This is a genomic window from Ensifer sp. SSB1, from assembly GCF_016652895.1.
GTDB lineage: Bacteria > Pseudomonadota > Alphaproteobacteria > Rhizobiales > Rhizobiaceae > Ensifer.
This window is the reverse complement of record NZ_JAEPRP010000001.1, coordinates 46,346-104,016: the sequence shown is the minus strand read 5'-3', so window position 1 is coordinate 104,016 and position 57,671 is coordinate 46,346. Positions and strand designations below refer to the sequence as shown.

The 57,671-nt window shown below is 63.1% G+C and carries 48 protein-coding genes, 2 pseudogenes and 1 riboswitch (1 of these 51 cut by a window edge); of the genes and pseudogenes, 28 read left to right on the top strand and 22 right to left on the bottom strand.

Annotated elements, in window-relative coordinates; translation table 11 throughout:
• From I8N66_RS00490 to I8N66_RS00480, 3 genes are all read left to right on the top strand, one after another.
• Positions 1–210, top strand: the 3' portion of a protein-coding gene (locus I8N66_RS00490) for a F0F1 ATP synthase subunit C (protein ID WP_025426100.1). 18 nt of this gene lie to the left of the window's left edge; only the last 210 of its 228 coding nucleotides appear in the window; the start codon falls outside the window, past its left edge; its stop codon occupies positions 208–210.
• A gap of 76 nt (positions 211–286) precedes the next feature.
• Positions 287–904, top strand: a complete 618-nt coding sequence (locus tag I8N66_RS00485; RefSeq protein ID WP_113538049.1) for a F0F1 ATP synthase subunit B — start codon at positions 287–289, stop codon at positions 902–904.
• A 13-nt stretch (positions 905–917) separates the two neighbouring features.
• Positions 918–1,403, top strand: a complete 486-nt coding sequence (locus I8N66_RS00480) for a F0F1 ATP synthase subunit B (RefSeq protein WP_113538048.1) — start codon at positions 918–920, stop codon at positions 1,401–1,403.
• A gap of 310 nt (positions 1,404–1,713) precedes the next feature.
• On the opposite strand, the gene I8N66_RS00475 is transcribed toward I8N66_RS00480, so the two are convergent.
• Positions 1,714–2,364, bottom strand: coding sequence for a ribonuclease HII (locus I8N66_RS00475; RefSeq protein WP_113538047.1), 651 nt, complete (start codon positions 2,362–2,364; stop codon positions 1,714–1,716).
• 238 nt (positions 2,365–2,602) lie between these two features.
• Positions 2,603–3,760 carry a PA0069 family radical SAM protein gene (locus tag I8N66_RS00470; RefSeq protein ID WP_113538046.1) on the bottom strand — a complete coding sequence of 386 codons (1,158 nt, stop codon included), beginning with the start codon at positions 3,758–3,760 and terminating at the stop codon, positions 2,603–2,605.
• Between the two features lie 186 nt (positions 3,761–3,946).
• Here I8N66_RS00470 and I8N66_RS00465 point away from each other — a divergent pair, with 186 nt between their 5' ends.
• Positions 3,947–4,477, top strand: coding sequence for a glycosyl transferase (locus I8N66_RS00465; protein ID WP_113538045.1), 531 nt, complete (start codon positions 3,947–3,949; stop codon positions 4,475–4,477).
• Positions 4,478–4,769: 292 nt separating this feature from the next.
• Here the strand turns inward: I8N66_RS00465 and moaB are convergent, their stop codons facing one another.
• From moaB to I8N66_RS00445, 4 genes are all read right to left on the bottom strand, one after another.
• A complete protein-coding gene (moaB, locus tag I8N66_RS00460; protein ID WP_113538044.1) occupies positions 4,770–5,312 on the bottom strand; it encodes a molybdenum cofactor biosynthesis protein B in 543 nt (180 codons plus the stop codon).
• Between the two features lies 1 nt (position 5,313).
• Positions 5,314–6,228 carry a 4-(cytidine 5'-diphospho)-2-C-methyl-D-erythritol kinase gene (locus I8N66_RS00455; RefSeq protein WP_113538043.1) on the bottom strand — a complete coding sequence of 305 codons (915 nt, stop codon included), beginning with the start codon at positions 6,226–6,228 and terminating at the stop codon, positions 5,314–5,316.
• A 7-nt stretch (positions 6,229–6,235) separates the two neighbouring features.
• Positions 6,236–8,071, bottom strand: coding sequence for a tetratricopeptide repeat protein (locus I8N66_RS00450; RefSeq protein WP_291148333.1), 1,836 nt, complete (start codon positions 8,069–8,071; stop codon positions 6,236–6,238).
• 162 nt (positions 8,072–8,233) lie between these two features.
• Positions 8,234–9,250, bottom strand: a complete 1,017-nt coding sequence (locus tag I8N66_RS00445; RefSeq protein WP_113538041.1) for a polyprenyl synthetase family protein — start codon at positions 9,248–9,250, stop codon at positions 8,234–8,236.
• A 107-nt stretch (positions 9,251–9,357) separates the two neighbouring features.
• On the opposite strand from I8N66_RS00445, the gene I8N66_RS00440 reads away from it, so the two are divergent.
• The 6 genes and pseudogenes from I8N66_RS00440 (at position 9,358) to I8N66_RS00415 (ending at position 13,279) form a co-directional block, all read left to right on the top strand.
• Positions 9,358–9,579: a DUF2007 domain-containing protein gene (locus I8N66_RS00440; protein ID WP_113538040.1), complete on the top strand. Its 222-nt coding sequence runs from the start codon at positions 9,358–9,360 to the stop codon at positions 9,577–9,579.
• A 40-nt stretch (positions 9,580–9,619) separates the two neighbouring features.
• A pseudogene (locus I8N66_RS00435) lies at positions 9,620–10,393 on the top strand (tRNA1(Val) (adenine(37)-N6)-methyltransferase).
• A 150-nt stretch (positions 10,394–10,543) separates the two neighbouring features.
• Positions 10,544–11,410 carry a S49 family peptidase gene (locus I8N66_RS00430; RefSeq protein WP_291148330.1) on the top strand — a complete coding sequence of 289 codons (867 nt, stop codon included), beginning with the start codon at positions 10,544–10,546 and terminating at the stop codon, positions 11,408–11,410.
• A gap of 34 nt (positions 11,411–11,444) precedes the next feature.
• Positions 11,445–11,636, top strand: a complete 192-nt coding sequence (locus I8N66_RS00425) for a hypothetical protein (RefSeq protein ID WP_057250790.1) — start codon at positions 11,445–11,447, stop codon at positions 11,634–11,636.
• A 126-nt stretch (positions 11,637–11,762) separates the two neighbouring features.
• Positions 11,763–12,719, top strand: coding sequence for a glycine--tRNA ligase subunit alpha (locus I8N66_RS00420; protein ID WP_113538037.1), 957 nt, complete (start codon positions 11,763–11,765; stop codon positions 12,717–12,719).
• The gene (locus I8N66_RS00415; protein ID WP_291148327.1) at positions 12,716–13,279 is read left to right on the top strand and encodes an AAA family ATPase; all 564 of its coding nucleotides are present in this window, start codon (positions 12,716–12,718) and stop codon (positions 13,277–13,279) included. Before I8N66_RS00420 ends, I8N66_RS00415 begins: the two co-directional genes overlap by 4 nt.
• Here the strand turns inward: I8N66_RS00415 and I8N66_RS00410 are convergent.
• Positions 13,272–13,469: a hypothetical protein gene (locus tag I8N66_RS00410; protein WP_113538035.1), complete on the bottom strand. Its 198-nt coding sequence runs from the start codon at positions 13,467–13,469 to the stop codon at positions 13,272–13,274. The two genes, I8N66_RS00415 and I8N66_RS00410, sit on opposite strands and share 8 nt — an antisense overlap.
• Positions 13,470–13,716: 247 nt before the next feature.
• Here I8N66_RS00410 and I8N66_RS00405 point away from each other — a divergent pair, with 247 nt between their 5' ends.
• The 6 genes from I8N66_RS00405 (at position 13,717) to I8N66_RS00380 (ending at position 20,936) form a co-directional block, all read left to right on the top strand.
• Positions 13,717–14,265, top strand: a complete 549-nt coding sequence (locus I8N66_RS00405) for a LemA family protein (protein WP_058320413.1) — start codon at positions 13,717–13,719, stop codon at positions 14,263–14,265.
• Between the two features lie 79 nt (positions 14,266–14,344).
• Positions 14,345–15,616, top strand: coding sequence for a 3-phosphoshikimate 1-carboxyvinyltransferase (locus I8N66_RS00400; RefSeq protein WP_291148322.1), 1,272 nt, complete (start codon positions 14,345–14,347; stop codon positions 15,614–15,616).
• A 48-nt stretch (positions 15,617–15,664) separates the two neighbouring features.
• Positions 15,665–17,605 carry a DUF2207 domain-containing protein gene (locus tag I8N66_RS00395; protein ID WP_291148319.1) on the top strand — a complete coding sequence of 647 codons (1,941 nt, stop codon included), beginning with the start codon at positions 15,665–15,667 and terminating at the stop codon, positions 17,603–17,605.
• Between the two features lie 111 nt (positions 17,606–17,716).
• Positions 17,717–19,882: a glycine--tRNA ligase subunit beta gene (glyS, locus tag I8N66_RS00390; protein WP_291148316.1), complete on the top strand. Its 2,166-nt coding sequence runs from the start codon at positions 17,717–17,719 to the stop codon at positions 19,880–19,882.
• Positions 19,883–19,989: 107 nt separating this feature from the next.
• Entirely contained in the window at positions 19,990–20,370 is a 381-nt protein-coding gene (locus tag I8N66_RS00385; RefSeq protein WP_113538031.1) for a cupin domain-containing protein, read from the top strand.
• 65 nt (positions 20,371–20,435) lie between these two features.
• Positions 20,436–20,936, top strand: coding sequence for a DUF523 domain-containing protein (locus tag I8N66_RS00380; protein WP_113538030.1), 501 nt, complete (start codon positions 20,436–20,438; stop codon positions 20,934–20,936).
• A 119-nt stretch (positions 20,937–21,055) separates the two neighbouring features.
• Here I8N66_RS00380 and I8N66_RS00375 read toward each other — a convergent pair whose 3' ends face one another.
• The 5 genes from I8N66_RS00375 to I8N66_RS00355 form a co-directional block, all read right to left on the bottom strand.
• Positions 21,056–21,589, bottom strand: coding sequence for a plant virulence effector HPE1-like domain-containing protein (locus I8N66_RS00375; RefSeq protein ID WP_291148311.1), 534 nt, complete (start codon positions 21,587–21,589; stop codon positions 21,056–21,058).
• Positions 21,590–21,696: 107 nt separating this feature from the next.
• On the bottom strand, positions 21,697–22,968 hold the full coding sequence (gene purD / locus I8N66_RS00370; RefSeq protein WP_291148308.1) for a phosphoribosylamine--glycine ligase: 1,272 nt from the start codon (positions 22,966–22,968) through the stop codon (positions 21,697–21,699).
• Between the two features lie 106 nt (positions 22,969–23,074).
• Positions 23,075–25,444 (bottom strand): bifunctional diguanylate cyclase/phosphodiesterase, encoded by a 2,370-nt coding sequence (locus I8N66_RS00365; RefSeq protein WP_291148306.1) that lies wholly within the window; start codon positions 25,442–25,444, stop codon positions 23,075–23,077.
• A complete protein-coding gene (locus I8N66_RS00360) occupies positions 25,441–26,481 on the bottom strand; it encodes a spermidine/putrescine ABC transporter substrate-binding protein (protein WP_113538026.1) in 1,041 nt (346 codons plus the stop codon). Before I8N66_RS00360 ends, I8N66_RS00365 begins: the two co-directional genes overlap by 4 nt.
• Positions 26,482–26,667: 186 nt before the next feature.
• Positions 26,668–27,864, bottom strand: a complete 1,197-nt coding sequence (locus I8N66_RS00355) for an MFS transporter (protein WP_113538025.1) — start codon at positions 27,862–27,864, stop codon at positions 26,668–26,670.
• A 109-nt stretch (positions 27,865–27,973) separates the two neighbouring features.
• On the opposite strand from I8N66_RS00355, the gene I8N66_RS00350 reads away from it, so the two are divergent.
• The 3 genes from I8N66_RS00350 (at position 27,974) to ubiA (ending at position 30,800) form a co-directional block, all read left to right on the top strand.
• On the top strand, positions 27,974–28,789 hold the full coding sequence (locus I8N66_RS00350) for a helix-turn-helix transcriptional regulator (protein WP_113538024.1): 816 nt from the start codon (positions 27,974–27,976) through the stop codon (positions 28,787–28,789).
• Positions 28,790–28,960: 171 nt separating this feature from the next.
• Positions 28,961–29,767: a MipA/OmpV family protein gene (locus I8N66_RS00345; protein ID WP_291148298.1), complete on the top strand. Its 807-nt coding sequence runs from the start codon at positions 28,961–28,963 to the stop codon at positions 29,765–29,767.
• 73 nt (positions 29,768–29,840) lie between these two features.
• Complete coding sequence (ubiA, locus tag I8N66_RS00340; RefSeq protein WP_291148294.1) at positions 29,841–30,800, top strand: 4-hydroxybenzoate octaprenyltransferase; 960 nt, start codon at positions 29,841–29,843, stop codon at positions 30,798–30,800.
• 399 nt (positions 30,801–31,199) lie between these two features.
• On the opposite strand, the gene I8N66_RS00335 is transcribed toward ubiA, so the two are convergent.
• The gene (locus I8N66_RS00335) at positions 31,200–31,766 is read right to left on the bottom strand and encodes a DUF6101 family protein (RefSeq protein WP_057250756.1); all 567 of its coding nucleotides are present in this window, start codon (positions 31,764–31,766) and stop codon (positions 31,200–31,202) included.
• Position 31,767: 1 nt separating this feature from the next.
• Complete coding sequence (locus I8N66_RS00330; protein WP_291148287.1) at positions 31,768–31,992, bottom strand: hypothetical protein; 225 nt, start codon at positions 31,990–31,992, stop codon at positions 31,768–31,770.
• 110 nt (positions 31,993–32,102) lie between these two features.
• On the opposite strand from I8N66_RS00330, the gene I8N66_RS00325 reads away from it, so the two are divergent.
• Complete coding sequence (locus I8N66_RS00325; protein ID WP_113538021.1) at positions 32,103–34,577, top strand: DUF1217 domain-containing protein; 2,475 nt, start codon at positions 32,103–32,105, stop codon at positions 34,575–34,577.
• A 67-nt stretch (positions 34,578–34,644) separates the two neighbouring features.
• Here I8N66_RS00325 and I8N66_RS00320 read toward each other — a convergent pair whose 3' ends face one another.
• The 3 genes from I8N66_RS00320 to I8N66_RS00310 form a co-directional block, all read right to left on the bottom strand.
• Entirely contained in the window at positions 34,645–36,078 is a 1,434-nt protein-coding gene (locus I8N66_RS00320) for an FAD-binding oxidoreductase (protein ID WP_291148282.1), read from the bottom strand.
• A gap of 137 nt (positions 36,079–36,215) precedes the next feature.
• Positions 36,216–37,190, bottom strand: a complete 975-nt coding sequence (locus I8N66_RS00315; protein ID WP_291148279.1) for an L-threonylcarbamoyladenylate synthase — start codon at positions 37,188–37,190, stop codon at positions 36,216–36,218.
• Positions 37,191–37,270: 80 nt separating this feature from the next.
• Positions 37,271–37,870 (bottom strand): DUF6656 family protein, encoded by a 600-nt coding sequence (locus I8N66_RS00310; protein WP_291148276.1) that lies wholly within the window; start codon positions 37,868–37,870, stop codon positions 37,271–37,273.
• 313 nt (positions 37,871–38,183) lie between these two features.
• A riboswitch (cobalamin riboswitch) is annotated at positions 38,184–38,387 on the top strand.
• A gap of 103 nt (positions 38,388–38,490) precedes the next feature.
• Here I8N66_RS00310 and I8N66_RS00305 point away from each other — a divergent pair.
• Together I8N66_RS00305 and I8N66_RS00300 are read left to right on the top strand one after the other, a co-directional pair.
• The gene (locus I8N66_RS00305) at positions 38,491–39,735 is read left to right on the top strand and encodes an aromatic ring-hydroxylating dioxygenase subunit alpha (RefSeq protein WP_291148273.1); all 1,245 of its coding nucleotides are present in this window, start codon (positions 38,491–38,493) and stop codon (positions 39,733–39,735) included.
• Between the two features lies 1 nt (position 39,736).
• Positions 39,737–40,831, top strand: coding sequence for a hybrid-cluster NAD(P)-dependent oxidoreductase (locus I8N66_RS00300; protein WP_291148270.1), 1,095 nt, complete (start codon positions 39,737–39,739; stop codon positions 40,829–40,831).
• A 145-nt stretch (positions 40,832–40,976) separates the two neighbouring features.
• Here the strand turns inward: I8N66_RS00300 and I8N66_RS00295 are convergent.
• A pseudogene (locus tag I8N66_RS00295) lies at positions 40,977–41,987 on the bottom strand (GH25 family lysozyme); the annotation flags it as partial.
• A 409-nt stretch (positions 41,988–42,396) separates the two neighbouring features.
• Between I8N66_RS00295 and I8N66_RS00290 the strand changes: the two are divergent.
• The gene (locus tag I8N66_RS00290) at positions 42,397–42,849 is read left to right on the top strand and encodes a BA14K family protein (RefSeq protein ID WP_291148264.1); all 453 of its coding nucleotides are present in this window, start codon (positions 42,397–42,399) and stop codon (positions 42,847–42,849) included.
• Between the two features lie 48 nt (positions 42,850–42,897).
• Here I8N66_RS00290 and I8N66_RS00285 read toward each other — a convergent pair whose 3' ends face one another.
• On the bottom strand, positions 42,898–43,887 hold the full coding sequence (locus I8N66_RS00285) for a transporter (RefSeq protein WP_291148261.1): 990 nt from the start codon (positions 43,885–43,887) through the stop codon (positions 42,898–42,900).
• A gap of 283 nt (positions 43,888–44,170) precedes the next feature.
• Here I8N66_RS00285 and I8N66_RS00280 point away from each other — a divergent pair, with 283 nt between their 5' ends.
• The 4 genes from I8N66_RS00280 (at position 44,171) to I8N66_RS00265 (ending at position 51,680) form a co-directional block, all read left to right on the top strand.
• Positions 44,171–45,952: an acyl-CoA dehydrogenase gene (locus I8N66_RS00280; protein ID WP_291148258.1), complete on the top strand. Its 1,782-nt coding sequence runs from the start codon at positions 44,171–44,173 to the stop codon at positions 45,950–45,952.
• A gap of 11 nt (positions 45,953–45,963) precedes the next feature.
• The gene (locus I8N66_RS00275; RefSeq protein WP_291148255.1) at positions 45,964–46,716 is read left to right on the top strand and encodes a crotonase/enoyl-CoA hydratase family protein; all 753 of its coding nucleotides are present in this window, start codon (positions 45,964–45,966) and stop codon (positions 46,714–46,716) included.
• Between the two features lie 387 nt (positions 46,717–47,103).
• Positions 47,104–49,182 (top strand): methyl-accepting chemotaxis protein McpU, encoded by a 2,079-nt coding sequence (mcpU, locus tag I8N66_RS00270; RefSeq protein WP_291148384.1) that lies wholly within the window; start codon positions 47,104–47,106, stop codon positions 49,180–49,182.
• A gap of 293 nt (positions 49,183–49,475) precedes the next feature.
• Positions 49,476–51,680: a methyl-accepting chemotaxis protein gene (locus I8N66_RS00265; protein ID WP_291148252.1), complete on the top strand. Its 2,205-nt coding sequence runs from the start codon at positions 49,476–49,478 to the stop codon at positions 51,678–51,680.
• Positions 51,681–51,795: 115 nt separating this feature from the next.
• Here the strand turns inward: I8N66_RS00265 and I8N66_RS00260 are convergent, their stop codons facing one another.
• Together I8N66_RS00260 and I8N66_RS00255 are read right to left on the bottom strand one after the other, a co-directional pair.
• The gene (locus tag I8N66_RS00260) at positions 51,796–53,046 is read right to left on the bottom strand and encodes a class I SAM-dependent RNA methyltransferase (protein WP_291148250.1); all 1,251 of its coding nucleotides are present in this window, start codon (positions 53,044–53,046) and stop codon (positions 51,796–51,798) included.
• Positions 53,043–53,813 carry a TlyA family RNA methyltransferase gene (locus I8N66_RS00255; RefSeq protein WP_291148248.1) on the bottom strand — a complete coding sequence of 257 codons (771 nt, stop codon included), beginning with the start codon at positions 53,811–53,813 and terminating at the stop codon, positions 53,043–53,045. The genes I8N66_RS00260 and I8N66_RS00255 overlap by 4 nt, the downstream gene beginning before the upstream one ends.
• A 243-nt stretch (positions 53,814–54,056) precedes the next feature.
• On the opposite strand from I8N66_RS00255, the gene I8N66_RS00250 reads away from it, so the two are divergent.
• Complete coding sequence (locus tag I8N66_RS00250) at positions 54,057–56,270, top strand: methyl-accepting chemotaxis protein (protein ID WP_291148245.1); 2,214 nt, start codon at positions 54,057–54,059, stop codon at positions 56,268–56,270.
• A 70-nt stretch (positions 56,271–56,340) separates the two neighbouring features.
• Here the strand turns inward: I8N66_RS00250 and dxs are convergent.
• A partial coding sequence (gene dxs, locus I8N66_RS00245; protein ID WP_291148242.1) for a 1-deoxy-D-xylulose-5-phosphate synthase occupies positions 56,341–57,671 on the bottom strand: 1,331 nt, incomplete at its 5' end.

Genomic DNA, 57,671 nt, shown 5'->3' with positions numbered 1-57,671 from the left:
AAGTACATCGGCGCAGGTCTGGCTTGCCTCGGCATGGCCGGCACGGCTCTCGGCCTCGGCAACATCTTCGGCAGCTACCTCTCTGGCGCACTGCGCAACCCGTCGGCTGCTGACGGCCAGTTCGGCCGCCTCGTATTCGGCTTCGCCGTTACGGAAGCTCTGGGCATCTTCTCGCTGCTCGTAGCCCTGCTCCTCCTCTTCGCCGTCTAATACCGGCTGGAGTTTCGGCCGCGGCCCGTCAAAAGGCCGCGGCCGCGCATATTCTTGAGTGCACCTGGAGGTGAGCATGTTTGTGACCGCGGCGTATGCCCAGCAGTCAACCACCACTGAAGGCGCCGAAGCACACGATGCCGCTGCGGCCGGTGAGGTGCACACCGAAACGGGTGTGGCCCACGAAGGCGAGGCTGGTTCCGGCGTGTTCCCGCCCTTCGATTCGACCCATTTCGCATCGCAGCTGCTCTGGCTCGCGATCACGTTCGGCCTCTTCTATCTTCTGATGTCGAAGGTCATCATTCCGCGGATCGGCGGAATTCTCGAAACCCGTCACGATCGGATCGCTCAGGATCTCGATGAAGCGTCCCGCCTCAAGGGCGAAGCAGACGCCGCCATCGCTTCCTACGAGCAGGACCTGGCAACGGCCAAGTCCAAGGGTCACAAGATTGCTGACGACGCTCGCGAATCGGCAAAGGCCAAGGCCAATGCAGACCGCACGGCCGTCGAAGCCGATCTCGCCAAGAAGATTTCGGCCGCGGAAGACCGCATCGCCGACATCAAGGCAAAGGCACTGGCCGACGTCGGTGCCATCGCCGAGGAAACCGCGACCGCTGTCGTTCAGCAGCTGATCGGTGGAACCGTCACCAAGGCCGAGATCACCGCTGCCGTCAAGGCATCGGCTGGCAACTGAGGAGCACTGAGCCATGCATCTTGATGCAACTTTCTATGCCTTCGTTGGCCTGATCCTGTTCTTCGTCCTGATCGCCTATCTCAAGGTTCCGGGCATGATCGGCAAGGCGCTCGACGCCCGCGCCGAAAAGATCGGTAACGAGCTGACTGAAGCAAAGCGCCTGCGCGAAGAAGCACAGAGCCTTGTTGCCGAGTACCAGCGCAAGCGTAAGGATGCTGAAGCGGAAGCTGCCGGTATCGTCGCTGCCGCTCAGCGCGAAGCCGAAATGCTGACGGCGGAAGCCAAGCAGAAGACCGAGGAATACGTTGCGCGTCGCACGGCTCTCTCGGAGCAGAAGATCAAGCAGGCTGAAAGCGACGCGATCAACGCCGTCCGTTCCGCTGCTGTCGATCTGGCGATTGCCGCTGCCGAGAAGGTCGTTGCCGCCAAGGCGGACGCCGGTGCACAGAGTGACCTGTTCAAGAAGGCGCTTGGCGAAGTCAAGGCACGCCTGAACTAAGCCGCCAGGACATTCCCGATTGAAAGAGCCCCGCCTTGTGCGGGGCTTTTTGTTTGTACCATGCGCCGAGTGACGCCTTTCCAAGCGTGTGGTGGTCGAGCCCGGGTGGGCCTATGCCGGCAGTCGCGCTGCTGCCTGCCCGAGACACAGCCGGACGGCCGGGATGTCGTCGGCGCTTCCAGCCCGGTATCGTGTCCGATGGCGCGACTGTTGGCCGCGTAGGCGCGGTGAAGGTGCGTCGAGGTCAGCCATCCGCGCGTTTCGGAACCGGGCGCGTCGGGTTGATCGTCTATTGAGGATGGGGCAGGCGCTAGCCGTCTTGCCGCAACGGCCGGAAGCTCATGCGGTGAAGAGCGCAGGGGCCTTGGGCTTCAATGGCGCGGCGATGGGTCACGGTCGCATAGCCGGCATGGAGCGCGAAGCCGTAACCGGGATGGGCGAGATCGGCGCGGGCCATCATGCGATCTCGGGTAACCTTGGCGACAATCGAAGCAGCGGCGATCGACAACGACCGCGCGTCACCCTTCACGACAGCTTTGGCGTGGCATGAAAGCCCGGGCGGCACGTCACGGCCGTCGACGAGCACGAAGCGGGCGGACGAGGTGAGGCCCGCCACCGCGCGCCGCATCGCTTCCAGACTTGCCTTGCGGATATCTGTGGCATCGATCGTGCCGGCGGAAGCTGAGGCGATCGACACCTCCGATGTCGCGAGAATTGCTTCGAACAGCCTCTCGCGTGCCTGGGCGCTGAGCTTCTTGCTGTCATCGAGGCCTTCGGGAATGGCGTCGGGATCCAGGATGACTGCGGCTGCTACGACCGGCCCTGCGAGCGGGCCGCGGCCAGCTTCATCGGCGCCGGCGACAGGCCAGAAACCGTCCCCCTTCGCCGAGAGTTCAAAACTGAAATCGGGTGCTTCGATGATATCGGGAAAAAGGGGAGAATCGGACGACCTGCGAGACATGAGTCTAATTCGCATGATCGACCGATTCTCTTCAAGCCCCCAGGTCCGAGTGCGGCGGCGGACGGGGGATGGCCGATGCCCCAGGCGGGGGCAGGGCATCGGAACTGCTTTGTGACCTCTGGGCGCTGGCACCGCTTGCTGAGGGGAATTGGCGGCGGTATCCCATCTCCCGGCATCGTCAGCGCGCAGCATCGGTCACGAACCCGGAATGGCTCTGCGCCGGCCACCGGGAAAATCGTCAAAGAAGCGAGAGTTGCACCCCCGTTCCCAGCGGCGGCACGAAGAGGTCGTCGCGAAGCTGCCGGCGTGTCGGGTTGAAGCCAAGGCGCTTTGTGGCGAGATCGAAGCGGCGGCCGATCTGCCAGGCATAGGGACCGGCGCCTTTCATGCGCTTGCCGAATTCAGCGTCGTAGTCCTTGCCGCCCCGCATGGAGCGGATGAGTGACATGACATGGCGGTAGCGGTCCGGATAGTTGCGCAGCAGCCAGTCACGAAACAGCGGGCTAACTTCCAGCGGCAGCCGCAAAAGAACGTAACTCGCTTCGGTTGCCCCAGCTGTCCTGGCCGCTTCGAGCACTCGCTCGATCTCATGGTCGTTGAGCGCGGGGATGATGGGCGAGACGAGAACGCCGGCGGGGATGCCCGCCTCGGCGAGGGCGCGAATCGCCTCCAGGCGCTTGGGAGGCGTCGCAGCGCGCGGCTCCATCGTTCGTGCCAGTTTGCGATCGAGCGTCGTGACCGAGATGCCGACCCGGACCAGCCCCTTCTCGGCCATCGGCGCGAGAATGTCGATGTCGCGGGTCACCATCGCCGATTTCGTGACGATCATGACCGGATGATTGGCCTCGCTGAGTACTTCCAGGATCTGGCGCATGATGCGCCATTCCTTTTCGATCGGCTGATAGGGATCTGTGTTGGTACCAATGGCGATTGGCCTGACCTTGTAATCCGGCCGCGCCAGTTCGCGCTCCAGAAGCCGCGCAGCATCTGGTTTGGCAAAGAGCTTGGCTTCGAAATCCAGGCCTGCCGAGAGGCCCATGAAGGCATGCGTCGGACGGGCGAAGCAATAGATGCAGCCGTGCTCGCATCCGCGATAGGGGTTGATCGAACGATCGAAGGAGATATCGGGAGAATCGTTCCGCGTGATCACCGTCCGCGGCTTCTCGACCTGCACTTCGGTCTTGAACGGTGGCAGGTCCTCCAGGCTTTCCCAGCCGTCGTCGAAGCTTTCCCGCGCCTGTGGCTCGAAGCGGCCTGACATGTTGAGCCCGGCACCGCGCCCGCGGCGACGGTCGATGTCGATCCGCAATCCGGTTGCGCTCATCATCGCGTCGGCGACATCTGCCGTATTGGCGGGTGCGAGCGCACCCTGCCTGATCTGAGACAGCTCGGTCATTGGAATCTCCCCGGAACCAGATTTCTGATCCCGTTTTGTTCTGACTATTTTCCTATCGCGAAAACAAGAACAATTCAAGAACAAAAAAGCAGAAGGTTTTGGTGTGGATCCAAGATGCCTCCCAGCAAGCTGCCTCCGCGGGTCTGCGGATGTAGCAATTGTAAGGGTGATGCGGTAGGACGGGCTATGCTGACGATTATCATGGAAACACGGGACAACGAATCCGAACTGGTGCAGACGCTCTCGGTGCTCGTTGCCGGCGCGGTGGAGGGCCTCGTCAGCGACGTGATCATCCTCGATCATGGCTCAAGGGATGGTTCGTCGCGCGTGGCCGAGGCCGCCGGTTGCCGCTTTTGCCTCGATTGGGATCTCGGCGATGTCGTGCGCTCGGCACGCGGCGAATGGCTGATGTTGCTCGAGCCCGGCGCGCGCCCGATCGGTCGCTGGATCGACGAGCTTGCCGAATACGTCTCGCTGAACAGGACGCCCGCGCGGTTCTCCGATTCCCGGATGCATCGCAAGCCGTTTTTCAGCCGTATGGTCCGGCGAAAGAAGCCGCTGGAAGCGGGTTTCCTGATGAACAAAAACGATGCCCTGGCGGCGGCGGCGGGCAACCGTTGCCTCGGCGACATGACGAACGTCCGGGCCGTTCGCAAGCTCCCTACCGAGCTCGTTCCGGCCTGGGTTGCCATCGAAGGCAGACCGGCGCGCCCTTGAACTCCACGCACTAAAAAGGTGCCAGTCCAGGGGACGGCACCTCAAGGCGTCTCTCAAATGACCTTGTCTGATAAAGTTCTTGCCGGGCAGCATTCTGGCTGCACGTCGTATCCCTTTGTTCTCCCCGCCCGGGGATATTGGCGGGGAGGCGTTCATACAGCCCAAAGAAAAAGGTGCGGCGGCCGATTTCGCTTGGCTGATGATCGGACGCTAACGACAGGAAAAATGGCTGTCAGTTACAAAGGTAACAGACGCGCCCGAAGAGCGATGGTTGCGCGTGGCGGGTTCCGGCTCAGCCGCGTTTCAGGTGCTCGTCGAGTCGGGGCATGATCTCGACGAAATTGCAGGGCATGTGCCGGTAGTCGAGCTGCTGCTTCAAGATGCCGTCCCAGGCGTCCCGGCAGGCCCCTGGCGATCCCGGCAGAACGAAGATGAAGGTGGCGTTGGCGACCCCGCCGGTCGCGCGCGACTGGATGGTCGAGGTGCCGATCTTTTCGTAGGAAATCTGGTGGAACACTTCGGAGAAGCCGTCCATGCGTTTTTCGAACAGCGGCTCCAGCGCCTCCGGCGTCACATCCCGGCCGGTGAAACCCGTGCCGCCGGTCGTGATCACCACGTCGATCGTCGGCTCCAGCGTCCAGGCCTTTACCTGGTCGTAAATCTTCGCCCGATCATCCGGCACGATCGCGCGAGCTTCGAGGCGATGACCGGCGTCACGCACCCGCGCTTCCAGCGTGTCGCCCGATTTGTCGTCTGCGAGCGTGCGCGTATCGGACACGGTGAGAACAGCAATTCCGATGGGAATGAAGGGACGTTTTTCGTCGATGCCGGCCATTCTATTTGCCTCTTCCTGTCGTGTTGCAGGCGAGAACGTACCAGCCGGGTTGCGCCTCCGAAAGAGTGCGCGCTGTCGCAGCCGCATGCGCACCGTTGTCGAAAATGCCGAAGCAGGTTGCGCCTGAGCCTGACATCCGCACCAGCGTCGCGCCTGCTTCCGTCAGCACTTGGCAGACATCGCTTACCACCGGCTGCAACTGCTGCGCCGGCGGCTGCAGATCGTTGCGCATTGCCGCCATGGCCGCCAGCCATGCGTCGATCGTTCCAAGGTTCTGCGGCAGAACGAGCGGTGGATTGGTCTTGTTTGAAAGCGTCCGGAAGACCACAGGCGTCGAAACGGCAACGAGCGGATTGACGAGCACGAGGGACAGGGATGGAAGGTGGGCGAGCGGCGTGATCTCCTCGCCGATGCCCTTCGCCACGAGGGGCATGCCGGCAAGACACATCGGCACGTCGGCGCCCAGCGCCAATGCCATCTCGTCGAGGCGAGAAGGTTCGATCGTGGCGCCCCAAAGTTCGAGAAGCCCGAGCAGCGTGGCCGCCGCGTCCGCAGATCCGCCACCGATACCGGAGGCGAGGGGCAAGTTCTTTTCGAGATGCAGGTGAACAGTGCCAGCGGCGGCGGGATCGCGCGCGCGCAGTTCCGCACGCAGGAGGTCCCGCGCCTTTAGCACCAGATTGCCGCCCTCAGCGCTGGCATCCATGGGCAGTTCGGCAGCAAAAGGCCCCGAAACGGTGAAGAGATCGGCGTTTGCCGATGCAAGGCCGATGCGGTCGCCGCGATCGGCGAAGGTGACGAGGCTTTCTAGAAGATGGTGGCCGTCGGCCCGCTGGCCGACGACATGGAGCGCCAAGTTGATCTTTGCGGGCGCCGCGCGTGTCAGCGTGAAGCCCGCAATGCCGTCCTCGGTCATGGATCGATCAGGACTTCTTGTCCGGCGCCGGCGCCTCCGGGGTCACTTTCTTCGGCGCGGTTTCCTTGGCGTCGGCAGAGGCAGGGACCTCTTCCTTCAGCGGCGGCAGGCCGTTTTCGATCTTCGCCTTGATCTTCGGGATCTCGGCTTCCTCGGGCTTCAGCTCAAGCGTCTGCGTCCACTGGAACACGGCTTCGAGCTTGCGGCCGACGCGCCAGTAGGCGTCGCCGAGGTGATCGTTGATGGTCGGGTCGCCAGCCATCAGTTCAGCCGCCTTTTCCAGTTCCACCACCGCATCGTCGAAGCGGTTCATGCGGAAATAGGCCCAGCCGAGCGAATCGACGATGTAGCCGTCATCCGGTTTCAGCTCGACCGCCTTGCGGATCATCTCGAGGCCTTCGTCGAGATTGATGTTCATGTCGACCCAGGAATAGCCGAGATAGTTCAGAACCTGCGGTTGGTCCGGATTGAGCTCCAGCGCCTTCTTGAAGTTCGGTTCGGCCTTGTCCCAGAGCTTCTGGCGCTCGTAGGCGATACCGCGCTGGAAGAAGACGGTCCAGTCGGTACGCTTCGGCACCGACCCGATCTGTTCGACAGCCTTGTCGTAGAGCGCTCCCATCTCCTTGTAGTCCTTGGCATCGGAAAGCACGCTGCCATAGGCGAGATAGTTGCGGATGTTCTTCGGGTCGACGTCGATCAGCGCCTTCAGATGCTGCTTCGCCTCGTCGACCTTGCCGATGCTGGCGAGGCTCAGGCCGAGCTGCAGCTCCGAAACGCGCCGCATCGGCGATTTTTCCGGGATAGCCTTGTAGAGTTCGATTGCCTCGTTCGGCTTCTTCAGGTTCTCGGCGATCCCGCCGAGCATCACCAGGATGTCGGCGCTGTCGGGGTCAAGCCGGCGCGCGGTCTGCAGATAGAGCGAAACGATATCTTCGGCGCCGTCGCGGTTGAGGGCAGCGCCAATCGAGAAGAGCACGGCTGCAGCACCCTGGCTGGCGTTCTTGACCTGCTGTTCCTGCGGAACACCATTCTCGATATCGGTCCTCAGCGCCTGAAGCGGCGTGTAGTTGTTGACCATGTTCTCGCCGACCGCGACGGTGTCGAGCGCCTTCTGCTTGTTGCCTTCGCGTGCCTCGAACCGGGCGAGCGCTTCGACCGCACGCATGAAGGTATCAGGCGCAGCGCTTCCGCCTTCGCGATCGAGAATGGCGTCGTTGAGCCTGGTCCGGGCTGTCTGCTTGTCGCCGGCGGCAACTGCGATCGCGCCTGCATGATAATTCTTGAACACGCGGAACCAGTCGGGACCTTGGAGGCCGTTGATCTCTGCCAGCGCTTCCTTCGGCTTGCCCTGACCGAACTTCGCCCAGGCGGAAAGCAGCCCGTTCATCAGCCGGTCGAGATCGTTCGGGCCCTGGTAGTTCAGGAGCTTCTGCGCATTGCGATACTCGCGCTTGCGGATCGCTTCGATCGCGCGGATCACGGTGGTGATGCGCTCGACGGCCGGGTCGGACTTGAGCTGCTCGGCAATCTGCGCGCCCTCGTCGAACTGGCCAGCCATCAGCAGCGTGATCATCAGCCGCTGCTTGACGTCGTTGTTGTTCGGTTCGAACTGCAGTGCGATCCGGTAGAGCTGGGTGGCCGATGCGAAGTCGCGGTCCGTATCGGCGGTGCGAGCTGCAAGGAAGGCGCCGGCGAAGGTGTTCACCGACTTGATGTCGAAGGGCTCGCTTTCCTCGACGGGGGCGGCCTTGTCTTCCGCGAAGGCCTGGTGGCTGCCGCTGACTGCGGCGAGAGCCAACAGTGCTGCGCCGCTGAGGAGGCGGAGGATCGTCATTTGCCGCATGTCAAACCTTTCGTGCCGATTGCTCGGCCAATCGCACCACTGAGGGTTGTTTTCGGAGTCAGCCACATATAGCCCAGCACAACTCTTGAGGAACAGAATGGCTTTTTTGGCGCAACGCGGCAAGAAATTCCTGTTGTTTGTCTTGGCTCTGCCGAAGCCTCGTCAGCTTACCCGATCGATGCAGAAGTCGATGACTTCGGTGAGCGCCGATTTCCAGGGTGACGCCGGCAGCGGTGCCAGCGCATCGCGGGCAATCGTGCCGTAGTGCTGGGCGCGGGCGATGGTATCGCTGAGGCCCCCATAGCGCTTGATCAGCCCGAGCGCCTTGTCGAGATTGGCATCGCTGCTGTCGCCGCCTTCGATCGCCTCGCGCCAGAAGGCCCGATCTTCGGCCGTTCCGCGGCGGTAGGACAGGATGACCGGAAGCGTGATCTTTCCTTCGCGGAAGTCATCGCCGACGTTCTTGCCGAGGTCGCTCGACGATCCACCGTAGTCGAGCACGTCATCGACGAGCTGGAAGGCGAGGCCGAGGTTCATGCCATAGGATTTCAGCGCGTTGCGGTCGGATTTGCTGGTCTGGGCGACGATCGGCCCAACTTCGGCGGCAGCGGCAAACAGGGCAGCGGTCTTCGCGCGGATGACCTGGAGATAATCGTCCTCGGTCGTCTCCATGTTCTTGGCGACGGAAAGCTGCAGTACTTCGCCTTCGGCAATGACGGAAGCGGCGGTCGACAGCACGTCGAGCGCGTCGAGCGAGCCGACGTCGACCATCATGCGGAAGGCCTGGCCGAGCAGGAAGTCGCCGACCAGAACGCTCGCCTGGTTGCCCCAGATCGTGCGGGCGGTGGACTTGCCGCGGCGAAGGTCGCTTTCGTCGACGACATCGTCGTGAAGCAGCGTCGCCGTGTGCATGAATTCGACGCTGGTTGCGAGCTTGACATGGGCGTCGCCCTCGTAGCCGAACATCGCTGCGGAAGCGAGCGTCAGCATCGGGCGCAGCCGCTTGCCGCCGGAAGAAATCAGGTGGTTGGCGACCTCGGGAATCATCTGAACGTCGGAGCCGGCCTTCGACAGGATGAGCTGGTTGACGCGCTCCATGTCCGGCGCAGTCAGGTCGACGAGCGGCTTAACGGACGCCTGTTTGTTTTTGCTGTCTTCCAGCGGTATCACTACGCCCACACCGGGACTCCTGTTTTCATTGTCGCTTTCGACAATAGGAAGGGGTGCCACGTGCGGCAAGAGGCGAATTGTCCCGCTTGCTGAAATAGGACAGGAAAAACCGCCGGATGAAGGAATTGATCCGTACCAACGATGCCGTCGTGCTCTCCTTTGCCGAGAGCCTGATGAAGGACGCCGGCATTGCAAGCCTCATCGCCGATCAGGGGATGAGCATTCTGGAGGGCTCGCTCGGCCTGCTGCCCCGCCGTTTTCTGGTCGCGGACGAGGACGCGGATGCCGCGCGGCGGATCCTGATCGACGCCGGGCTCGAGGCGGAGTTGCGGCCGTGAGGGTGCCGTGCAAGCCGGTGATGCCGCAGGGGCGCGCGTAATGGCTTCTGCCGCAACTGAAACCGTCGATGCGTTCCATCGCGGCAAGTTCCATGTCGTCCAGCCGTTGGGGCAAGGGCATCGCTCCGGCATGGACGCAATGATCCTGGCATCGCTCGTTTCCTCGGATCACCCCTGCCGGGTCGCCGATCTCGGCGCCGGGGCAGGTGCCGCCGGCATGGCCGTCGCGTCCCGGATGGAGGGCGCGGAAGTGGTGCTGGTGGAGCGCTCGCCTGTCATGGCGGAATACGCCCGCCGCAGCTTGGAGCTCGCCGAAAACGCGCGCTTTGCGTCGCGGGTCTCGGTGCTGGAGGCGGACGTATCGCTTGCCGGCTAGGCGCGTGTCGCTGCGGGCCTGGCGGATGACAGTTTCGATCACGTGATCATGAACCCGCCCTTCAACGATGCGTCCGACCGTAAGACGCCAGACAGTCTCAAGGCTGAGGCCCATGCGATGAGCGACGGGCTTTTCGAGGTCTGGGTGAAGACGGCGGGCGCGATCATGAAGCCGGGCGGACAGTTGTCGCTGATCGCCCGGCCGGAATCGATCGCCGAGATCATCGCCGCCTGCGGCCGTCGCTTCGGCGGTATCGAGATCACCGCGCTTCATCCGCGCGTCGGCGAAAATGCCGTGCGCATTCTGGTGACCGCGATCAAGCAGAGCCGCAAGCGGCTGGTCTTCCGCGCGCCGCTCGTCATGCACGAGGAGGGGCATCGCTTCGCCGATCATGTCGACGATCTCAACAACGGCCGCGCCGCCTACCACCGCCGATGATTTACCGTATGCGGCATTGCGTTTGTCGCGGCAGTGCATACATGCCATGGATGGGCCAATACATTTGGCATCGGAGCGGTATTCAGGAAGAATGTTGCGTGGTTTTCGCCCGCATCCCGCTCCAACGTGACCCAGTAAGCAGGAGTTGAAATGAAGGCGTTCCTGAGACGGTTGTTGCCGAGGCGATTTCGCAAGGAAGGCGTGACGATCCCCGTCGTCCGGCTTCACGGCGCAATCATGGCCGGCGGCGGGCAATTCCGGCCCGCGCTCAACCTGGTAACGGCAGCACCGCTTCTGGAAAAGGCCTTCGCAATCAAGGAAGCGCCCGCTGTCGCAATCTCGGTCAATTCGCCCGGCGGCTCCCCGGTGCAGTCGCGCCTGATCTATCAGCGCATCCGCGACCTCGCCCAGGAGAAGAAGAAGCGTGTGCTGATCTTCGTCGAGGACGTCGCAGCGTCTGGCGGCTACATGATCGCGCTTGCCGGCGATGAGATCATCGCCGATCCGACGTCGATCGTCGGCTCAATCGGCGTCGTCTCCGGCGGCTTCGGCTTTCCGGAACTGCTGAAGAAGATCGGCGTCGAACGACGCGTCTATACCGCCGGTGAAAACAAGGTGATGCTCGATCCGTTCCAGCCGGAAAAGGAAAACGACATCGCCTTTCTGAAGAACCTTCAGCTCGATATCCACGATACCTTCATCCAGATGGTGAAGGCGCGTCGCGGGCAGTTGCTCGCCGACGATCCGGATATCTTCTCCGGCCTTTTCTGGACCGGCCGGCGTGGGCTGGAGCTCGGTATCATCGATGGTCTCGGCGACCTGCGCGGCGAGGTGAAGAAGCGCTATGGCGACAAGGCGCGGCTCGAACTCATCCAGCCGGTGCGCAGCCTTTTCGGCCGCCGGCAGACCGGCGCGGCCGTTGCCGGCGCCATTGTCGAGCCCTTGGCGGCATCGGCCGCCGCGGGTCTTGCCGAAGCAATCGAGGAAAGGGCATTGTGGGCGCGGTTCGGGCTTTGAGCCCTGACCTGCGTGAGATGTCCTTGGAGGAACAATGCCGCAACTCATCCTGCTCCTGATTGCAGGTTTCGTCTTCTGGCTCGGCTATCGCAAGTTCGTGGCCGATGCACAAAAACTGACACGCCAACGCGAACAGACCCGCCGCGAAGAGCGGACCGGGGCGCAGGGCACGCTGGTCCAGGATCCGGAAACCGGTGAGTACAGGCTGAAACGCGACGACGAGTAGCGGGATCAATGAGGGCGGAGGCTCCGGCGCGTCTAATTGGCAGGCCGGCGCTGTAGTTGCTTGACCCCTGTCATCAGGCGTGGCACCTGTCCGGCACATTTTTTAGAAGAAATCCGGACGCGATCCATGACCACTCTGCCTGATCATATGAACCCGAAGCGCTCGTTTCAGGCTCTGATCCTGACACTGCACAACTACTGGGCCGACAAGGGTTGCGCTGTGCTGCAGCCCTACGACATGGAAGTGGGCGCCGGTACCTTCCATCCGGCAACGACCCTGCGTGCGCTCGGGCCTCGTCCGTGGCGGGCCGCCTATGTGCAGCCGTCGCGCCGCCCGACCGATGGCCGCTACGGCGAAAACCCGAACCGACTGCAGCACTACTACCAGTACCAGGTGCTGCTTAAGCCGAACCCGTCCAACCTGCAGGAGCTCTATCTCGGCTCGCTGGAGGCGATCGGCCTCGACCCGCTGCTGCACGACATTCGTTTTGTCGAGGACGACTGGGAGAGCCCGACGCTCGGCGCCTGGGGTCTTGGCTGGGAGTGCTGGTGCGATGGCATGGAAGTGTCGCAGTTCACCTATTTCCAGCAGGTTTGCGGCATCGAGTGCTCGCCGGTTTCCGGTGAGCTGACCTACGGTCTCGAGCGTCTCGCCATGTATGTGCAGGGCGTCGACAACGTCTACGACCTGAACTTCAACGGCCGCGAGGGTGCCGAGAAGATCAGCTACGGCGACGTCTTCCTGCAGGCCGAGCAGGAGTATTCGCGCTACAATTTCGAATATGCCAACACCGCCATGCTGCATCAGCATTTCATCGATGCGGAGGCCGAGTGCCAGGCGTTGCTCGCCGCCGGCGCGCCCGGCGATCACAGCAACAACCACCTGCACAAATGCGTCTTCCCGGCCTATGACCAGTGCATCAAGGCGAGCCACGTGTTCAACCTGCTCGATGCCCGCGGCGTGATCTCGGTCACGGAGCGCCAGAGCTACATCCTGCGGGTGCGCACGCTGGCCAAGGCCTGCGGCGAAGCCTTCCTCTTGACCGACGCCGGCGGCGCGAATTTCAACCGGGACGCCGCTTGACCCAGGAGCCTGCCGGCCTCGTCGTTCACATCAACGGCTGGCCGGGAACCGGTAAGCTCACGATCGCGCGCCATCTGGCTGAAAGACTGGGCGCGCGCCTCGCCGACAACCACACGCTGATCAATCCAGCCGAGGCGCTGTTTTCGCGTGGCACGCCCCTCTATCGTTCGCTGCGTGCGGCCATCCGCGAAAGTGTGTTCGAACACATCGCCAAGGCGCCGGCCGAGCAATCCTTCGTCTTTACCGATGCGCTGTCGGATGATGCCGCCGATAGCCGCGCCTTCGAAGACTATGCTGCACTCGCGCAAAGACGGGGCGCGCGCTTCGTCGCGGTCGTCATCGATTGCGGTCTTGAGGAAAACTTGAAGCGGCTAACGCGGGCGGGCAGAGCCAAGCAGCACAAGTTGACCGATCCCGAAGTGCTCCTCGGATTGCGGCGTGCTCACAGGCTGCTGCGGGGCAAAGGCGACCAGTTGGTCGAGATCGACGTGACGGTGCTCGGCGCCGACGAAGCGGCGGAAGCGATCGCGGCTGCGATCGCCGGTCCCGTTGTCAGATGACCCGAGCTGCGTTGACGTCGTTCTTGCAGAACGGCTTCAAGGTGGGGTAGGCGCCGGTATAGACTTGGCCGGAATAGGTCTGCAAGGCGCGGCGAACACCGGTCGGCCGTTCGGCTGAGGCGACGCTCGCATAGGCAACGAAGAGCGCCGTAAAGGCGGTCACGTTGATGAGGGTTGCGAGCGTTTTCATGGGCTTCACTTCGGTTTCGGGTTGTTCGTTGGGGGGACTATCGCCCATCGACCGCCCGGTCGCCGTTACCATTGGAACAGGAATCGAGATGTTTCGGCGTGAGGACGCATTGCTGCGGTGAACAGTGTGTTCACGCTGCGAATGGCAATTGGGGAGGAGTGCGTTTCTCGGCCCGAGTGCTGCAGAAAGCGCTATGAAGCTGAGACGCGGATGCTAATCTCTGCGCGAATTCTTTGGAGGGTGCCCTATGATCGGTCTGGCAATTGCCGTCGTCGTGATCCTGTATCTGGTTTTCGTCTATAACGGTCTCGTCAAGGCGCGGCAGATCGCCGAGGAGGCGTGGTCGGGCATCGATGTGCAGTTGAAGCGCCGTGCCGATCTCATTCCCAACCTCATCGAGACGGTGAAGGGCTATGCCGCGCACGAGAAATCGACGCTGGAAGAGGTGATTGCCATGCGCAACCGCGCCCAGGCGGTGCCATCGGGCGACGTCGAGGGGCGGGCCCAGGCCGAGGGCGCGCTTTCCCAGGCGCTCGGCAAGCTGTTCGCACTGGCCGAAGCCTATCCGGACCTGAAGGCCAACGAAAACTTTGCCGAGCTACAGCGCTCGTTGGAGACGATCGAGGGCGAGATCCAGATGTCGCGCCGCTACTACAACGGTGCGGCCCGCGACCTCAACGTCAAGGTCGAGAGCTTCCCTTCGAACCTCATCGCCAACGCCTTCCGCTTCGTCAAGGCCGGCTATTTCGAGATCACCAACGAAGCCGATCGCGCGGTACCGCAGGTCAAGTTCTGACCATATTCAATCGATCGCCAAACACATTCCGGCCGCGGGCTCCCATCGCGGCTCAATTCGCATCAAGAGATCCCATTCGATGACCACCGACAGCATGAAGAAACTGACCATCCTTCCAACTGACCATCCGCTGCGCGGCCATGTGCGCCCGCCGGGTTCGAAGTCGATCACCAACCGGGCGCTGCTTCTGGCTGGCCTTGCAAAGGGCACGAGCCGGCTGACGGGTGCGCTGAAAAGCGACGACACTCGCTACATGGCGGATGCGCTACGGGCGATGGGCGTCGAAATCAGCGAGCCTGATGATACGACGTTTGTCGTCACCAGCACGGGCAAGCTCAACCCGCCGGCAGCGCCGCTTTTCCTCGGCAATGCGGGCACCGCCACGCGCTTCCTGACCGCCGCGGCAGCGCTCGTTGATGGCACGGTCATCGTCGACGGCGATCAGCACATGCGCAAGCGCCCGATCAAGCCGCTTGTCGAAGCGCTCGGCGCTCTCGGCGTCGAGGTCACCTCCGAAACCGGCTGCCCACCAGTCACCGTCAAGGGCACCGGTGGCTTCCCGGCCGGGCGCGTCGTCATCGATGCCGGCCTCTCCAGCCAGTACGTTTCGGCCCTGCTGATGGCGGCACCGGGCGCCAAGGGGCCGGTCAGCATCGAGCTTGCCGGCGACGAGATCGGCGCACGCGGTTACATCGACCTGACGGTCGCCGCCATGCGCGCCTTCGGCGCCGAAGTCGAGCAGGTGAGCCCGTCCGTCTGGCAAGTCGCGCCAACGGGTTACCGGGCCGCCGACTACGTTATCGAGCCGGACGCTTCGGCCGCCACCTATCTCTGGGCGGCGGAAGTCCTGACGGGTGGCGCCATCGATCTCGGTGTCCCGGCGACGGCCTTTTCGCAACCGGATGCGCGCGCCCATGCGGTGATCTCAAGCTTCCCGAACTTGCCCGCCGTCATCGATGGTTCGCAGATGCAGGACGCGATCCCGACGATCGCCGTGCTTGCGGCCTTCAACAAGACCCCCGTGCGCTTCGTCGGCCTCGCAAACCTTCGCGTCAAGGAATGTGACCGTGTGCGCGCGCTGTCGCTCGGCCTGACGGCGATCCGGCCCGGCCTGGCGCACGAGGAGGGTGACGATCTGATTGTCTCCTCCGATCCCACGCTCGCCGGCCAGACCTTGCCCGCCTCGATCGATACCTTCGCCGACCACCGCATCGCCATGAGCTTCGCGCTTGCCGGCCTGAAGATCCACGGCATCACGATCGAGGACCCCGGCTGCGTCGCCAAGACCTATCCGGCCTATTGGGACGCGCTCGCCTCGCTTGGTGTCGAATTCACCGGCGATCGGCCCTAACGCCCGGCGTTGTGCCTTGAAAGTCAACGACAGGAAAGCTTGATCCGCATGGCCCGTCTCGCAGCCGCATTCGCCGTTCTGGTTCTTTTGCTGGCAACGGCGGGCATCGGGCGGGCGGAGGAGGTCTTCTCAGCCTACCGCTCCGTGATCGATCTCGCCAAGGACGGCACGATGACCGTCACCGAGACGATCACGGCGACTGTCGAGGGCGACAAGATCCGCCGCGGCATCTATCGCGACCTGCCGTTGACCTTCACCGATGCGAAGGGCAAGCGCAGCAAGGTCGATTTCAAGCTGCTGTCGGTGGAGCGCGACGGCGACGAGGAACCCTACCGCACGGAATCGATCAGCGGCGGCATCCGCATCTACACCGGTTCGGCCGAGGTGTTTCTGGAGCCGGGCGAGCATACCTTCCAGTTCACCTATGAGACCGGCCGTCAGATCCGCTTCTTCGACGATCACGACGAGCTCTACTGGAACGTGACCGGTACCGAGTGGGACTTCCCGATCGACGAGGCGAGTGCGACGGTGACCTTGCCCGAGGGTGTGAAGGCCGAAGCGTTCGATTTCTTCACCGGCGGCTACGGCGCAACCGGCAAGGACGCTCGCGCATCCAGGGATGGCAGCGAGATCTTCTTCGCCACCACGCGCCGTCTCGACCCGCGCGAAGGGCTGACGATCGCGATCAAGATGCCGAAGGGCAGCATCGACAGGCCCACCTCCAGCCAGGAAAATGCCTGGTGGCTGCACGACCATCTGGCGCTCGTCATCGCCGGCGCCGGCCTGGCCGTCGTCCTTCTCTACTATAGCCAGGCCTGGCTCAGGGTCGGACGTGATCCGAACCGCGGCGTCATGGTGCCGCGCTGGGATCCGCCGGAAGGCATCTCGCCGGCGCTGGTCAACTATATCGACAACAGGGGCTTTTCCGGCGAGGGCTGGACGGCGCTGTCGGCGGCCGCACTCAATCTTGCGGTCAAGGGCCATGTCGTTCTCGAAGACCTGAAGAACGCCATCGTCATTGCCGCCACCGGCAAGAAAGCCGACGAAAAACTGCCGACCGGCGAGGGGGCCGTGATGAAGGCGGTCAATGCGGCGGGTGGCAAGCTCACCATCGACCGTGCCCATGGCACCCGGGTGCAGGCGACCGGAGCGGATTTTCGTAACGCCATGGAACGCGAGCATCGCGGCAAATATTATCTGTCGAACACCGGCTATGTGGTTGCCGGCGTCATCCTGTCGGTGTTGGCGATCGCAGCCGTATTCTTCTTCGGCGACCTCAGCGAGGACAGCCTGCCGCTGGTGATCGTTCCCGTTTTCATCGCCTTCTTCGTATCGATCCTCGCAGTCTCCTTCGGCAAGTCGCTTCGGCGCGAAAAGAGCCTGATGAGCCGGATCATGTCGATCGTGGTGGTCGCCTTCATCGGCTTCGTCGCGTTCACGATCTTTTCGGCGATCCTGGCCGCCGTGTTCTATTCCGCGGCTGAGACCGACGAATTGCCGTTGCTGTTCGTCATTGGCGCCATCGTTCTCGTGAATGTGCTGTTCTTCTTCCTGATGGGCGCACCGACGCCGCTTGGCACGCGGATGATGGATGGCATCGATGGGCTGCGGCAATACATGACGCTCGCCGAAAAGGACCGGATGAACATGCAAGGGGCGCCCGAGATGTCACCCCGGCATTTTGAGACGCTGCTCCCCTATGCCGTGGCGCTCGGCGTCGAAAAGCCCTGGACCGAGACCTTCGATCGCTGGATGCTTGCCGCTGCGGCAGGCGCTGCTGCGGCGGCGGCCTATCAGCCGAGCTGGTATCACGGCGACAATTTCGGCTCGAGCACCTTCGGCGACCGCATCGGCGGCTTTGCCGGCTCGATGGCGGACACGATGACGTCGTCCCTGCCGCCTCCACCCAAATCGTCATCGTCAGGCTTTTCGTCCGGCGGCGGTTTTTCCGGCGGCGGCGGTGGTGGTGGCGGCGGCGGCGGCTGGTAACCGCCGGCGCATGCGCGCTGAGACAGCCAAATTCATCGACGGGCTTGGTGACATTCTTGCCAGAGATTGCTAAGTCCGCCGCAACCGTCCGGAACAGAAAAAGTCACGCCTATGCCCGATCTTCTTATCGAACTCCGCTCCGAGGAAATTCCTGCCCGCCTGCAGCGCAAGGCGGCTGGCGACCTCAAGAAGCTGCTGACCGATGCCCTGGTCGAAGCGGGCCTGACCTATGAGGGTGCGCGCGAATACTGGACGCCGCGCCGGTTGACGCTCGATATCCGTGGCCTCAACGCCCGCTCGGCCGACATCCGCGAAGAGCGCAAGGGCCCGCGTACCGACGCCAACGAGAAGGCGATCGAAGGCTTCCTGCGTGGCGCCGGCCTTTCCTCGATCAGCGAGGCGCATGTCCACAGCGACCCGAAGAAGGGCGATTTTTACGTCGCCCACATCGTCAAGCCGGGTCGTCCGGCAGAAGAAATCATCGCCGAGGCGATGCCGGGCATCATCCGCAATTTTCCCTGGCCGAAGCCGATGCGCTCCGGCGTGGCCTCGGCAAAGCCCGGTGCGCTTCGCTGGGTCCGCCCGCTGCAGTCGATCGTCTGCACCTTCGGATCGGAAACTGAGGAAACCCACGTGATCGCGTTTGAGGTCGACGGCATCGTCGCCTCGAACGTCACCTATGGTCACCGTTTCCACGCGCCGGAAGCGATCACCGTTCGCCGCTTTGCCGACTACGCCGAGAAGCTGGAAAAGGCGAAGGTCGTTCTCGACGGCGAGCGCCGCAAGGAAATGATCCTGGCCGATGCGCGCAACGTGGCCTTCGCCAATGGCCTGGAGCTCGTCGAAGACGAAGGCCTGCTCGAAGAGGTCTCGGGCCTCGTCGAATGGCCGCAGGTGCTGATGGGCAGCTTCGAGGAGGCCTATCTCGAAATCCCCTCGGAAATCATCCGGCTGACGATCAAGACCAACCAGAAGTGCTTCGTCACCCGCGCGCCGGGTGCCGAAACGCTCTCCAACAAGTTTATCCTCGTTTCGAACATCGAGGCTAAGGACGGCGGCAAGGAGATCGTCCACGGCAACGGCAAGGTCGTGCGCGCTCGCCTTTCGGATGCGGCGCACTTCTGGCACCGCGACCAGGGCAACCTGCCGGACCTCGAAACGCTGGAAGCGTCCGCGAAGAAGTTTAGCCTGGATCTCAAGAAGCCGCTCGACCAGCGCATGGCCAAGCTCGACGCGCTGAACGTCACCTTCCACGCCAAGCTCGGCACCCAGGGCGAACGCGTCACCCGCATCCGGGCACTGGCCGCTGAACTCGCCAAGGTTACCGGCGCCGATCAGAAGCTCGTCGATCGCGCCGTCGTGCTCGCCAAGGCGGACCTGCGCACCGAAGCTGTCGGCGAATTCCCCGAGCTTCAGGGCATCATGGGCCACAAATACGCGCTGCTTCAGGGCGAAGAGCAGTCTGTCGCCGACGCACTCGAGGATCACTACAAGCCGCAAGGTCCGTCCGACCGTGTGCCGACCGAACCGGTCGCAGTGACGGTCGCGCTTGCCGACAAGCTCGACACGCTCGTCGGCTTCTGGGCGATCGACGAAAAGCCGACCGGTTCCAAGGATCCCTATGCCTTGCGCCGCGCGGCACTCGGCGTCATCCGTCTGATCCTGGAAGGCAAGGCGCGTCTGGCATTGCTGCCGGCTTTTGAAACGGCACTCGTCGCGCTTCGTGCGCAGAAGCCGGCGCTTGCGGATGATGTTTCCGCCGATCTGCTCTCCTTCTTCCACGACCGTCTCAAGGTGTACCTGCGTGATCTCGGCGCCCGTCATGACCTGATCGACGCCGTGCTGACGTCGGATTCGGACGACCTGCTGATGATCGCCCGCCGCGTCGAGGCGCTGACGGCCTTCATCACCGACGAAGAGGGCAGGAACCTGCTCGCCGGCACCAAACGTGCGACGCAGATCCTGGCCGCCGAGGAAAAGAAGGGCACGACCGTCGCCGACGCCGTCGACGCCGGCCTCTTCCGTCTCGATGCCGAAAAGGCGCTGCACCAGGCCGTCGAAGCCGGCTCCGGCGAAGCGCGCGCGGCGATCGCCAAGGAAGATTTCCGCTCAGCAATGGAAGCACTGGCAAAGCTGCGCCAGCCGGTCGACCAGTTCTTTAACGACGTGCTCGTCAATGACGACGATGCGGCGATCCGCGGCAACCGCCTGGCGCTGCTCGGCCTCATCCGCTCGGCTACTGGCACGGTCGCGGACTTCTCGAAGATCGCAGGCTAGGCGGGGCCCGCCACCGGTCCGCCGGCGGGTCTCCTCGCACAAACGTTCAAGCGGGTTGGCCCCGGGCGACCTATATCCTGTCTCCATCATCCAGATGGAGACAGCCGATGAACATCGCGACGAAAACCTACAAGCCGATCAATTTCACGGAGAAGCTCTCGCTCTTTAGCGATCAATGGCAGCCGCGCGTCATTGCCGAACTCAATGACTACCAGTTCAAGATCGTGCGCATCGAAGGCGATTTCATCTGGCATGATCATGAAGATACCGACGAGGCCTTCATCGTGCTCGAAGGCACATTGCGCATCGATTTCCGCGATGGCGCGGTGACGCTTGGCCCGGGAGAAATGTACGTCGTGCCAAAAGGTGTAGAGCACAAGCCCTATGCCGAGCGCGAGGTGAAGATGCTGCTGATCGAGCCGCGCGGCACACTCAACACCGGTCATGAGGGCGGGGAGCGTACGGCGGAAAACGATCGCTGGATCTGACGCGTCCGCCGGCTGTTGCTTGGATCGCGCTTGATGGATGAGGGAACCTCGGAGTAGAGGAAGGCATGTCCGAAAACATCCTCGTCAGCGCCTGTCTCATGGGCCACGCCGTTCGTTATGATGGCCAGTCGAAGCCGCTCGTTCATCCGGCGATCGATCGCTGGCGGGCCGAAGGCCGCCTTGTGACCATCTGTCCGGAAATGTCGGCCGGCATGCCGGTGCCGCGCCCGCCGGCCGAAATCGCCGCCGGTGCCGCCGGCAAGGACGTTCTGGCAGGCGGCGCAAGGGTGGTGGAGATCAACGGCCGCGACGTCACCGAAGGTTTCGTGCGGGCAGCCGAAAACGCGCTTTCGCTGGCGAAGGAGAGCGGCTGTCGCTTCGCGCTGCTGATTGATGGCAGCCCGTCCTGCGGATCCAGCTTCGTCTATGACGGCAGTTTCTCCGGCGCACGCCATCCGGGTGAAGGCGTAACCGCAGCCTTGCTCGCCGGCAACGGCATCGAAGTCTACTCGGACAGGCAAATCGACGCGCTGGTCGCGCGGATCGAAGAATTGGAAGGTCCCTAAAAGAAGATTGCGCCCCTGCTTCTCTCAGGGGCGCAATCTCTCGCTCTTGCAGCGATACGCCCGTCAGCCTTGCAAGCAGGGGACGGCTGAGCGGGGCAGGGAACTTTCCCGATAGGAGATCAGTCTAGCCGAAGTTCGAGGGAGGACGGATCAAAATGCCGTGAGGCGGTGTCGGCGTCTGGTGTGGAGGCGGCCTGGCCTGCCATGGAAGCGCCGATCGGCGTGACGGCGGCGGTCTTTGCCGTCCGGTCGATAGCGATCAGCTTTGCGTCGTCGGCGACCGCGTTCTGGTCGTTTGCATTCGTCGAGACGATGACCGTCGGAGAGGTATCGCTCTCGGCGGCGGCAGCCTTGACGATCTCCTGCGAAGGCTTGCTGACGAAGACGACCGGCGAGCCACCGAGCCAGGCTTCGGTGCGCACCATCTTCATCTCGCCGTTGATCTTCTTGAGCTCGATCGTTTCGTCGCCCGCCGCAATCGTCGGTACGACATAGGTCACCTTCTTCTTCGATTGCAGCGGCGGGCATGCGGCGCAAGAGACCGTGGCGACACTGGCATTGTCGGTCGTGCCGGAAGCGACCGCCTCGATCGAGGATGCCGCTGCGTTGCCGGCGGCAAGCCCGAGGGCGGTGGTGATCAGCAACAGGCGCATACGCTTTCTCCCGCAATTGTTAGCGGCGAGAATATGCGCTCTCCCTTACTTTCCCGTCAGGAGAATTGGTAAAAATAGAATGATCCGGGAAAGAGTTGCGCTTCGGATCACGCCTTTTCGCGGGCAACGGCGCGCCAGCCGATATCGTGGCGGTAGAAGCCGTTTTCCCAGGAAACCGCCGCGACCGCCGCATAGGCCCCGTCCTTCGCCGCGCCGGCGCTTTCACCCGTTGCGGTGATGTTGAGCACGCGGCCGCCGGTTGCGACCAGGGCGCCGTCCTTCATCGCTGTGCCGGCATGGAACACCTTGGTTGTAGCCGAGGCCGCAGGAAGGGCGTCGATCGGGGTGTTCTTGGCGTAGCTGCCCGGATAACCCTTGGAGGCCATGACGACGGTGAGTGCCGTTTCGTCGCGCCATTCCGCGGTCATGCCGGCTAGCGTGCCGGTCGCGGCGGCGTAAAGCAGCGGCAGCAGGTCGCTCTTCATCCGCATCATCAGCACCTGGCATTCCGGGTCGCCGAAGCGGACGTTGTATTCGATGAGTTCGGGTCCCTTGGCGGTAATCATCAGACCGGCAAAGAACACGCCGGAGAAGGGGTGGCCGCTTTCCGCCATGCCGCGCATCGTCGGCTCGATGATTTCCTTCATCGTCCGTTCGATCATTTCGGTGGTCATGACCGGGGCTGGAGAGTAGGCGCCCATTCCGCCGGTGTTCGGTCCGGTATCGCCGTCGCCGACGCGCTTGTGATCCTGGGCAGAGGCCAGCGCCAGCGCCGTCTTGCCGTCGCAGAGACAGAAGAAGCTTGCTTCCTCGCCATCGAGATAGGCTTCCACCACCACTTCGGCGCCGGCGGCACCAAAGGCGCCGGCAAAACAATCGTCGACGGCAGCAAGCGCCTCGTCGAGGGTCATGGCAACGGTCACGCCCTTGCCGGCAGCCAGGCCGTCGGCCTTGATGACGATCGGCGCACCCTGTTCGCGCACATAGGCCTTCGCGGTCTCGGCATCGGTGAAGCGGCCATAGGCGCCGGTCGGGATGTCGTAGCGGGCGCAGAGATCCTTGGTGAAGCCCTTGGAACCTTCAAGCTGGGCGGCGGCGGCAGAAGGGCCGAAGACGGCGATGCCGGCTGCGCGCAGCACGTCGGCGAGACCGGCAACCAGTGGACCCTCAGGTCCGACCACGACGAAATCGATCGCTTCCTTGCGGCAGAAGTCGGTGACGGCCGCGTGGTCCTCTGCGTCGAGGGCGACGATGACAGCTTCTTCGGCGATGCCGGGATTGCCCGGTGCCGCATAGAGCTTCGTCAGTTTGGGAGACTGCGCAATCTTCCATGCAAGGGCGTGCTCGCGCCCACCCGATCCGATCAGAAGAACCTTCATTGCAGCCCCCGATATCCTGAAATTGCTGCGCTGCGGTTAGGACGGCAGGGCGGCAAGGTCAAGGGAAAACGGGAGTGGGGCGGCGATTCCCCGCAGTTGCTGCCGTTCAGGCGATCGCCTGTCGGCTTTGGAGGTCGTCCCGCGCTTCATCTCGCGCGTATCGAGCGGTGCGTGTAAGCGCCCAGATTGCGAGGTCTTCGATCGGCAACGGCTTGCTGATGAGATAGCCCTGGAACAGGTCGCAGCCGGCAGCCGTCAGCATGGAGAGCTTCTCCGGCGTGTCGATGCCTTCGCCGACGACCGCAACGTCCTTGGCGTGGCAAAGGGCGATCAGCGCCTTGAGCACCGGCAGCGACTGCGATGCGGTAAGGTTCGACACCAGCGCCCGGTCGAGTTTGATCGTGTCTGCCGTGTATTCGATGATCTGCTGCACGGAGGTGTAGCCTGCGCCGAAATCGTCGATCGAAAGGCGGAAACCCTTTTGCCGCAGGGCATCGATGTTGCGGCGAAGCTGATCGCTGAACTTCACGGCGAAGGTTTCAGTCAGTTCGATTTCGATCGAGCTCGCCTCGAGGCCATGCCGCTCCAGGCACTCGGCGAAATGGTCGGCAATCGCCTTGGAATGCAGTTCGGCCGAGGAGATGTTGATCGCCAGCACCGTTTCCGGACCGAAGAGCGCTTTGAGCTGCCCGCAATCGGACATCGCCTTGTTGATCACCCACCAGTCGATCTTGGTGAAAAGGCCGGAGCTTTCGGCGATCGGTACGAATTCGTCCGGGGTAACGTTGCCGAGGACCGGCGAGTACCAACGCAAGAGCGCCTCGCAGCCGGTGACGCGGCCTTCGGTGTCGACCATCGGCATGTAGACGAGGTGGAACTGCTCGTCCGGATCGAGCGAGCGCAGCTCGTCCTGGATCTGGCGCAGCCGCGTGCGCTTGTCGTGGAGCGCGCGCGAGAAACGGGCGGAACGGTTCTTGCCGCTGGTCTTTGCCTGATACATCGCGGCATCGGCGTTGGAAATCAGCTCGGCAAGGTTGGTGGCATCGTCAGGGCAGATCGCCGCGCCGATGCTTGCCGTCACCGGATAGCGCTTGTCGGACACCTCGAAACCGTCTTCGAACAGCCCCAGAATGGCGGCGGAGATTTCACGGACCGTTCCGTCGCCGGGTCGAGACCGCACGAACACGGCGAATTCGTCGCCGGAGAGGCGTGCCAGGATGGCCGGCTTCTGGCCGCGCCGCTCGGTGATCGCGTCGACACGCTCGCCAATGCGAACGGCCAGCGTCTTCAGCAGTTCATCGCCGATCTCGTGTCCGTGCTTGTCGTTGACGAATTTGAAGTTGTCGATGTCGATGAACAGCAGGCTGCACTTCTCGCCGGCGGCGATCGCCTCGCGCACGGCGCCGGCGGCAAGCGCGTTGAAATGGCCGCGGTTGCTGATCCCGGTCAAAGTGTCGGTCCAGGAACTGCGTTGCACGAGTTTCAACGACTGCACCGATTGCCGATGCAGTTCGCGGATATTTTCCGTGAGGCGCCCGATCTCGCCCTTTTCCTCCATGTCGCGGATCTCGTCGCGCGCGCCAACCATCACCGCCATCACATTGGCGTCGAGCGCGGCGATCGGGTCGGTGATGAAGCGGCGGATCAGCACGATGATCAGCCAGATCGAGAACAAGCTCATGGCGACGGCGCCGAGCGCCAGCAGGAACTTCTGCCGGGCCATCAGTGCATCGAAATGCTCGCTCGAAACCGTGAGCGTCGCATAGAGCGAGGGTCCGAGATGGACGCTCGCCGAAAGATCATCGGTGATCGCCAGCGGCCAGGGCTGCAACATGATGTCGGAGCCGTATTCCTTCTTCAGGGCCCGCTGCATGTCGAGGAAGCGGTCCGGCTGGATCGCGACCTGCACGAGCAGGGCGCTCGACTTCTTGCTCGGCAGCGGCCGGGTAAAGGCCACCGGATCGAGGAAGAAGGAATAGACGATGCGTGGTCTTTGTCCCGCTTCGTAGAGATAGGTCCAGTCGACGAGCTTGTCTTCGCGGATCAGGCGGCGGGCAAGGTTGAGCTGGGCCTCATCGATCTGGGCGAAGGGGTCCCAGCTGTTCTCGAAATAATAGTCCGTCTTCAGATCGGAGTTCAGCAGCGCCAGCGAGACGTAGCCCGTCGGGTCGTCGAGCAATGACTTCAGGCTTTCCTGCAGCCTGACACCAAGGGCATTGGCGCGGTAGTCCTCATCCGTTTCGGACACATACTGGCGCAGCGAATTGCCGTTCAGGAGCGCATTGAGGAAACCCTTGCTGCGGCCGATTTCGTTCTGGAAGACGGCGGCGGCATGTTCGAGGCGTTGCGACAGCTTGGCGTGCTCGAGCGCGCGAATGGAACGGCTCTGTGTGACGTGGACCGAGACTGCTGCCAGCAGGTAGCCAGCGAGAACGACGGGAAAGATCAGGATGAGCGCGCGTTTGCCGAGGTTCACTGGAAGTTCGCCAATGTGCTGATGATGCGCCGGCGCAATTGCACCGACTCTGTGGACAGTTCCTGTTGATACTGGCTCTTGGCCAGGATGTCGGGTGAGGGGTAGATCGCGGGGTCGGTGCGGACGTCTTCCGGCAGGAGCTTATAGGCTGCCCGGCTTGCCGTCGGCATGTTGAGCGCCAGCGCGTTGGCGGCAGCACTGCCGGGCGAGCCGAGATAGTCGAGCAGCGCCAGCGCCCGGTCCTTGTTCGGGGAATTCGCGACCACGGACATGCAGTCGAGCCAGGAAAGCGTGCCTTCCTTGGGAACGGCGTAGCGCCAGGCGCCGGGCGTGCCGGCCTTGTCGTTCAGCACGTGCTGATCGCCGCTATAGCCGAGCGCCATGTAGATGTCCTTGCTGACCGTCGGGTTCTGGATCGCGCTGATGATGTATTCGTAGGTCAGCACCGAAGGCGCCTGCTCTTTCATCAGGCTGAAGGCGGCCTTCAGCGTCGCGCTGTCGTTGGTGTTGATCGACTGGCCAAGCAGCATCAGAGGTGCGACGAAGGCTTCGTTGTGGTCGTCGTACATGGCGACATGCTTGGCGAGTGCCGCGTCTGGACGCATGAGATCCTGCCAGGAGGTCGGCGTCGTCGATACGACGTCCGAGCGGTAGAGAATGCCCATCGTGCCCCAGAGATAGGGCAAGCCCCGGTTTGAGCAGCGGTTGCGCCAGGTTTCGTCATAGTCCCGGAGCGAGGCGACGTTGGTCTCGTCGAGCTTTTCGAGCACGCCCTTTCGGCCGAAGAGGGCAGCGCTGTTTTCGCCGGTTACCACCAGGTCGACGCGGCTGTTCGGATCGGCCAGCACCTCATCGCGGGTGTCGCCGCTGTCGTAATAGACCTGGTGCACCGCGACGCCTGTTATTGACGTCCAGCGCTCGAGGATCTTCTGGTCGATGTAGGATTCCCAGATCAGCAGGTTCAGGGTTTCGGCCTTTACCGCCGTCGCAAGAAGCAACGTCGCCAGAAAGGCCGGAATCGCCGTTCGCCCCTGCATTGTATACCCCTGCCCAAGCCCGTCGGACGACCGTAGCGCGCAAAAATTGATGAATGATTACGTAGGGCTGCGACGAGTAGCAGGGGTCTCGCGTGCTGCTTGCGGCGCAAACGAAAACCGGGCGCCGCATGACGGCGCCCGGTGAAAAATGAAGTGATAGCGGAAAGCGATTCGGGGCGAGGAGCCTTACCTTGCGGGGATCTTCGGCAGCAGGATCGTGAGGATGCCGAGCAGCGGAAGATAGGAGCAGATGGTGTAGACGAATTCGATGCCCTGCCGGTCGGCGAAGATGCCGAGCACGGCTGCGCCCATGCCGCCGAAACCGAAGGCAAAGCCGAAGAAGACCCCGGCGATCAGCCCCACGCGCCCTGGCACCAGCTCCTGGGCGAAGACGACGATCGCCGAGAAAGCCGAGGAGAAGATCAGGCCGATGATGACGGAGAGGACCCCGGTCCAAAAGAGGTTCGCATAGGGCAGCAGCAGGGCGAAGGGGATGACACCGAGGATCGAGAACCAGATGACGAAGCGGGCGCCGTAGCGATCGCCGATCGGGCCGCCGAGGAAGGTTCCGGCCGCCGCCGCGCCGAGGAACAGGAACAGCATCAGCTGCGCCTGCTGTACGTCGATGCCGAACTTCTCGATGACGAAGAAGGTGAAGTAGCTGGAGATGCTCGCCATGTAGACGTTCTTCGTGGCCGTCAGCAGCACGAGCACGGCAACCGCCCACATCACCCGACCCTTGGGCAGGGGGAGGGCACGGCTCGGTGCCGCCCGGCTCATCGTCGTGCGGCGGTGGCGGACATACCAGGTGCTGACCCAGGAGAGCACGAAGAAGCCGATGATCGCGACGATCGAGAACCAGCTGAGGCTTCCCTGACCGAAGGGAATGACGATGAAGGCGGCAAGCAGCGGACCCATGGCGCTGCCGGCATTGCCGCCCACCTGGAACAGCGACTGCGCCAGACCGTGGCGACCGCCGGAGGCGAGGCGGGCGATGCGGGAGGATTCCGGATGGAAAATGGCCGAACCGACACCGATCAGGCTCGCTGCGACCAGGAGCACCCAGAAATCATGCGCATTCGCGAGCAGGATCAGACCGCTGCAGGTGGAAAGCATGGCGAGCGGCAGGGAATAGGGCAGGGCCCAGCGATCGGTGATGATGCCGACAGCCGGCTGCAGCATCGACGCCGTCAGCTGGAAGGTAAAGGTCAGGAGGCCGATCTGCACGAAGTCGAGTGAATAGTTCGCCTTGAGCAGCGGGTAGAGCGCCGTCAGCAGCGACTGCATGATGTCGTTCAGCATATGGCAGAAACTGACGGCCAGGATGACGGAGAAAGCCGTCTTCTCCGGGGAGATCCCGGAAGTTGAAGTCACGGTAGACATGGGTGATTCCTTGCCGTCTCGAAGGTTGTATGCGGCGTGGGCTATCTGTACTGAGGTTGCGGTTGGCCTGCTTTTGTGATCTGGTCGATTTCTTTCGTGAGTGGGCCAAATGCCGATCCGCCGATTTCCCCTGCCGCAGCTTCCCGATGACGACCACTTCCGGAACCTCGACTGGGTCGAGACGGGAAACGCCCCGGTGCTGGCGCTTGGGCGAGACTACAGCGCTGGCCTCCTGGTTCCTTTTCACAGCCATACGCGCACGCAGCTCTGGTGGGCACGCGGCGGCGTGGTGCTGATGCGCACCGAACGCGGGCGGTGGATGGTCCCGCCCGGCCACGCCCTGTTGATCCCGGCCGGCATGGAGCACTCGGCCGAAATGATCAGCGACGTGCGCATGCACTCGATCTATTTCGCGCCGGACCTTTTGCGTGCCGAGCGGCCGATGGTCATGGAAATCAACCCGCTTGCCGGAAGCCTCGTCGATGCACTTGTCAGCGTCGAGAACGAGGCGATGTCGGAGCGGCGTGAACAACTGGTCACGGATCTCTTGCTCGAGGAAATCGGACGGTTGCGGGAGCGCCCGCTCGGCCTACCGTTCCCGCGCGACGAGAAGCTTGCGGCCCTCTGCCGGCAGTTCCTGCAGGCGCCGTCGGCGGCATCGAGCATCGACCAGTGGGCAGATCGGATGGGCCTCAGCCGGCGATCGTTCACCCGGTTCTTTCGCAAGGAGACGGGTGTCAGCTTCGTCACCTGGCGGCAGCAGGCCTGCATTTTTGCCTCGCTGCCGCTCCTGGCCGATGGCGAGCCGATCACCAATGTCGCGCTCGACGCCGGCTATGAGAATGTCGCGGCCTTCACCACCATGTTCCGCCGCATGCTCGGCAGCCCGCCGAGTGTCTATCTCAAGACCTATCTCGGCCAGTGATCCACGTCGGCCGGCTGGGTATGGCGAAAAAAGGCTGAATTGACCTGGTTAACGGAATCGTAGGAACAAGCCGCAATAAGTCGCCCTGTGCCATTCCAGCCCATCTCCCTCCCTCGGTCTGCCGGCACGGTCAAACTTCGCCCCGGCGAATGATTCTTCCGGAGTTGTTTCTTGCGTATCCGTTATCTCGCTTTCCTTTCTGGAACCCTTTTGTTGTCGGCGAATGCCGCCTCTGCCGGTGACGGCCAATATTTCTGGTCCGGTGACTGGTATCTGAAGGTCGGCGCCACCGGCTTTTATGGACCGAAGTACGAAGGCGCCTCCAAGCGCATGTTCCAGGCAGCCCCCCTGATCTCCCTCGGAAAGGCCGGCAGCACCGTCCGCTTTTCCTCGCGTAACGACAACATGTCCTATGCGCTGGTCGACCAGGGAGGCTTCCGTGCCGGTCTCGTCGGCAAGCTGATCTTCGAGCGCGACTCCGGCACATCCCGGGACCTCAAGGGTCTGGATCCGGTCAAGTTCGGCGGTGAAGTCGGCGGCTTTGCTGAAGTCTACCCGACGGACTGGCTGCGCGTTCGCGCCGAAGTGCGCCAGGGCATTCGCAGCCACCATGGTGTCGTTGCCGACGTCGCGGCTGACGCTTTCACCGATGTCAGCAGCAATGTCCGCATTTCCGGCGGCCCGCGCCTGAGTGCGGCAACGAGCGGCTACTACTCGGCCTATTATGGCGTCAATGATCGCGAGTCGGCCGCGTCTGGGCTCAACACCTACAGCCCGCATGGCGGCGTCGGTTCCGCCGGCGTCGGTGCCGCGATCACCTGGCAGGCAACTGAAAAGCTTGAGACGAGTGCCTATGCCGAGTACCGGCGCCTGCTTGGACCGGCTGCCGATTCCAGCCTCGTTCAGGAGCGCGGCAGCCGCAACCAGGTCCTCGTCGGCCTGTCGGCAACCTACCGCTTCGACTTCACTCTTCCCTGATCGGGTGCTTGGTCCCAAGGTCTGCGGCGATCTCGCCGCTTGACCGGCCGGATGCGCGGCGTCAAACAGGGATATGAACACGATCTCTGCCGATTCCGGCCGCGTCCAGGACGCACCGTCGAACAACTGGGTCTATCGCGTGCTGCCGCGTGCGCTCTGGCCCTACGCGCAGCTTGCCCGTTGGGATCGCCCGATCGGCTGGCAATTGCTGCTGTTGCCCTGCCTCTGGTCCGCGGCCCTGGCCGCGGGCGCAGCCGCAGGCACCGATCAGTTCTCGTTCGGCCGCTTCCTGTTCCACTGCTTCCTGTTCACCGCCGGTGCGATCGCCATGCGCGGTGCCGGCTGCACCTACAACGACATCGTCGACCATGACATTGACATGGAAGTTGCCCGCACCCGCTCGCGGCCACTGCCGTCGGGACGCGTCTCGCGGTTCCAGGCCAAGGTGTTCATGGTGCTGCAGGCACTCGTCGGTCTCCTCGTGCTGCTGCAGTTCAACACCTTCTCGATCGTGCTCGGCATCCTGTCGCTGGCGATCGTGGCGATCTATCCCTTCGCCAAGCGGTTTACCGACTGGCCGCAATTCTTCCTTGGCCTTGCCTTCTCCTGGGGTGCGCTGATGGGCTGGGCGGCCGAGTTCGGTACGCTGTCGCTGGCCGCCGTGCTACTCTACGGTGCGGCGATCGCCTGGACGATTGGTTACGACACGATCTACGCCTATCAGGACCGGGAGGACGACGAGTTGATCGGCGTGCGCTCGACGGCGCGTCGGTTCGGGGAAAATCCACGGCCGTGGCTGATCGGCCTCTATGGCATCGCGACGCTGCTGTTGCTGCTGTCCTTCGTGGCTGCCGGTGCCGGCGCTGTCGCCTATATCGCACTTTTGATCGCGGCAGCGATGCTGACCTACCAGATCCTGGTCCTGAATATCCACGATCCGGCGCAGTGCCTGGCGCTGTTCAAGTTCAACGGCGTGGTCGGCCTGATCATCATTCTCGGCCTGGTGCTGGCGTTTCTCGTTCGCCTGATATGAAAAATCCTCCGTCGCGACGGAGGATCTCGTCTTCATGCATTCGGTCCGTCCCGCTCCTGGCGGGTCGGGAAAGCCTCAGGCCCAGCTGATGTCGCGGGCGGCCTTGCGCTTCTTCGCTTCGTGACGCGCACGGAAGCTGGACAGAATGACGGCAACGGCGGCGGCGATATGCTTGCGCATCGGGTTTCTCCTTCTTTCGTGTTCTTGGCTATGAACGCGATATGGCACGAAGAAGGCGGCCGAGCTGTTTCCGTGGGAACATCGCAAACGATCCCGGAAAATCTGTGCTGTGGCTTGTCGGCCGCAGCGTTACCCCCAAGAACCGGCGGACGGAGATCGAACGACAACAGCCGGCCGCAGGGAACGGCCGGCTGTTGCGCTGGAGGCACTGCTGCGGAATTAGCTGCGGGCGATGATCTCGCGCCCGTCGATCTTCATGTGAACGCCAAGCGTGCCGGTGGAGCGGCGCACGAGGAAGCGCGGCCGACGCTCTGCGAAGAAGGAGTGGCGGCGCCGCGGCTTGACCGGTGCGGTGCGCACGTCGCCGAGATGCTCTTCAAGCGGCCTTGCGACACCGTCGGCTTCGACCATCAGCATCGGAATGCGATAGGCCTCCGCCCAGGCGCGCCAGTCGGCGGCGATGTCGGACAGGTCGTGTGCGACGAGCAGCGGAACGCACAGGTCCGGGTCGTCGTGATGAAGTTCCAGCGTCACTGTCACGTCTCCGTCGCCGTGATCGATCGCGCGAGCCGCGACCCCTTTGAATGCCCGCGCCGGCAATGCGATCGAAAGCGGCAGGCCGCTCGATGGTAGCACCTTGCGCAGAACTGCGCCACGCTCGTCCAGGCTGATCGTGACATTACCCGTGTGACCGCGCAAAGCGTAGCTTGCCTGCTGTGGAAAGCGCTTCGGATCAAGACGGAGCGTGTTTTCGACCCAAGCGGGTTGAGAGAGTGTGTTGCGCATTTCAATCGCCCTTGTTTTTCCTTGAGAGCCGGTTTCCGGTCTTCTCGTCGGGACTTTTTCGTCCTCTATGGGCTGGAGAATAGGCGCCCCCCTTTCCGAACGGCTTAAGAATCGCGGTTAAGAAAACTTTGCGTTTTTCGATGGTTAGCAAAAGCCGACCGCTCAGGGTTTCCGTTTCGTCAACGGCTTCGGCGGTGTTGTTCCGATCGGGCGCAACAGGCGGCATGCCGGCCGCCGGCGAAAAGCCACACACAAGCCAGTGCTGCAATCATGACGCGTCAGAATTCTGTTTCGGGGTTGGATCGGCCGCCCCATGGGTAACCGACGGGGCCAGGCATGGTATCGACCTATCTCGACTACAGTCGCATCACGCGTGATTTGCGCAGCAGCCTCAATCGCGTTGCCCAGCAGCCGCAGATCGCGCGCGAAGCCGAGTACTATCGGGAAAACATCGGCAGCGTGAAATCCGTCGACGAGTTCCTCGACGACTACCGGCTCTACTCCTACGCGATGAAGGCGCATGGCCTGGAGGACATGACCTATGCCAAGGCCTTCATGCGCAAGGTCCTGGAGAGCGACCTCAAGGACGACAACAGTTTCGCCAACCGTCTCACGGATGAACGCTACCGCAATTTCGCGCAGGCCTTCAATTTCAGTTCCGCCACTGCGGTGGCCCAAACCAACGCACAGCAGGACGCGCTGATCGGCCTCTACAACGACCGCATCACGAATCTCGATACAGTCATGCGGCAGGAGATGGCCTATTTTGGCGCGGCCATGGATCTGGTGACCGACGTCGACCAGTTTCTGGGCAACGAAAAGCTGCGCTCCTTTGCCTTCACCGTGTTCGGACTGGACCCCAAGACCTTTTCGTACACCGAAGTTCGCAATGCATTGACCAGCGATCCCGCGACCTTGACCGCCAACCAGACGGCAGCCAAGACGCGGTTGACCGAAGCGAGCAAGCAATTGACGGATCTCGGGGCACGCGACACGGCGCTGGCCCAGATCACCAGCCTGACAGCCCAACTGGCCGCCGCACCCGATGCGGACAAGCCTGCCATCCAGACGAAGATCGATGAGCAAAACGCGATCGTCAGCGACCTCGATGCGCGGCTGCCGCCGCGCGACCAGGCGCCGGCGCTGAAGGCGCAGCTATCGCTGGAGGTGAACACGCTTGCCAGGCAGATCAGCGGTCTCGATGTCTATATCCAGCTCGCCTCGACGTTCAATTTCAATGCCGACGGCAGCGTGCCGGCCGGCGAGAAGGCGATCAGCGACGAAAAGAAGACGCTGCTCAACGAGGCCTATGTCTTCCAGCGGCCTGGCGCCACGCCGTCGGGCGGCACACGGCTGACCGGCGCTGGCGCGCTGCTCAACAAGGAATATTACGAGCAGAAGATCGGCAGCATTACCAAGGTGTCGGACCTGATTGCCGACAACCGCCTGCTCAACTACGTCATCACTGCCTTCGGCTTGCCGTCCGCGACGACGATGCCGTCCACGGTCGAAAACATCCTCACCAGCGACATCAACGACCCGGAGAGCTACGTCAACAAATATGGCGGCGAATACAACGCCGCCTACAAGAGGATGCTCGCCGCCTTCAACTTCCAGACTGACGGGACACTGCAGGCGGGCAAGACCGCGCAGGATGCGGCCCAGATGAAGACGACGTCCGACGAGTACATGGTGCGCTATAACGACAAGAGCGACGCCGAGGACGAAGCTCTGGTCAAGCGCTTCAAGCTGCTGATCGGCACGATGAAATCGGTCGACGACCTGCTTGCCAACAATGACATGAAGAAATTCATGCTGCGCGCTTTCGGCCTCGAAAATGAGGATCTGAGCACGCGAACGCTGAAGCGGATTCTGACCAGCGATCTCAATGACCCCAAGAGCTATGCCAACACCCTGCGCGACGAGCGCTACGTCAAACTCGTAAAGGCGTTCAACTTCAACCCGGACGGCACGCTTGGCGCACCGAAGCTGGCGCAGGGCGAAGCCGACATCATGAACACGGCCAAGGCATATGTGATTGCCAAGTCGCGTTTCGGCACGGATGAAGAAAAGAAGGTCGCCAAGGAGAAGGCGCAGGAGGAAGCCAAGTACTACACCGCCGAGATCGAAAAGGTGGAGACGCTCGACGCCTTCCTCGCCAACCGGCGTCTGGTTGATTTCGTTCTCGTCGGCGCCGGCATCGATCCGGAAACGGTCAAGACCGAATACCTCAAGGACATGTTCACGTCCAATCTCGACGATCCCAAGAGCTTCATCAATACCGACCCGAACGGGCTGAAATACCGCGAGATCGTCGCCTCCTTCAATTTCGACCAGGAGGGGAAGATCATCAGGGGTGAGGCGGGCCAGATCCAGACTCGGCGGGGACTTGTCACCACAATCGACCTCTATCTCAATCAGTCGCTTGAGGAGACGGAAGGCGCAGACAACGGCGGCGTCCGACTTGCGCTCTATTTCAAGCGCAAGGCCCCCGAGATCAACACCGCTTACGACATCCTGGCCGAGACCGCCCTGTTCCAGGTTATCAAGACGGCCTACAGCATGCCGGAGGGTCTGCAGAACGCCAAGATCGAGGCGCAGGCCGCCTATATCGAGCGTGTCGTCGACATCAAGGATCTGCAGGACCCGGAAAAGCTCGAGAAGCTCCTGCAGCGGTTCACGGCGCTTTATGACGTCGAAAACAACACGGACGTATCACCGGGGTTGGCAATCCTCAGCGGAAGCGGTGGAGGCGGTGTCAGCGCCGAGACACTCCTGTCCCTTTCACAGCTGCGCGCGGGCGGACGCTGACGCTACTCAACCCGAACGTATGAGTCGCTGCGGAAGGGCGCGGGCCTGCGGCTGAGGCGCGCCCGCTTCACCGGTCTGCGCGCAGCACCTTGTCCGGATTCATGACGCCTGCAGGATCAAACGCGTGTTTGATCCGTTGCATCAGTTCGATCTCGATCGGCGGACGGACCTCGGCAAGCTCGTCGCGCTTCAACTGGCCGATGCCGTGTTCGGCCGAGATCGAGCCGTTGTATTTCAGAACGATGCCGTGGACGATGGCGTTGATCTCGCGCCAGCGATCGAGGAAGGCCTGCTTGTCGGCGCCGACCGGCTGCGAGATGTTGTAGTGGATGTTTCCGTCGCCCATGTGGCCGAAGGAGCAGATGCGCGCTCCCGGGATCGCCTTCATGACAGCGGCGTCCGCTTCCTTCATGAAGGCGGGAATGCTGGAAACGGGCACCGAAACATCGTGCTTGATCGAGCCGCCCTCGGGCTTCTGCGCTGATGACATGCTTTCGCGCATATGCCACAGCGCCTTCGCCTGCGCCTCATTTGCGGCAATCACGGCGTTTTCGACGAGACCGGCGGCAAGGCCCTGTTCTAGAAGATTGTTGACCATGCGCTCGGCGCTTTCGGCCGAATCTGCGGTCGAGATATCGATCAGCGCGTACCAGGGATGGACGGTTTCCATCGGGTCACGAACACCGGGAATGTGTTTCGTGATGAATTCCACGCCGAGGCGCGGCATCAGCTCGAAGCCGGTCAGCGCCGGTCCGCAAAGACTGGAGGCCTTGTCGAAGAGGGTGAGCGCGTGCTCGACGCTGCCCACGCCGGCGAAGGCGACCTGATGCCCGAGCGGCTTCGGGAACAGCTTGAGCACCGCGCCGGTGATGACGCCGAGCGTGCCCTCCGCGCCAATGAAGAGGTCGCGCAGGTCGTAGCCGGTATTGTCCTTCTTCAACCGTCGCAGACCATCCCAGATCTCGCCGGTTGGCAGCACGACTTCGAGGCCGAGGCAAAGCTGGCGCATGTTGCCGTAGGCGAGCACGGCGGTGCCGCCGGCATTGGTGGAGAGATTGCCGCCGATCCGGGCGGAGCCTTCCGATCCGAGCGACAGCGGGAACAGGCGATTGTGATCGTCTGCCGCCTTCTGGATATCTGCGAGAATACAGCCGGCATCCGCAACGATCACGTTGCCGACCGGATCGATGTCACGAATCCGGTTGAGCCGTTCGAGAGAAAGCACGATGTCCGCCTTGCCTTCCCGCGGGATCTGCCCGGCGACGTGGCCGGTGTTGCCGCCCTGCGGCACGATCGCCGTGCGGGTCGCGCTGGCGAGTTTCATGATGCGTGAGACCTCGTCGATCGAGCCGGGACGCAGTACCATCGGCGTCGTGCCGCGATAAAGCCCCCGGGATTCGACGAGATAGCGCGCCTTGTCCGCTTCCGCGGTAAGCGCATTGGCGCTGCCGACGATCTCGATGAAGGAGGCGATGAGTTCGGGAGAGGGAAGCGTCGTCATGGGGCAGCCTTCGCATTGCGCTTGCGCGCGCTATCGGATCGGTCGATCTGAAGACGCGATCCTCGGTTCGTATCGCCTGCGATCATAACCGCAAACGCAGCCGCTCGCTGAGGGTGGGTGCGGAGCCGCACGCGATCTTACCCTCGTGGTGCCGCCGCCCGCTGCAGCCGGTCGATGATGGCTTCTCCCAATCCTTCCGAAGGGATGGGGCCGAAGGCGATCGTTGCAGCGCCGCTGGCGTCGGCCCGCTTCATATAGTCGAAGAGATTGGCGGCCGCTTCGCGCAGGTTTCCGGTCGGGCTCAGATCGAGAACGACAGCCGCCTGTTCCTCGCCGAGGACCCGGCCGCCGCCGAAACGGATCAGGGCCTCGCCCGCCCGCACGTCGGTGGCTTCCAGCCTGACGGCAGCACCCGGCGCATAATGCGAGGCCAGCATCCCCGGAGCCTCGATCGTCGCACCCGCGGTTTCCGCCCTGATCACCGGGCGGTCGAGCAGGCGCTCGATCTCGGCGGCATCGAGGCCACCCGGCCGGAGAAGCCGGATCTCGTCGCCATCGACCTTGATGATCGTTGACTCGAGCCCGATTTGCGCCGGACCGGCATCGAGGATCAGTTTCAGCTTTTCTCCGAGATCGGCATCGACATGGTCCGCACTGGTCGGGCTGATCTTGCCCGAGGTATTGGCACTCGGTGCGGCCAGAGGTCGTCCGAAGCGGGCGATCACCCGGCGCGAAAAGCCGTCGGGCATGCGAATGCCAAGCGTGTCCAGGCCGGCTGAGGCGAGGGCGTGCACGGTACTCTCGGGCCGCTGCGGCAGGATCAGCGTCAGGGGGCCGGGCCAGAACGCTTCCGCCAGGCGTCGGGACAGGGGATCGAAGCGCACATGGGCCTCGGCCATTGCCATGTCGGAAACATGCGAGATCAGCGGATTGAAGCGCGGCCGGCCTTTCATCTCGTAGATGCGGCTGATCGCATCGGGATTGGTGGCATCGGCGGCAAGGCCGTAGACGGTTTCGGTCGGGATGGCGACCGGTTCGCCCTCGGCGAGAACGGCGCAGGCGCGATCGATCGCGCGGTCCGGTTCCATATCCGTGTCGATGATCTCTGCCATGCCGTTTCCTTTCCGACGCTTCCTTAACGGACGCGCCGGGAAAACAGAACGATTTTCTTTGCAGGGAGCGGGCTGCTGGCTCAGAAGCTGCGAATGATCCGGCGCAGTGCGTCGTCACGGGCACCCAGCATCAGCACGTTCTTGAGAGCGACCTTTGGGTCGTCGGTGCGGAAGAGAAGCCCGTTGTCGCGGACGTTGCGATTGATGACCATCTGTCCGTCTTCGGCGTTCGGTTCGATCGCGACGGCAAAGTACATGCGGGAATAGCCGGCCCGGATGCGGTCGAAGAAATGCGTCTCGTCACCAAGGTCGCTGAAAAAGTTGGCGAAATAGAACGACCAGGTGATGTCCTTGGAAGGTGTGACCGCCGTCCGCGCGGCCGTCACGTGGCAATAGCCGAGGTGCGGTTTGCCAACGAGCGTGCGGTGGAAGATCAGCTTGGGAAACTGGATCGAGGCATGAAAGCCGTTGATCCGCTTGTGCGTCGTGTCCCCGGCGGTCGAAAGCTTCTTGCCGGTTCGGTCAGCGACTTCCTCATAGCTCAGGTAGCGTCGCTCGCTCGGCATCCATTGCCGGCGGTTGATCCGGCCGGTGCGCAGAAACTCGGTGTGAACTGCCGTCTTCGGCATGATCGCCGGCGGCTTCTCGGCCGCTGCGTCGTAATATCTGAGCTTTGCCATGATTGTCAGCGCGCCATCTGCCTGCCGGACATCTTCGTCCGCCGGCGAGACTAGCGGCTTATGGTTAATGAAGAATTTCCTTTCGCTAGCGGGACATGGCTCCTGACATCAATGGGAATGTCGCAAACGGGCGAAACCTTCCCGCGCCTGCGCCATATCGGTCGCAAAAGACGGCATATGCCTATTTTTTGATCTATCTATATGTTTATAAAGTGAAAAAGTTTCGTATCCGCTTGCGGACGACGGTTTCAGACGTGTCGTCATTCTGGAATTCGATGTCGCTATCCGGCGCCTGCCAAGACGGTTTCCGCGATTACATATCCTTACTCAGGGTGTCGTCTTCCAGAAGGGAAGGCGGAGAATTGGGAAGCCGGTCAAATCCCGGCGCTGCCCCCGCAACGGTGGTGGAGCGAAAGCCTCGGCGAAGGCCACTGGACGGTTCGTCCGGGAAGGCGCCGGGCTGGTCCGCAAGGACGGCTCCTGAGCCCGGAAACCAGCCTTGACACACATAACCGTAACGGGTTGCGGCGGGCAGCCGGATCGGAGCCGAGAACGCATGGGCGCATGCCCGTGCGGGTTCCTGTCCTGCCTCTCCGAAACATGGCGCATGAGGACAGGACATGGATACCAAGACCGATATGCTTCGCAAGCTGAAGGGCCGGCGTGACGGCTACAGCCTCGATCGGGCCTTCTACATCGACCCCGACTACTACCGGCAGGATCTGGAAAGCATCTGGTACAAGGACTGGTTGTTCATCGGCCATGACTGCGAAATTCCGCGAGCCGGCAACTACTTCACTGTCCAGGTCGGCGACTATCCGGTTGTTGTTACCCGCGATCGCCAGGGCACGATCCGTGCGCTGCACAATTCCTGCCGGCATCGCGGTTCCCGCGTCTGCACGCAAGCAAAGGGCTCCTCGGCAAAGCTCGTCTGTCCCTATCACCAGTGGACCTACGAACTCGACGGATCGCTGCTCTTCGCACGCCAGATGGGCGAGGATTTCGACAAGGCGGCCCACAGCCTGAAGCCGATCCATTGCGAAACGGTCGGCGGCTACATCTTCATCAACCTGTCGGAGACGCCGGCCGATTTTGCGGCCTTCCGCGAACTCGCCACGCCCTATCTCGCGCCGCACCGGCTGGGAGAGACCAAGGTCGCCTTCGAAAGCACGATCATCGAAAAGGGCAACTGGAAGCTCGTCTGGGAAAACAATCGCGAGTGCTATCATTGCGCCGCCAATCATCCGGAGCTCTGCCGCACCTATCCGGAGGCGCCGACTGCGACCGGGGTACAGGGCGCCAAGGATGATCCGGTGATAGCCGCCCATTGGGCGAAGTGCGAGGCCGAGGGCCTGCCGAGCGAATTCCGGATGTCGCCGACCGGCCAGTTCCGTGCGGCGCGCATGCCGCTGGTCGACAATGCCGAAAGCTACACCATGTCGGGGAGGGCCGCCGTCAAAATGGCGTTGTCGGCCGATGTCGGGCAGAAGCAGATCGGCACGCTTCTGATGTTCCATTACCCCACCACCTGGAACCATGTGCTTTCCGACCATGCCATCACCTTCCGTGTTCTGCCGCTCGGACCGGAACTCACGCAGGTGACGACCAAGTGGCTGGTCAACAAGGACGCGGTCGAGGGCGTCGACTACACGCTCGATGACCTGACCCATGTCTGGACCGAGACCAACGACCAGGATCGCCAGATCGTCGAAGAAAACGCCTTCGGCATCCGCTCGCCGGCCTATGAACCAGGCCCCTATTCACCGGACCATGAAGGCGGCGTGATGCAGTTTGTCGAATGGTACAGCAAGTTTATGGAGCAGCGCCTTGCAGGCGATGCGGCTCCGCTGTCAAAGGTCGCCTGACATGCAGATGGCATCCTCCTTCCACCATTTCGACGAGCTGCATGTCTGGATCGACCGGCAGCAGATGCTCGAATGCACCTCGGCGGTCGTTGAAACCGCCGATGTCATGACCTTCACCTTTCGCGCCGAAAAGCCGGCCTGGTTTCGCTACCTGCCCGGCCAGTTCGTCACCCTGGAACTGCCGGTCGCCGACGAACCGGTCATGCGCACCTATACGCTGTCGTCCACACCATCGAGGCCGTTGTCGATTGCGGTGACGGTCAAGGCACAGGCCGACAGCATCGGCACGCGCTGGATGTTCGACCATCTGAAGCCTGGCGTGAAACTGAGAGCCTTCGGGCCGCTCGGCGACTTCAGCTTCGTCCGCCATCCCGGTGAAAAGTACCTGTTTATCTCCGCGGGGTCCGGCATCACGCCGATGATGTCGATGACACGCTGGATGGCGGATTGCGTACCGGAGACGGACGTCACCTTCATCTCCTGCGCGCGCCGGCCGGACGACCTCCTGTTCCGTTCCGAGCTGGAGGTGCTGGCGACTCAGATGTCCGGGTTGAGCCTCGGCTTTATCGTCGAGGGCCACGAAGCGCGCCACGGCTGGCACGGGCTGCGCGGCCGCATCGATGGCGCCAAGCTGCCGCTGCTTGCGCCGGATTTCATGGAGCGCACCGTCTTCTGCTGCGGTCCGGAACCGTTCATGCGCGGCGTGCGCGAGATGCTGAAGGCGGCAGGCTTCGACATGGGCCGCTACCACGAGGAGAGCTTCCAGCCTGCGGCCGCACCGGCGGCGGAGGAGATCGCTGTGCGCGCCGGCGTGGTGGGCGACAGCGAGGTCGCTGCCGCCAAGGTCGCTTTCACCATGAGCGGCAAGGAGGTCGAGGCGAAGCCAGGTCAGACGATCCTGCAGACGGCGCGTGCCAATGGTGTGCGGATCGGTGCTGCCTGCGAGGGCGGCATCTGCGGCACCTGCCGGGTGATGAAGGTCGCGGGTGACGTCGAGATGAACCACAATGGTGGCATTCTCGATGACGAGATCGACGAGGGTTACATCCTCGCCTGCTGCTCGCGGCCCCTGGGAGATGTCCAGATCGAAGCCTAAAGGATCAGGGCGTGTTGCAGGGCGGCGGCTGGACGGTCGCGGGCCCTGCACCGCCGGTAACGGCCGATGGCTTGGAGCATCCGCCCTGTGCGGCGTCATCGGCAGCGATGGCTACCTGCATGGCGCGTTCGTGGTGGGCGAAGTCGATGGAGCCGGTCACCAGCATGTCGACGCCGCTGCCGGCCCCGCTTGTGGCACCGGCACGGCTGATGAGCAGCGGCTCGCTAAACGTCGCGGTCGCCCGTGCGACCGCGTGCGTGCCCGTTCCCTGCTCGGCTTGGGCGATAAGGGTAAGCGGCAACGGCTTTTCAGCCAGCAATGCGCCCTGCGCCCAGATCGCCTTTAGCGCCTGCGGCGACATCGCCGCGACATTCACGTCGATGTCGTCGAGTGTTCCGGGCACGCGGTAGGGACAGCGCCGCTTGCCGCAATTGATGCCGGAGGAAAACTGCCACAGCGCGTAGCTGTCCCAGTTGCCCATGGGGAAGACCTGGCGGATATCCGGCTTGTAGCGGGCGTACCAAAGCGGCAGGCGCGACAGCAGCCGGTATTTGGCACGGTGCGCAGCGATATATTTGGCGGTGATGTGATTGGTGTAGAGGATCGGGTAGCGCCCCGTCCGGGTCTTGATATGGCCGGCGAAGATGGCGGCATCTTCGAGCGACATGTATTTTTCCGGATCGATGCCTTCGAGATCGAGCACCATCAGTTCGTCGTCGCGCGGATCGGCGTAGTCAAGGAAATGGTTCGCCTGGTCCACGGGATTGCCGGGACGGGCGAGATGGTAAGCACCCCATAGCAGCCCGTGCGTGCGGGCGATCATGCGCCGCGTCTGGTAGAGTTCGCGGCTGACGGCGTATTTGCGCCACATGGTCTTGCAGTGGTTGAAGGTGTCGCCGTTGTGATCGCCGGTGCAGGAGAAGCTTTCGGGCAGGCCGTCGGAGGCCTTGGCGATGAAGCCGGAGATGCGCTTGTCGGCAAGCAGCGTTTCCCAATCGATACTGTTCATCTCATAGGCGTCGACGATGATGGCGTTGGACTTGGTCTTCCAGGGCTCCAGTTCACCGGCGCGTGCGATCGTCGCCGCGAATGCCAGACCTAGGAAGGTCGCGAGGCGCAGAATCATCCCTGTGGTGGAGATATACCGCTTTGCCATTCTCTGAGATTGCCGACAGTATCGTTAATGCATCGTAAATCCCAGCCCCCGACCCGGACTGTGCTGGAGCGGCGCGCGAATGTATACCGACCTCCGGCTGTATGTGAGCAATGTCTTTCATAATTTGATATGTCGCCACGGTGCCGTGACCAGCCCCATGCCGATGAACGAAATGCACGGAAGTCGGCACAGGCACGCGTCTGTCGCTATGCGGCGGCACCAGCCGCGATGCCTGAAGATGGAACAAAACCGGTGGCTTATGCGTTGCTGGTCGGTTTCAGGTTTCCCGGCTGAGGGTCATCCCCGGTTCTGCAGCGACCCGGGTGAAATCATGCAGAGGCTGAAGTTCCCGTGGTTGCGCGATTTTTTTCGCAGCCTGCGGAGCGTGGATACGGTTATGGAGGTTTTGATGAAGGCTTTGCCGAAGACCGGGAAGAGCCGGTGGTTTTCTTCGATCATTGCCGCGGCAGTCCTGATGACATCCGCGGCCCCGTCACAGGCGTTCATGCCGACGCCGCCGCGCGTCGAACAGCAGAATGACGCGACGAATGTTCAGTATCGCCGGCCGGGCTATGAGCGCCGCGGCAATTATTATTATTACAATGGCTACCGCGGTTATCGCTACGAGCGCCCTGGCTATCGTTACTACAATGGTTGGTGGTACCCGATGGCTGCCTTCGGTGCCGGTGTGATCATCGGCGGGGCGATCGCCCAACCGCCGCGCTACGAGCGCCCGGCTCCGGTTTACGGCAGCCGCCATGTGCAATGGTGCGCCAACCGGTACCGGTCCTACAGGGCCTATGACAATACCTATCAGCCCTATGGCGGCCCGCGCCAGCAGTGCTATTCGCCCTATAGCTAAGGGGTGAGCAGGGCCGGGGGTTTTCGCCTTCGGCCCTTTCTCTGACAGTTAGAGAATGCCGATCCGCCTGAGGATCCACCAGGCAAAGCCCATGGAAAGTGCGATGAACAGCGCCGCATAGAGCGTGCCGGTGCCATCGGCGAAGGGCAGCGCCCCGGTGTTCATGCCGAAGAAACCGGTAACGAGTGTGGGCGGCAGCAGGAAGGCCGTCATCAGCGACAGGATGTAGAGGTGGCGGTTGGTCTCCGAGGAGATCTTGCTGTCGATTTCTTCGTGCAGCAGTCGTGCCCGTTCCTGCAAAGCGAAGACGTCGCGGTCGACCGCCTCGAGCCGGTCGGATAGCCGCTCGGCTACGTCGATGAAACCAGGCGGCACCTCGTCTTCATCCGAGGCGGCCGCCCGTCTCAACAACGCGAGGATCGTGCGCAGGTGCCGGTGAAGCCGCACCACCGTGCGGCGGAGCGGCGCAAGCCCCGGCTGCTGGCGATGTCCGGCCTCGCCATAGACATGATCCTCGATGACGTTCAGTTCTTCGGTCAATTCCAGAACCAGCGAGATCAGCGTGCGCTGGAACTCGATCACGATCATCTCGAAGAGGTCGATCGGCCTTGCGCACTTGGTGCTCTTTTCCACCGCCGCCTTGACGCGGTCGATGCTGCGCAACGGATGCAGGCGCGTGGTGATGATGATCCGGTCGCTGACGGCGAAATGCAGCCAGCCGATCGTCTTGGTCACCGCGTCGAAGGTGCGCTCGAAGTCGACGAGCGTGCCGTGTACGATATCATCCGAAACCGTAATCGCTGCTTGCGTGTCGTGGCTGGTCAGCGTGGTGACCGCGAGCGGCGGCAGGTTTCCGATCCGTTCGATCAGCGCAGGTGTGCGTGCGTCGGAGAGCGCCAGATGAACCCAGACCCATCCTTCGCCCTTAAGCAGGCTGTCGATAGAGGCGTCGGTGGCGATGCGCTGGCAGCGGCTCTCGCCGGGCAGGAAACGATAGGCCCAGACGATACCGGGTATTTCGGGGGAAATCAGGTTCATCGGTACGCCTTGGCAGGGGCCTGCCACATGGTTTCTCAAACCGCTGCCGGTATGAGGGAAAGAACATGCGGCCGTTCAACGTGCTGCGGCGACCTCAGTGCACTCCATAAGGACGCGCGGCGCCGTATGTCTTGGCTTCTATGCGCCGTTGATGACAGTTTTGTTACACGTCGCGACGTCGCGACGGAGCGCGGCAATTGACGTTGACGTTTACGTAAAAATCAATAGTGTTCGGCGCAACGAGGATGCGCCCAGCGCAACCTGGCCATCTGGGAGGATCACCATGTACAAGGCACCCGTCGACGAGATCGCGTTTACGCTGAAACACGTGGCAGGCATGGGCGAGGCACTGCAGACCGGCGCGCTCGGCGACCTTGGCGAAGATCTGGTCGATGCCATCCTGTCGGAAGCGGGCCGGTTCGCGACAGAGGAGGTTGCTCCCCTCGGCGATATCGGCGACCGGCAAGGCTCGCGTCTGGTTGAAGGCAAGGTCGAGACGCCGGACGGCTGGCGTGATCTCTATCACAGCTGGATCGCCGGCGGCTGGAATGGGCTGACGGCGCCGGAAGAATTCGGCGGCCAGAACCTGCCGCACATGTTGCACGTCGCCGCGATGGAGATGTGGAACGCCGGTTCCATGGCCTTCGCGCTTGGGCCGACGCTCACCATGGGCGCGATCGAGGCGCTGGAGAAACACGGCTCCGATGAGCTCAAGGCCACCTATCTGCCGAAGATGGTCTCCGGCGAATGGACCGGCACGATGAACCTGACGGAGCCGCATGCCGGGTCCGATCTCGGCGTGCTGAAATCCCGCGCCGAGCGCCGGGACGACGGCACCTACCGCATCTTCGGCCAGAAGATCTTCATCACCTGGGGCGAGCACGACTTCACCGACAACATCGTCCACCTGGTGCTGGCGCGGCTCCCGGATGCGCCGGCGGGCACCCGCGGCATCTCGCTCTTCCTGGTGCCGAAATTCCTGGTCAAGGATGATGGCTCGCTCGGCGAGCGCAACGATCTCTTCTGCCATTCGCTCGAACACAAGCTCGGCATCCATGGCTCGCCAACCTGCACGATGATCTACGGCGACGGCAAGTTCGACGCCGAGAAGGGCGCGATCGGCTATCTTATCGGCGAGGAAAACCGTGGCCTTGCCTGCATGTTCACGATGATGAACAACGCTCGCCTTGCCGTCGGCATGCAGGGCGTTGCCATCGCCGACGCCGCCACGCAAAAGGCGATCGCCTTCGCCAAGGAACGCACCCAGGGCAAGGCGCCCGGCTGGACCGGTCAGGGCATGAGCCCGATCATCGAGCACCCCGACGTCGCCCGCATGCTTCTGACGATGAAGGCGCTGACGCAAGGCTCGCGCGCGATTTCCTACGCCTGCGCCCACGCCGTCGACATGGGGCACGCGGCAGAAGGCGAGAAGGCGAAGTTCTGGCAGGAACGCTCCAGCCTGCTGACCCCGATCGCCAAATCCTTCTCGACCGATGCCGGCGTCGATGTGGCTTCGCTGGGCATCCAGGTCCACGGCGGCATGGGCTTCATCGAAGAAACGGGTGCTGCCCGCTACCTGCGCGATGCTCGCATCGCCCCGATCTACGAAGGCACCAACGGCATCCAGGCGATTGATCTCGTCACCCGCAAGCTGCCGCTGTCTGACGGCGGCCACGTGCGCGATTTCATCGACGAACTGCGCGAAATCGCCTCGGCCGTGCGCGCCTCGAACCGCAACGGCTTCGGCGAGACGGCCGAGCGGCTCGATGCGGCGCTGGACGATCTTTCGGCCGCGACCGAGTGGCTGATCGCGGCGATTGCCGGCGGCAGGCTTACCGAAGCGCTGGCGGGCGCCACGGCCTATCAGCGCCTCTTCGGCCTGGCGCTGACCGGCGCCTATCTGGCGAAGGGTGGCCTGGCTGAAGTGGCCGACGGCAAGGAAGACCGGCGCATCGCGCTTTGTCGCTTCACCGCGGAAAACCTGCTGGCGGAGACTGCGGCACTTAAGGATCGCGTCGTCAAGGGCGCCGATAGCCTCGCCGTCGCGCGCTCTGTTCTGGCTTGAGAGGAGCTATCATGACCGACCACGTGCTCATCGAGCGGCCGGAAGCGTATCCCGGCGTCCAGGTGATCCGCTTCAACCGCCCGGAAAAGAAAAACGCCATCACCCGCGACATGTACGCGAAGATGATCAATGCGCTGACGGTCGCTTCAAGCGACCCGGCCGTGCGCGCCACTGCCTTTCTGGGTACGGACGGCTGCTTCTCCGCCGGTAACGACATGGCCGATTTCCTTGCCTTTGCCATGGGCGGCTCCATGGGCATGGAAGTAATCGAGTTCCTGAAGGCGCTTGCGACCGCCACCAAGCCGGTCGTGTCGGGCGTCGATGGTCTGGCGATCGGCATCGGTACCACTATCCATCTCCATTGCGACCTGACGATCTCGTCCGAGCGCTCGCTGTTCAAGACCCCCTTCGTCGATCTGGCACTGGTACCGGAAGCGGCTTCGAGCCTGATCGCGCCGCGCATCATGGGCCACCAGCGGGCTTTCGCGCTGCTTGCCGCCGGCGAACCGCTGACCGCCCGCCAGGCCGTGGATGCGGGGCTGATCTGGAAGATCGTCGCGCAGGATGCGGTGGGAGAAGAAACCCTGGCGCTTGCCGCACGTCTTGCCAAGAAGCCGCCGGAGGCGCTTCGCATCGCCCGCGATCTCGTTCGCGGCGACCGGAGCGACGTACTGGCGCGGATCGACGAGGAAGCGAAACACTTTGCCGCGCAGTTGAAAAGTGCTGAAGCGCGGGCCGCCTTCGAGGCTTTCATGCGCCGCTAGACAGCCTGCAGGCCTGTGACTGAGCGATAAACGGGTGCCGCTGCGCATCCGTTTTTTTTTGCGTTCGGGGCGGCGTTCTACCCACCGCAACGTAAAGATCGCGTTGCCGCTGGCATCGCGAACTTGCATAGATCAATTTTAATTTGTTCTTAAATAGCGATCGCTAGCGTGCGGCGCGATAGGCCTATCCTCTTTTCGGATGGCCCCGGCCGCATGAAGCATGGCTGGCCCCGCCTTCTGGCATGTTCAACGTTTTCCCGTCAGCGTCAGCGCTCCGTCCTTCCGGCGGACGAAGGATGCTGCGCGAAAATCATCGAGAGCTCATGTCCGGCGGCAGGTAGCGCCGGCATCCATTGGGAGCCCATCTTGTCCAAGCGATCGAACCTCATGACGCGGATTCTCGTTGCCGCGTCCTGTGTTGTCGTCGGCGCCTTTGCCGGCTTTTCCGTTTACATCGACACGCTGCAGCGTAGCACCACGACCAAGGCCGTCGAGGAGAACATTGCCTCCTCCGGCACGCAGGCAGCGCAGAGCGTCGCCAAGTGGCTGAATGGCCGCGTCACGCTGACGGCGATGGTGGCCGATGCCACCGGCAGCGTCGCGGACGACGGCGCCATCCAGCCGATCCTGAAGAACGACGTACTGACCAGCGAATTCATGTCGACCTATGTCGGCAACGAAAGCGGCAAGTTCATCACCTGGCCGGACAATCCGATGCCGGCCGGCTACGATCCGCGCCAGCGTCCCTGGTACCAGCAGGCCGTGAAGGCCGATGCGCGCGTGCTGACCGAACCCTATGTCGACGCTTCCACGGGCGCGCTGATCATCAGCGCCGCTGTTCCGGTCAAGCGTGACGGCAAGCTCTATGGCGTTGCCGCCAGCGACTTCTCGCTCGATACGCTGGTCTCGATGATCAAGGGCGTCGATGTCGGCGGCGAAGGCTTTGCCTTCCTCGCCAGCAAGGACGGCCAGATCCTCGTCCATCCGGACGCCAAGCTCGTTACCAAGTCGCTCGCCGACGCCTTTCCGATCGACACGCCGGCGATCGGATCCGGCATCATGAACACCGAGCTCGACGGCAAGCCGATGCTGGTGAGCTTCGTTCCGGTCCAGGGCCTGCCGTCGGTCGAGTGGTATGTCGGCTTCGTCATCGATGCCGATGCCGCCTATTCCGCCATCGACCAGTTCCGGATTGCTGCCACCATCGCCACGATCCTTGCGGTCGGCGTCATGCTCGTCTTCCTCGCGACGTTCCTCAATCGCCTCGTCATCCGTCCGGTGACGGAGATGACCGGCGCGATGGAAAAGCTTGCCGCCGGCAACCACAACGTCGAGATCCCCGGCGAAGAACGCCGCGACCAGATCGGCTCGATGGCTGCCGCCGTTGCCGTCTTCAAGGCGAATGCCGTCGAGCGCGCGCGCCTCGAAAGCGAAGCGGATGCGAACCGCTCGCTGTCGGAGCGCGAGCGTCTGGAGCGTCAGGCCCGCGATGCGCGGGATGCGGCCGAAGTGCAGCAGGTCGTCGATGGCCTGGCGACCGGCCTTGGCCGTCTGGCTGAAGGCGATCTCGCCTACCGCATCGACAATCCCTTCGCTGACCGCCTCGACCGTCTGCGCGCCGACTTCAACAACTCTGTTGCGAAGCTTCACGACACGCTTTGCGCCGTCGGCGCCAACGCCCGCGGTATCGATGCTGGCGCGACCGAGATCCGCGCGGCGGCGGACGATCTCGCCCGCCGCACGGAGCAGCAGGCAGCTTCTGTCGAAGAAACCGCCGCAGCGCTCGAAGAGATCACGACGACGGTCAAGGACTCGGCTCGCCGGGCCGAGGAAGTCGGTGCGCTCGTTGCCCGCACCCGCGCCGGTGCCGAGAAGTCCGGTGAGGTCGTCGCCAACGCCGTCGAGGCAATGCATGCCATCGAGAAATCATCCGGTGAAATCTCCAACATCATCGGCGTCATCGACGACATCGCCTTCCAGACGAACCTGCTTGCGCTGAACGCCGGCGTCGAGGCGGCACGCGCCGGTGAGGCCGGCAAGGGCTTTGCCGTCGTCGCCCAGGAAGTGCGGGAGCTTGCGCAGCGCTCGGCGAATGCCGCCAAGGAGATCAAGGCGCTGATCACCACCTCGGGCAACCAGGTGCGCAACGGCGTGACCCTGGTTGGCGATACCGGCAAGGCGCTGGAAACGATCGTCGCCGAAGTCCAGGAGATCAACAAACACGTGAGCGCGATCGTGACCGCAACACGCGAACAGTCGACCGGTCTTCAGGAGATCAACACCGCGGTCAACACCATGGATCAGGGCACACAGCAGAATGCGGCGATGGTGGAAGAGCAGACGGCGGCGAGCCATGGCCTCGCGTCCGAGGCCGCCTCGCTCAACGCGCTGCTTGCCCAGTTCAATCTTGGTGATACACAGAGCGTATACGCGACGGCGACCAACCATCGCCGCCGGGCAGCGTAGTCTTCGCCAAAATCTGACAAGCAAAAGGCCCGGGAGACCGGGCCTTTTCTTTGCGCACTGCATCGGGATTTTCGCTTTTCACTGCAGGATCGCCAGCCATCACTTCGTTTCTTAAGCTTTGATAAAGCGGTCGCGCATACCGTTTCTTCGCCGCGAAATGACTTCGCCCCGCACGTCGCCTCCAGGCATTATCAGCGCGATGTGTTCCAGACACCTGTCCCAATGCTCAGCGTGACGGCGAACCCGCCACGCGATCGATGATTTGGCCGCGGAGACGCGAGGGGAGACATACGGTGATCCTAAAGACTGCAACCGCAAGAAACATGTTCGCCATCGTGATGACCGGCCTTCTGACCTGCATGGTCACTGCCGCCGTCGTCTTCTGGCTGTCCTACCAGCAATTGCGGGAGCGCAGCATCGCCGAGATGACCAATGCCGCTTCTGCCAGCGCCCGCAGCGTCGAGACGAAATTCGCTGAAGCCAAGACACTCGCAAACAACGTCCGCTCGGCGCTCTACGCGGTGAAGGGCACCGGTGCGCCGTCGCGTGCCGAGATCGAAACCCTCATGAAACGCTGGATCGTAGATAATCCGCTCGCCGTCGGCATGAGCACCGGCTGGGAGCCGAACGCCTTCGACGGCAAGGATGCCGAGTTCGTCGGCAAACCGGGCCATGATGCGACCGGCCGCTTCGTTCCCTACATCGCCCGCTCCGGTGACAAGGTGATCCATGAGGCGCTCGCCGACTACGACAAGCCGGGCCCCGGTGATTACTACCAGATCCCGAAGAAGACCGGCCTCGACATGGTCACCGAGCCCTATGTCTACCCGATCAACGGCAAGGATGTGCTGATGACCTCGATCATGGTGCCGCTGAAGAAGGACGGTGCCTTCATCGGTGTCGTCGGTGTCGACATGGCGCTCGGTGAACTCTCCACCGAACTCGGCAAGCTGAAGCCTTTCGGCACTGGTTTCGTCTCGCTGCTCAGCAAGGATGGCAGCATCATCAGCCACCCCGATGCCAACGTGCTCGGCAAGGTGCTGAAGGACACGCCGCTTGAGGGCGAGGGTTGGGGGCAACTGCTGAGCCATACCGGTCAGGCTTTCGCCTTGAAGCACACCGATGGCAGCGCGCATCTCGCCGTCGCTGTGCCGGTCAACCTGCTTCCGGACACGGTCTGGTATGTCGTCGTCTCGGTTCCAGAAGCCACCGTGTTTGCCGGCCTCTCGCAGCTCGCAATGATTTCGATCGCCGTCATCGCGTTTGCTGCCGCGATCATGATCATTGTCGGCTGGACGCTCGCAAGCCGCTTCCGCAAGCGCGTTGCCAATGTCATCGGGGTTACCGGCGAGATCGCCGCCGGCGAGACCGATGTCGATCTGTCTGAGGCCGAACGCAAGGACGAGATCGGCGATCTCGCCCGGTCGCTGCGGGTCCTGCGGGACGCGACGATCGCCAAGATGCAGCTCGAAAGCGAAGCGGATGCGAACCGCTCGCTGTCGGAGCGCGAACGTCTGGAGCGTCAGGCCCGCGATGCGCGGGATGCGGCCGAAGTGCAGCAGGTCGTCGATGGCCTGGCGACCGGCCTTGGCCGTCTGGCTGAAGGCGATCTCGCCTACCGCATCGACAATCCCTTCGCTGACCGCCTCGACCGTCTGCGCGCCGACTTCAACAACTCTGTTGCGAAGCTTCACGACACGCTTTGCGCCGTCGGCGCCAACGCCCGCGGTATCGATGCTGGCGCGACCGAGATCCGCGCGGCGGCGGACGATCTCGCCCGCCGCACGGAGCAGCAGGCAGCTTCTGTCGAAGAAACCGCCGCAGCGCTCGAAGAGATCACGACGACGGTCAAGGACTCGGCTCGCCGGGCCGAGGAAGTCGGTGCGCTCGTTGCCCGCACCCGCGCCGGTGCCGAGAAGTCCGGTGAGGTCGTCGCCAACGCCGTCGAGGCAATGCATGCCATCGAGAAATCATCCGGTGAAATCTCCAACATCATCGGCGTCATCGACGACATCGCCTTCCAGACGAACCTGCTTGCGCTGAACGCCGGCGTCGAGGCGGCACGCGCCGGTGAGGCCGGCAAGGGCTTTGCCGTCGTCGCCCAGGAAGTGCGGGAGCTTGCGCAGCGCTCGGCGAATGCCGCCAAGGAGATCAAGGCGCTGATCACCACCTCGGGCAACCAGGTGCGCAACGGCGTGACCCTGGTTGGCGATACCGGCAAGGCGCTGGAAACGATCGTCGCCGAAGTCCAGGAGATCAACAAACACGTGAGCGCGATCGTGACCGCAACACGCGAACAGTCGACCGGTCTTCAGGAGATCAACACCGCCGTCAACACCATGGACCAGGGCACACAGCAGAATGCGGCGATGGTGGAGGAACAGACGGCGGCGAGCCATGGCCTCGCGTCCGAGGCCGCCTCGCTCAACTCGCTGCTTGCCCAGTTCAATCTTGGCGACGCTCGGATGGCCGGTGGTGGCCGTCGTCGTGCGGCTTGAGTGCGCGCGGATCGACAGAATGCTGTAGCAACAAGGCGGTAAGCCGCTGTCGTGAATCAGTATGGCAAGTGCTTGAAGCCTGAGATGATAAAGGCCCGGGAAACCGGGCCTTTTCTCATTTCTCGAGCGTCGCCACCGCCTCGACATGCGCGGACCAGAGGAACTGGTCGATCGGCGTCACCGAGGTGATGCGATAACCGGCGGCGGTCAGGATCGAAAGGTCACGCGCGAGCGTCACCGGATTGCAGGACACGGCCACGACCTTCTTGACGCCGGAGCGGGCAATCTCGTGGCACTGCGCCTCGGCGCCGGCCCGCGGCGGATCGAAGACGATCGCGTCGTAGACCTTGAGTTCCTGCGCCATGACCGGGCGGCGGAAGAGATCGCGCTTTTCGACCGTGACCGGCTTCAGCCCCTGCGTATTGCGGGCGGCAAAATCCAGCGCCTTCAGGGCCTTGTCTTCGCCTTCGACCGCATGGACGCGCGCCTTGCGGGCGATCCGCAGTGCAAAGGTGCCGCAACCGGCAAAGAGATCGGCGACGCGCTTCGCCTTGCCGAGATGATCGAGCACCAGTTTGGCCATTGCTTCTTCGGCCTGTGCCGTTGCCTGGGTGAAGCTTCCCGGCGGCGGTGACACGGCGACGCCGCCGAAATCGATGACGGGCTTCACTGGCTCGACGATGATCTCGCCATTGAGGCTCACGCGGGCGATGCCGCGCTCGCCAAGGACGGCCTCCACGGTGCGGCGGCGCTCGCCGTCGTCGAGCTTCTTGATGCCTTCGACGGAAAGGTCGAGGCCCGCGCGCGTTTCGAGCACGGTGATGCGGAAGGGCTCGGCATTGACCGCCATGGCCGCGCCGATCTTTGCGATGATCGCGAGCTTAGAGACGATACCCGGGCTCGCGATCGGACATTCTGTTATCGCGACGATGTGGTGGCTTTCCGCCTGGTTGAAGCCGAGAAGCAGTTCCTTCTCGGTCTTTCGCGCCGTGAAGACCGCGCGCCGGCGTTGGCCGGGCTCGGCGGTGATGAGCGGCGCCACCTCGGGCTTCAGCCCCTTCGACTTCAGGGCGGCGATCACCAGATCGCGCTTGAAGCCGTGATAGAGCGTGTCCGAGGCGTGCTGCATCGTGCAGCCACCGCAGGTGCCGTTGACACCATCCGGCCCGAAGTGACGACAGTGCGGTTCGACGCGCTCTGCGGAAGGCTCTCTCAGCGAGATCAGCGTGCCGTGCGATTTGTTGACAGCGAGTGCTACGCTCTCACCGGGCAGGGTGAAGGGCGCAAAGATCGGTCCATCAGGGCCTTCGGCGATGCCGTCGCCCTGGGCGCCGAGCCGCTTAATGGTGACGGTTTCCGTGCTCATGGCTTCTTGCCTGCGAGCAGGAACTCGACATTGCCGTCGCCGCCGGCAATGGGGGAGGGGATGAGGCCGAGGCTCTGCCAGCCCATATCTTCGACGAGCCAGCGCTCGAGTTCGGCTGCGACCGCCGGTGCGCTGTCGGGATCCTTGAGCAGACCCGCCTTGCTGATCGCGTCGCGTCCGGCTTCAAACTGCGGCTTCACCAGGAGGATGCAGTGTGCGCCGGGAAGCGCCATATCGAGCGCCGGGGGCAGCGCCAGCTTCAGCGAGATGAACGAAACGTCGGAGACGACGAAGGTGACGTCGCGGTCGTCGATATCCTCCTCTGTCATCGCGCGGGCATTGAGGCCCTCGATGCTGGTGACGCGTTCGTCACCCTCGATGCGCGGATGGATCTGGCCATGGCCGACGTCGATCGCGACCACGTGCTCGGCTCCGCGCTTCAACAGCACCTCGGTGAAGCCGCCGGTCGAGGCGCCGATATCGAGACAGCTTTCGCCTGCGGGGTCGAGCCCGAAATGATCGAGCGCCGCGACCAGCTTCAGCGCGGCGCGCGAGACATAGTCCTGCGCCGGATCATCGATGGTGATCGTGACGGTCTCGGCAAACATGGACGCTGCCTTGGTGACCGTGCGGCCGTCGACCTTGACGGTCCCGCGCTGGATGGCGTCACGCGCGCGGGCACGACTGGCGACCAGTCCTGTGTTGAGCAGCAACTGGTCCAGGCGCACCCGGTTCTTGTGTTCTTCGTTCTGGCGATCTTCTGACATGTGTTTCTCATGGCGACTTGCCGCCCCGATGGCAAGCCCCCGAGCGTCGAGCAACGACACGTCCTCGGCTCAACAGTTAGGAAACCCTAAAAAATAATGGAATATTCATCTATCCTTAAATGATGGATGCGAATTTGCCGGCGATGTCGCACCTGCATGATGCAGGCACTCCGCCTCAAACCGGACCTCCCGACAAAACCCGATCTTCCTCACCTGACGCCCTTTGGCGCAAGGAGTTGCCGCATGCCGCGTTTTCACCTCAAGCTTTCCCATCGCATCGGCCTACTCGTGCCGATCGCCGTCGCCGGAATTCTCGCGATCGTCGCGATTTTCGTCGTCGAGAAGGACATAGAGGAGGACTACCGCCAACAGGTGGCGGTTCAACGCGATGCCGAGCATGCCTTGCTGACACTGGAGGTGCAGTTCCTGCAGACCCGTCGTGCAGAGAAGGATTTCCTGCTGCGCAAGGAAGACCAATATGCTGCGGCCCATACGGAAACGGCCGCAAAAGCTGAGGAGACGATGGCCGCGCTCAGCAAGCTGCTCGGCAGCGCCTCTACGCGTGGGCAGTTGCAGGCGATCTCCGAGGGTTACGACGCATACCTGAGGGCCTTTTCGGCCGTTGTTGTCGCCAACCGGACGCTCGGCCTCGATCCGGAAAGCGGCAAGGAAGGCGCGATGCGCACCGCCGTGCACGCGATCGAAGAGCTTTTGAAATCGGTAAAGGACAAGGGCCTTCAGGCGAGCATGCTGATGATGCGCCGCCATGAGAAGGACTTCATCATGCGGCGCGACCACAAATACGTGGAAAAGCATGCTGGCGAAGTGAAGAACTTTGCCGCAACGCCGGCCGAAGCCTTCGGCGGCGCCGATGTGCAGGACAAGGTACTGGCGGCGCTCAAGGACTATGCCACCGCCTTCAACGACTATGCGGCGCTCGCCGAAAACGAGACCGAACTGCGCGCCACCATGTCGAAGGCCTTCGCCGCCGTCGAGCCGGAATTCGAGCAGGTGGCCGGCGCAATCGAGACGGAAAAGGCCAAGGCCGAAACCGAGAGCGTCTCGACGCAGCAATCGATCGAGACGATCGCGCTCGCGGCAATTGTCGCGGCGATCGCGGTGATCGCGGCGACGGTGTTCCTTGTCGGACGCACCATTTCGCGGCCGATCGTTGCCACGACCCGCTCCATGACCCGCCTTGCCGAGGGCGACGTTACGTCTTCGATCCCTTATGCCGGCCGCAAGGACGAGATCGGCGAGATGGCCGGTGCGGTTGAAATCTTCCGCCAGGCGGCGATCGCCAACCGCAGGCTGGAAGCGGAAGCCGCGGAAAACCGCACCCGCGCCGAAGCCGAACGCATCCGCCTGCAGGAGGAAGCGGAAGCTGCCGCCCAGGCACGTCTGCTGCAGGCGACGTCGGGCCTCGCCAGCGGTCTGCGCCGCCTTGCAGCCGGTGACCTCGCCTTCCAGCTCAATGAGCCTTTCGCAGCGGATTTCGAGCAGTTGCGTCATGATTTGAACAGCGCCGTCGCCCAGCTCGGCGATGCCCTGGCGGCGGTCGCCGATTCCAGCCGCTCGATCGACGGCGGCTCGCGCGAGATCAGCGAAAGCGCCGACGACCTGTCGCGTCGCACGGAGCAGCAGGCGGCAGCTCTGGAAGAGACCGCAGCGGCACTCGACGAGATCACCGCCAATGTCACGAACTCGACGAAGCGGGCGGAGGAAGCACGGCACGTCGCGGCCGAAGCCAACGCCAGCGCTGCAAGATCCGGCAGCGTCGTTGCCGATGCGGTTGAGGCCATGCGCCGGATCGAGCATTCCTCCGGCCAGATCTCCAACATCATCGGCGTCATCGACGAGATCGCCTTCCAGACGAACCTTTTGGCGCTCAACGCCGGCGTCGAAGCGGCGCGCGCGGGTGATGCCGGCAAGGGCTTTGCCGTTGTGGCGCAGGAGGTGCGCGAGCTTGCCCAGCGCTCGGCGCAGGCCGCCAAGGAAATCAAGGAACTGATCCGCAATTCGTCCGTCGAGGTCGAAGGCGGGGTCCGGCTGGTTCGCGATACCGGTGCGGCGCTCCAGGCGATCGGCGATCATGTCGCGACGATCAACGAACATATGAGCGCGATCGCCGTCTCGGCGCGCGAACAGTCGGTGGGTCTCGGCGAGGTCAACACCGCGGTCAACCAGATGGACCAGGTGACCCAGAAAAATGCGGCCATGGTCGAGGAGGCCAATGCCGCGAGCGCGCAGCTTGCCAATGAAGCCGTCCGCCTTCGCGAACTGATCACCCGCTTTACGCTTCCCGGTCAGGCGCGTACCGCATCGACCGCCGATCTGCGCACCGCCGCGCGCGCCATGGCGGCACCGGCAGCCACGCCGGCGCAGCGTTTGACACCCGCCCGCCCAATGTCACGCGGCAACGTCGCGGTGGCGCAGGACGACTGGCAGGAATTCTGATCAATAGATCCAGAAAACAAGAACCCCGGCGATGAGCCGGGGTTCTTGTTTGATGCTGTGCGAGGATCAATCAGCCGGCAGCGCCGATACCGATATCCTGCTTCTGGCCGAGCGCCTTGAAAACGGTCGAGACGATGCCGGCGCGGTCGAGACCGGCGGCGGCATACATCGCCTCGGGCTTGGCCTGCTCCATCCAGACGTCGGGCATGACCATCGGCCGGACTTTCAGGCCGCCATCGAGCAGGCCGTCTTCGGCGAGGAACTGCAGCACGTGGCTGGCAAAGCCGCCGACCGCACCTTCCTCAATGGTGATCAGCACCTCGTGGTTGCGGGCAAGCTGGCGGATGAGGTCATGGTCCAGCGGCTTGGCAAAACGGGCATCGGCGACCGTGGTCGAAAGACCGGCGGCATCGAGATCTTCTGCAGCCAGCAGACAGTCGGCCAGGCGCGTGCCGAAGGAAAGCAGCGCGACCTTCGACCCCTGCTTGACGACGCGGCCCTTGCCGATCTCGAGGATCTGGCCGCGCTCAGGCATCTCGACGCCAACGCCTTCGCCGCGCGGATAGCGGAACGAGATCGGGCCGCCGTCATAGGCGGCTGCCGTGCGCACCATGTGCTTCAGTTCCGCCTCGTCGGCCGCCGCCATCACCACGAAGCCGGGGAGAGTGGCAAGATAGGTCGTGTCGAACGAGCCCGCATGCGTCGGACCGTCGGCACCGACGAAACCGGCGCGGTCGATCGGGAAGCGCACCGGCAGACCCTGGATCGCCACGTCGTGCACCACCTGGTCGTAACCGCGTTGCAGGAAGGTCGAATAGAGCGCGGCGAACGGCTTGTAGCCTTCGGCGGCAAGGCCGGCGGCAAAGGTGACCGCGTGCTGCTCGGCAATGCCGACATCGAAGCAGCGTGAGGGATGAACCTTGGCGAACTTGTCGAGACCGGTGCCCGAGGGCATGGCGGCGGTGACGGCGACGATCTTGTCATCGAAGCCGGCTTCCTGCGTCAGCGCATCGGCAAAGACCGAGGTATAGGCCGGCGCATTCGGCTTGGCTTTTGCCTGGGCGCCGGTGATGACGTCGAACTTGTTGACGCCGTGGTACTTGTCGGCGGCAGCTTCCGCCGGCGGATAGCCCTTGCCCTTTTGTGTCACCACATGGATCAGCACCGGACCCTTGGCATTGTCGCGCACGTTGCGCAGCACCGGCAGCAGATGGTCGAACGAATGCCCGTCGATCGGGCCGATATGGTAGAAGCCCATCTCTTCGAACAGCGTGCCGCCGGTGACGTAGCCGCGGGCATGCTCGACAGCACGGGTGATCGCCCGGTCGACAGTCTTGCCGAGATAGGCCGTCAGTTTCTTGCCGACTTCGCGGATGCCCATATAGGTGCGGCCGGAGGCAA

Coding starts and splice junctions, on each gene's coding strand:
- moaB (WP_113538044.1), bottom strand. CDS start 5,312: ATGGCCGGCATCGACGAAAAACGTCCCTTCATTCCCATCGGAATTGCT.
- I8N66_RS00475 (WP_113538047.1), bottom strand. CDS start 2,364: ATGTCTCGCAGGTCGTCCGATTCTCCCCTTTTTCCCGATATCATCGAA.
- I8N66_RS00320 (WP_291148282.1), bottom strand. CDS start 36,078: ATGACGACGCTTCCCTCTCCCGAACTCATCGCCTCCTTCATCGAGATC.
- I8N66_RS00485 (WP_113538049.1), top strand. CDS start 287: ATGTTTGTGACCGCGGCGTATGCCCAGCAGTCAACCACCACTGAAGGC.
- I8N66_RS00410 (WP_113538035.1), bottom strand. CDS start 13,469: ATGAAAACGCTCGCAACCCTCATCAACGTGACCGCCTTTACGGCGCTC.
- I8N66_RS00290 (WP_291148264.1), top strand. CDS start 42,397: ATGAAGGCTTTGCCGAAGACCGGGAAGAGCCGGTGGTTTTCTTCGATC.
- I8N66_RS00395 (WP_291148319.1), top strand. CDS start 15,665: ATGGCCCGTCTCGCAGCCGCATTCGCCGTTCTGGTTCTTTTGCTGGCA.
- I8N66_RS00305 (WP_291148273.1), top strand. CDS start 38,491: ATGGATACCAAGACCGATATGCTTCGCAAGCTGAAGGGCCGGCGTGAC.
- I8N66_RS00300 (WP_291148270.1), top strand. CDS start 39,737: ATGCAGATGGCATCCTCCTTCCACCATTTCGACGAGCTGCATGTCTGG.
- I8N66_RS00470 (WP_113538046.1), bottom strand. CDS start 3,760: ATGACCGAGCTGTCTCAGATCAGGCAGGGTGCGCTCGCACCCGCCAAT.
- I8N66_RS00275 (WP_291148255.1), top strand. CDS start 45,964: ATGACCGACCACGTGCTCATCGAGCGGCCGGAAGCGTATCCCGGCGTC.
- I8N66_RS00360 (WP_113538026.1), bottom strand. CDS start 26,481: ATGCAGGGGCGAACGGCGATTCCGGCCTTTCTGGCGACGTTGCTTCTT.
- I8N66_RS00255 (WP_291148248.1), bottom strand. CDS start 53,813: ATGTCAGAAGATCGCCAGAACGAAGAACACAAGAACCGGGTGCGCCTG.
- glyS (WP_291148316.1), top strand. CDS start 17,717: ATGCCCGATCTTCTTATCGAACTCCGCTCCGAGGAAATTCCTGCCCGC.
- I8N66_RS00430 (WP_291148330.1), top strand. CDS start 10,544: ATGAAGGCGTTCCTGAGACGGTTGTTGCCGAGGCGATTTCGCAAGGAA.
- I8N66_RS00375 (WP_291148311.1), bottom strand. CDS start 21,589: ATGCGCCTGTTGCTGATCACCACCGCCCTCGGGCTTGCCGCCGGCAAC.
- I8N66_RS00400 (WP_291148322.1), top strand. CDS start 14,345: ATGACCACCGACAGCATGAAGAAACTGACCATCCTTCCAACTGACCAT.
- ubiA (WP_291148294.1), top strand. CDS start 29,841: ATGAACACGATCTCTGCCGATTCCGGCCGCGTCCAGGACGCACCGTCG.
- mcpU (WP_291148384.1), top strand. CDS start 47,104: ATGACGCGGATTCTCGTTGCCGCGTCCTGTGTTGTCGTCGGCGCCTTT.
- I8N66_RS00420 (WP_113538037.1), top strand. CDS start 11,763: ATGACCACTCTGCCTGATCATATGAACCCGAAGCGCTCGTTTCAGGCT.
- I8N66_RS00310 (WP_291148276.1), bottom strand. CDS start 37,870: ATGGCAAAGCTCAGATATTACGACGCAGCGGCCGAGAAGCCGCCGGCG.
- I8N66_RS00280 (WP_291148258.1), top strand. CDS start 44,171: ATGTACAAGGCACCCGTCGACGAGATCGCGTTTACGCTGAAACACGTG.
- I8N66_RS00380 (WP_113538030.1), top strand. CDS start 20,436: ATGTCCGAAAACATCCTCGTCAGCGCCTGTCTCATGGGCCACGCCGTT.
- I8N66_RS00425 (WP_057250790.1), top strand. CDS start 11,445: ATGCCGCAACTCATCCTGCTCCTGATTGCAGGTTTCGTCTTCTGGCTC.
- I8N66_RS00315 (WP_291148279.1), bottom strand. CDS start 37,190: ATGGCAGAGATCATCGACACGGATATGGAACCGGACCGCGCGATCGAT.
- I8N66_RS00465 (WP_113538045.1), top strand. CDS start 3,947: ATGCTGACGATTATCATGGAAACACGGGACAACGAATCCGAACTGGTG.
- I8N66_RS00405 (WP_058320413.1), top strand. CDS start 13,717: ATGATCGGTCTGGCAATTGCCGTCGTCGTGATCCTGTATCTGGTTTTC.
- I8N66_RS00250 (WP_291148245.1), top strand. CDS start 54,057: ATGCCGCGTTTTCACCTCAAGCTTTCCCATCGCATCGGCCTACTCGTG.
- I8N66_RS00260 (WP_291148250.1), bottom strand. CDS start 53,046: ATGAGCACGGAAACCGTCACCATTAAGCGGCTCGGCGCCCAGGGCGAC.
- I8N66_RS00450 (WP_291148333.1), bottom strand. CDS start 8,071: ATGCGGCAAATGACGATCCTCCGCCTCCTCAGCGGCGCAGCACTGTTG.
- I8N66_RS00480 (WP_113538048.1), top strand. CDS start 918: ATGCATCTTGATGCAACTTTCTATGCCTTCGTTGGCCTGATCCTGTTC.
- I8N66_RS00355 (WP_113538025.1), bottom strand. CDS start 27,864: ATGTCTACCGTGACTTCAACTTCCGGGATCTCCCCGGAGAAGACGGCT.
- purD (WP_291148308.1), bottom strand. CDS start 22,968: ATGAAGGTTCTTCTGATCGGATCGGGTGGGCGCGAGCACGCCCTTGCA.
- I8N66_RS00455 (WP_113538043.1), bottom strand. CDS start 6,228: ATGACCGAGGACGGCATTGCGGGCTTCACGCTGACACGCGCGGCGCCC.
- I8N66_RS00440 (WP_113538040.1), top strand. CDS start 9,358: ATGAAGGAATTGATCCGTACCAACGATGCCGTCGTGCTCTCCTTTGCC.
- I8N66_RS00385 (WP_113538031.1), top strand. CDS start 19,990: ATGAACATCGCGACGAAAACCTACAAGCCGATCAATTTCACGGAGAAG.
- I8N66_RS00325 (WP_113538021.1), top strand. CDS start 32,103: ATGGTATCGACCTATCTCGACTACAGTCGCATCACGCGTGATTTGCGC.
- I8N66_RS00285 (WP_291148261.1), bottom strand. CDS start 43,887: ATGAACCTGATTTCCCCCGAAATACCCGGTATCGTCTGGGCCTATCGT.
- I8N66_RS00350 (WP_113538024.1), top strand. CDS start 27,974: ATGCCGATCCGCCGATTTCCCCTGCCGCAGCTTCCCGATGACGACCAC.
- I8N66_RS00335 (WP_057250756.1), bottom strand. CDS start 31,766: ATGCGCAACACACTCTCTCAACCCGCTTGGGTCGAAAACACGCTCCGT.
- I8N66_RS00330 (WP_291148287.1), bottom strand. CDS start 31,992: ATGCCGCCTGTTGCGCCCGATCGGAACAACACCGCCGAAGCCGTTGAC.